Genomic DNA, 57,671 nt, shown 5'->3' on the forward strand with positions numbered 1-57,671 from the left:
TAAGCGCTCACTGCTGAGCTTGCACGGAAAGTCCACTGGACTTTCCGTCTGAGCAAGCTCACGCTCCGAATTGCTTTCGCGCGCGCAATGCTGCGCTCAAGCAGGTCGTCGCGCAAACGCGAGGAAAACTTACGGCAAATGTAGTTAAAAACAGACAACAGAGACATGCGCGCAGAAACCGTACTGCACCAGTAACGAAAAATCCCCGGCAAACGTTTTGTAGCATCATTTGCCGCAAGGTAGTGATTAAATGATGATAGTCGGTGCAGAAGCAAGTGAGCTTTGAGTATTCTTTGAATATTAAGGTATTGCGCCGATTGCAATTGGGCCAGCAATTGAGTTGATAATTGGGCTATCAATTGAAATAAAATCAAGCAATTAAGAATGCGGAATATTGTAACTAAAGCGATTATGCTATTGCAGTAGAGCTATTTGCAATAATGCTGTTAGCAGTAATGCTATTTGCGATTATTCTGTAAATTTCATACAAGGAGTAGGTATGAATAAAGCCCTTATTAACATTGATTATACGAATGATTTTGTGACAAGCGATGGCTCTCTGACTGTAGGTGAGCCTGCGCAAAAGCTTGAGAAGCGTATTACTGAGATTTCGCAGGAATTTCTTGACGCTGGAGAGTTCGTGGTTTTTGCGATTGATACGCATCATTTGAACGATCCGTATCATCCTGAAACTAAACTTTTCCCACCTCACAATATCGCCGGAACTCACGGTCAGAAGCTGTACGGCGCGCTTGGTGATTTTTACGAGGAAAATAAAGATAAAAGCAATGTGTATTACATTCATAAAACTCGCTACTCGTCGTTTAATGGCACGGATTTGCTGATTAAGCTGCGCGAACGTCATATTGAGGAGTTGCACTTGGTGGGTGTTTGCACGGATATTTGCGTGCTTCACACTGCTGTTGATGCGTATAATCTTGGCTTCAAAATCGTAGTTCACAAAGATGCAGTCGCAAGCTTTGATCCGCAAGGTCACGAATGGGCTTTGCGCCACTTTAAGACTTGCCTTAATGCGGATATTGTAGAAGGCTGAGAATTTTAGCTAAAAATATTTAAATAAGTATTCAATAGTTATTGAGAATAATAGACGCTGGTTGCTTTAAGCTACCAGCGTTTTTGTTTATTCGGAGTGTCGACTTGCTATTAATGAGAATCATTATTATTATTAATAGACGTTGTTAAAAATCTTCCATAATTATTTGCGAAAAGAAGAGCGCATATAACGATAAGAAGATGAAGTGTAGAGAGCGAAATAGTAATTATGACTCAGGTCATTAGGGATATTGTGAAACGTGCTTTTGCAATGGCAAGTGTTGCAATACTTGCCATTGCCGTGCTCGCATCAGGATTTAGTGCAGCTTTACCGGCAGTTGCATTAGAAAATAGTAATCCTGGCGAAAAATACGATCCTACAAAAAAGGAAGTGCTAAGTCACGGCCATACGGACGTATTTTACCCAATTCAATACAACGGTAAATTCATTATGGCCGTCGAAAAAGACGGTGCCACTTTCTTAAAGCCTGAAAACACTACTTTGCGTGTAGCAAAAAACACGTATACTACAAAATCGCAGCTTCCTGCGCTCGCTACTGAATACTACTATCTCGATGGTTCCGGAAATCAAAAAGGAAACCCCCTCTTCCCGGGTTGGGACACAGGTTATGCTGCAACTTTAGTTGGCGCACCTCATGCAGATGACGCAACAGCAGATATTGCAATTCAGCAAGTTACTGGACCAATGAACGGGCGCATTCTGCTTTGGACTACCGATGGTGCTGGTAAAAATTCGAAGAAATTATCGTTTGAAGAGAACGATTTAGACGACGAACCTGATACTGATGGCAGTCGATTTATGCTACCTGGCGTAATTCACCAACATACTGCTGGCCACGTGCATGCAAACTGGGGATTTACGCAGCCTGGCGTTTACAAACTAAAAGTAGCAGCAACTATTACAAATAAGAACACTAAGAAGCAGATTACAACCGAACCTGCAGAATACACTTTTGAAGTAGAAGATACATATTCAGGCGAAGTACCTGCTGGCATTACGGAAACGCTTGATTTGCACCGTCGCGGTGATTCTATTAATCCTGACGATGATGAAGAAGCACACGAAGCTTCCAAAGATCATAAAGACACGGATAAAGACGATGGCGGCGATATGCGCATCGGCAATATTCGTGATTCCGGACCTCATCCGCATTATCATTCATACGAAGGTTATGGTGGTTTAGACTTAAAAGTAGTTAACAAACCAAAGGGTGCTCGTATTGAGTGGAGATATGTGCGTGCTGACGAAGGTCCTGACGCGTATGGAACCACTCTTTTTGCTGAGAGATTGCAGCTTCCAGCTGAGCCTGCAATGAACAAGATGAAAGTGTATGCTCACGCAACTGAAGGTGAAACGCAAGTTGGCAAAGATACTGCGTCTGCAACCATCGCCGTTGAAGATCACGGTGCTGACGGACATCCTGTAGTAAAAGCAATTGCTCCTTATAAGCGTTTCAAACCAGGGGATACTTTACACGCGAAAACAGTATTGCTTAACCCTCATGTTGCAACCGACGGTGTTACCGGTGTGCCAATTGACGATCCGACAAGTCCAGTAACTTCCATAGTCAAAGATTATGTTTGGTTGATAAAAAAGGAAGGAGAAAGCGAATTTAAGCGCATTTCTGGTGCCGTGAACAGCAAGTTGGAGCTAAAACTTGATGCGTCAATGCAAGGTGCAACGATTCGTCCTTCCTTAGTTTTAAAGAACGGTGAACTTTACCGTAATAAAATGTTTGATGAGTTTTGCGATTATGTTATTGAGATGAAAGGTGTTCCTCACTCTCATAACCATGATGGCGATGATGATCAAAGTGGTTCTGATTCTGAAGATGATGAGAACTCTCACGGGAAAAAGCACCATGAGAAGCGTCGTAATAAGCGCAAAAATAAGACTAAGCATTTTGTTGGTGGAAAGAACTTTTTGAAAGGTGTATTCGGCGGCACTGCAAATTCGGGACTATTTGGATCTAGTTCTAATGGTGGATTCCAATTCGAATCTAATTTCTTTAAGAAATCCAACAGAAAATTCAAGCGCACAAAGAAGAATCGCAATAAGACTAACCGCACTAATCGTAAGAATAATTCTAAAAATAATACGCAAAGTGGTGCTAGTTCTGGTTCTAGTTCTTTTACAAGAACAGAAAATTCAAGCGGAACATCGTTACATAATTCATCGCGACGAACTTCTGGCGGAACTCATACTAAGAACAAGAGCTCTAAGAAAAGTGGACAGACTATTCGTAATTTCGTAAGAACAGATAATAATTCTGGCAATAAGTCTAAAAATAGTTCTGTCAATAACTCTGATTTTGTTAAGAATACTGAACGTCATGCTTTGCAAGGTGCAAGGCAATACAACGAAGAATCTGATGAAGCGTATGAAGATGATTCAGATGATACAAAAGGTGATGGTTCCTCGACTAAGTGGGTTGCGGTTGCAGCTTCAGGTGCGAGCGTCGGCTTATGCACAATAACTGGCGCATGCGGAGCATTGATACGTTCTAAATTGAAATTGTTGTAAATGGTATTCGTATTATTACTAGAAAGTTTAAATAATGAATTACAAACAAAATGAAACATTGCAAGTAAAACGAAAGCATGTATATTCTACTGCGCTGCTTGCGCTCATATTTTCTTTAGTAACTTTGGTTGCATCTTTATGTGCACCAAATCCAATGCAGGAAACTGCTTATGCTAATGAAGGCAATCAGCCAGTTATGATTCAAGCAGGTCATGCTGATTTTGGACCAACGCTAATCGACGGCAAATGGAAATTGAAGATTCGTGATGATACTGGTGACGAACCAGTGTGGCGAGACCCAGAAAATGTGGTATTTAAATTAGGTGGCAATTCAATAATTCCTATGCCTGATGATGCTGCCTACAGTTTTATTGGCGAAAAGCCTGGAACCAAGCTTTACGTAATTCCACAAACTCAAAATCCTGATGTGCCGTGGCTTGGTTGGAATACGCAGGAAGGTGGCGTGCTTAACGAGCTCGATCGCGGTGCAAACCTTTCTCTTGAAGGAGTAAGCGGCCCGGGTAAACTGCATGTTTACTTAGAAAATGGCAACAACAATCCACAGCAACTTTGGGATAGTACTAAAGGATATCCGCAAAACAGCTGGATTGAAGCCAACGCTCATACTCACGTGAATTGGGTGTTTTCTAAGCCTGGAATTTATCATGTGAAGCTTACTTTTTCAGGAAAGCTTAAAAATGGACGCGCAGTAAGCGATACGCGTGTTCTTAATTTTGCAGTTGGAGATAATACCGATCCTAATGCTGCTTTAGGTGCGGGTGCTGCTGGAGCAAGTGGCAACGAGGGCGACGAAGAGGGTCAAGATGAAGAAGATAACGATGAATCCGAAAAAGATGAAGCTAATCATCATCACGAACTCCTTCACAACAAGCATAAGCATTCTCACAAAGTATCTGAAAAAAGTGACGATACAGCTTTAGTTCTTCAAATTGTAGGTATTTTTGTGGCTATTATTGCCGTAATTATTGTGATTTTTGTACTAATAGCTGTAGTTAAAAGCAAGAAAGCACGAAATCTTGCGCTTGCTAAGCAAGTTTCTGCACAAGCTAATCAACAGTATGCAAATAATGCAAATTCTGTGAATAATGCAAATGGTGACAATACCTTGCCAAATCTAGTGCGTGATCAAGAAACGACAGTAATGTCACCAATTAATAATTCTCAATATTCTCAATCAGACAATGTGCAATCTGATGGCACTCAGTGGAAATAATGGTGTGACGAAAATGGTTCGTAATAGTATAAAGAAATTATCTCGCGCTTTGTTGGTGGGCGTGTGCTTGTGTGGCATGATGATGGGAACTCCCACGGCTTTTGCTGACAATGGCAGTGACGCAACTGTTGTAAGCGGAAAGAAATCTTCTAAAGATTTTACTGCCATAAAAAAAGCCAATTTTGCAGCGTGTACTGCTGCTAGATTAGATAAAACTGCTTCACAACCTGCGGCTGATAGTAAAGTTGCAATGTGCCACGCATATAAAGGTCATGCTGATGTTTTTGCAACTTTCTTTGATAGTGCAAGCAGGCGCATGGTATTAGGAACCTTGGGAGATGCGTTTGAAAGTGAAGATCATAATGGCACTCGTTACGATACGAATCGGCTTATTTTTGAAGTCGGTTCTAAAAATATCATGCAGTTTTCCAAAGATGAGAACGATCCGATAATAAAAGAAATCTACGCAACAACTCGCGAAGGTGTAGTCTGGTTCTTTGATCAATCTGGAGCTGGAAATACTGGTGCATTATGGCCTGGTTTAGATACTAGACCGTTATATAAGGGAGCTGGTTCTACAACAAAAGTTAATCCAACAGTTAAATTGTCGCTAACTGGTATCGAAGCACCCCACAACGGCGAAGTTTTTATGTACACTCGCAGCGGTGACGATTATGAGAAAATGCTTGGTTCTGTTGACGGATGGCCGAAAGATGTTGACATCACTGAGACTGGTGGCAAGCATTCGCACATGTATTGGTCTTTTAACCGTCCTGGTGTGTACAAGTTAAAAATGAAGGCTACTACTACCGTTGGTGACGAGGAGCAAAGTTCTGAGCAAGTCTATACATTCCACGTCACTAATCATGATGTAACAGCTGGGGATTTTGCTGATTATGATGGCGTATCTTTTGACGGTGATGACGGTGATGAAGATGGTGAAGATGACGAAGAAGATTCAGATGATAATGATGATTCTCAAGGTGAGGATCACAGCATTAATGTGCAACAAAGTAACGGATCTTTCTTCATTAACGGTAACAACAACACTGTGTATGTGACTCCATGGTCTGGAGCAAAAATGCAACAACAAGGACTTTTTGGGAGTAATAACGGTGGTCTTATTCATGGGGAACATAACGCGAAAAGCGGAAAGCAAGATTCTCAAAGTCAGCAATCTGCTGCGACAAAGTTCAAAGACATCAAGGGTGACAAACTCGTTATAGACCACGGTCATGTTGATATTGCTGTATATACTGGCGATTCAAATAAAGTTGATATGGCTGTGCAAGAAGATGTGACAGGAAGTCACGTATTTAGAGACACAGATACAGTTGTGTTCGCAGTTGGTGATGCTGGCAAAACTAACGGCGTGTATCGTATACCTCAAACTCAAATTGATGGTGTGCCATGGATGGGTTGGAATAATCAGTCTATGAATCCGCATAAGCCAACTCAATTGAGCCTAACAGGAGTTGAAGGTCCTGGAAACGTACGCGTTTGGATGTTCGGCGGCTTGGGCGGTGGAGATCAAGAGATTTTCTCCACTCAAGGAGCAACAGATTATACGATACCTGCGAATACGCATGCTCATGCGAATTGGGATTTCGACGAACCGGGATATTACACATTGCAATTCCAAGCTTCTGACGGAAATTCTACAGTAACTCGCAATATTCATGTTGCTGTTGGTGTTGATCCACAAGAAACGCCAATGGGGTATGCTGGCGGCCGCGAAGATAATGTAAAAAAGGATCCACGAGGCAGAAAAGGTGATCCTTTTGTACCTTATAATCCACCAAAACCTGCTGATTTGTCTCGTTTTGGCGGAAATCCTTTTGTTGGTGGTCGTGGTTTAGGATTGAACAATTCACACTCTGGAAAACAATTGCCAAGAAAAGCTAAAAAGCATAAAGGTCTTGTTTCAAAAATTAGTAACAAGAGGCTCGCTAAAAGTTTGTACCGACAGAAATTGAACGATAATGACGATGTTGCGAAGTCTGAAGCAAAAGGTGTAACAGGATTATTTAAGCGAAATCCTTTACTTGCTTATTCGCTTCTTGCTGGTGGAATTATTGCTGTGCTTGGCGTTTTGGGTGCAGGAATTTGGTATCTGTACAAGCGCGGACTTATTAACTTCAACTGGCTGTTGCGCTATTAGTAGTAGGAGTGTGTAAGGGTGATTCATAAGCCCAGAAAAGTAAAGCAAACTTTATTTTCTTCGATTGGTGCAATTGCAGTCGTCGCGTTTATTTTGCCGCTTTCTGCTTGTGGTAGTGCTAACGGGAATCGTGCAGGACATCGCGATGGTCGCATTAATGTAGTTACAACTACAGGCGTTTTGCGCGATATGGTGGCGAATGTAGCAGGGGATGCCGCAAATGTGAGTTCAATCGTACCTGATAATGCAGATCCGCACTCTTACGAGCCGCGATTGCGTTCAATTCGAGACGTTGTGTATGCGGATGTGGCTTTTAGTAATTACATGATGCTTGAGGAGCATGGTGTTATTACTGCTTTAGACGCAAATTTGCGAAAAGGCGTGCCAAATGTGCAACTTGCTGAAGAAAGCGTGAAACATGCGGCGGATATTATTCCAATGATCGAAGATGTGTCGTTGGACACTATTTGGCTTGGTCTTGCTACAGAACGTCAAACTTTGCAGCAGGTTGAGGAAACTAAAGGTGCTAGAGAGCAACAAAAATCTCAAGAGAAATCTGATAAGTCGCAGTCTTCTCAGGTTTCTCAATCTTCACAATCAAACGCGCCTTCAACTGTAACGAAAGAAGGACGCGCTACTGTAATAAAGCCAAAAGCATACAACATGAAGCGTTCGGACAGGATCCGCTTAACTGCAACTAAAGTAACCGGTCCTGGTTCGCTTTTTGCTTACCTTACTGGCACTTTTGGAAGCGTAGAAACTTACGTTAATTCAGCAAACGGAATTAACGATGAAGATCATGTGGATTTGCCTGCGGACGCGCACACGCATTTAAGTTGGGCTTTTAGTAAGCCAGGAGAATATACCCTCGGTTTTCACGCAGATATGCTCAATGCTCAAAACGAAAGAGTTGCAAGTTTAGGAAACGCAACTATGCGTTTTGCTGTTGGCATTAACGCGCAGAAATTAGCGAAAAAGCGTGGAGCTAGCGTAGTTTTGAATCAAGGTCATGCAGATTTGGCTTACGATTTAGCTAAACGCGGATTTTTGTACAGAGTTGACACTTTGCAAGAAAAGCGGTCAGTTGCGCCAAAGCGCGTATACTATGAGCCGCGAGACGTAGTAGTAGAAGTGCCGACTAATGCTTTAAAAGAAATTCCAGCTGAACAAGGCTATAGATTCCTTGGATTTGCAAGGCAGAAAATTTATCAACTTCCTCAAGCTGTTCTTGGAAAACATGTTCATGGAGATATTGATCCGCATTTATGGCAGTCAGTGAAAAACGGAATTGCTTATGTGCGCACAATAGCTGACCGCTTGTGCGAAGTTGATCCTAAAAATGCTCGCAAATATCGCGCAAATGCGGATCGATATATTAATAAACTTCTCGACGTAGACGCTTATATGCGTAAAAAAGTTGCGTCAATTCCAAAAGAGCGTCGCAACTTGGTTACAACGCATGACGCTTTTGCATACTTAGGTAAAGCTTATGGCGTAAATATAGCAGGATTTGTAACAATCAACCCTTCAAGCGAGCCAAGCGTGCAAGATAGGCGCAGACTTTCGCAAATTTTGCGCGACTTGGAAATCCCTGCAGTGTTTTTGGAGCCGAATTTGATTTCTCGCTCGTCTGTGCTTAAAGAGCTTGCGTCTGAAGCACATGTGAAAGTTTGTCCAATTTATGGTGACGCTTTCGACGCGAATGTGCGAACTTACGCGGATATGATGCGAGCTAACGCGGATTCTTTAGCGAAATGTTTGAAGTGAAAGTGTTAAAGGTAATAAATATGGAAGAAAATGCAGTAATTTGCGCACAAAATTTGAATATTTCGTACGGGAATCGCGCTGTTGTAAAAGATGTTTCTTTTACCATTAATAGTGGCGAATTCGTGGGATTACTTGGCGCAAACGGTGCCGGTAAAACAACGCTATTTCGTGCAATTATGGGTTTGATTCCGCATACTGGAAAACTCGAAGTGCGTGCTCCTCATATGGAAGGTGCGAAACTTAATTCTCGCGTATCTTACGTTGGATACGTGCCTCAACGTCACGATATTGCGTGGGATTTCCCACTTTCTGTTTTAGATGTAGTGATGATGGGTAGGATTCGTCATATTGGTTACGTTCGTCGCGCTAAAAAAGAAGATTACGAGATCGCATTAAACTCGCTTGAACGCACAGGAATGGCTGATTTCCAAGATCGCACGATTGGTGAACTTTCTGGAGGTCAGCGGCAACGCGTTCTTGTTGCGCGAGCATTGGCTGGAGAGCCGCGTTTACTTTTGCTAGACGAACCGTTTACTGGACTTGATATGCCTACTCAGGAACTGCTTACCGATTTGTTCTTAAAATTGTCTGCTTCTGGTGAAGCAATTCTCATGAGCTCGCACGATATTATTGGTTCAATTAACTCATGCTCGAGAATAATGCTATTTGATGGCACTATTGTGGGCGACGATGAGCCGCAACATTTGCAAACAGAACAGTGGGTACGAACCTTCCACGTAGCTCCGCAAAATCCGCTTATTAAAGCAGTTGAGCGCGTAATTGGTAAGGAAAGTGTGGTGAAAGAGTAATGTTATCTCCAATAGAATTTATACAAGATTTAACAAATCCAGACCTTTGGTTTTTGCTAAAAGCGCTTATTGTAGCGTGCCTTTCTAGCGTAATTTGCGGTGTAGTTGGATGCTACGTAGTACTTAGAGGAATGGCGTTTATTGGAGATGCTGTAGCTCACTCAGTATTCCCAGGACTTGCTATAGCCTTCGTATTGCAAGGAAATCTGCTATTTGGAGGAGCGCTCGCAGGAGTTGCAACTGCGCTAATCGTATCTATTTTTAGCCAAAATCGCAGGCTTCGCGAAGACTCATTTATTGGCGTATTTTTCGTATCTGCTTTCGCTCTTGGAATTGTGATTATTTCTAAAGCATCTGGCTACGCCGGCTCTTTGGAATCCTTCTTGTTTGGCTCGATTACAGGTATTCCTGATTCAGATATTGCTGTTGTTGCTTTTACTGGTTTGATTATTTTGGCTATATTATGCATGTTCCACAAAGAGCTTGTGTGCGTATCGATGGATCGAGAAACTTCGCGCGCAATGGGATTGCCAGTTGCATGGTTAGATGGAATGTTGTACGTGTTAGTGGCTATCGCTGTAGTTGTTTCCGTGCAAATTATTGGAAACGTGCTTGTGCTTGCTCTGCTTGTGACTCCTGCTGCAACTGCGCGACTGCTTACCGATCGGCTATCTAGGATGATGATTTTAGCTCCTGTTATTGGTTGCGTTTCTTCGATTATTGGAATGTATATTTCGTGGAGCTTTGATACAGCAACAGGCGGAACAATTGTGCTCGTAGCAACCGCTCTATTCGTGCTCGCTTGGGCGTGCTCTCCTAAACATGGGTTGATTGCAAAAGTAGGTCGTAGCGTAGGTTTATAGCATGCTGCACAATAGAAAGCATGGTATCAAAAGGAAAACCTTCGCCAAGAAGTGCAGTAAAACCACTCAGTGATGAGCAAGTAAAGCTTTTAGCAAGTAAACACAATTTAGTTGATCCAACGTATTACTATCCAACAGGAAAACGTAAGCCAAATCAGGCAGAAATTGACGCGCAAAATCCTAAAGCCGCAGAAAGGTTGCTCGAAGGAACGTCGCGCGTATTGCGTTCGCGTTGCAAAGTAAAGGCGTGGGGATTAGAAAACGTGCCAGAAGAAGGCGTGTTTATTACCGCTTGCACACACGTGACGATGTTTGATGTTTTCATACCTATGACTGCACTATTCCACCAAGGTCGTCGTCCGCGCTACATGGCAAAAGCGGAACTCGCTCACTGGCCAATCTTAGGCAAATGGTTCCAGCTTGTAGGCATGCAGCCGGTTCCTCGCAGAAGCGGAAAAGCGCGAGAAATAGAAGAAGAATCTATTAAAATCCTCACCAATGGCAGACCTTTAAGTGTATGGCCTGAAGGAACAGTTACGCGCGATCCTAAAAAATGGCCTATGAGCATGAAGCCCGGAATTGGTATAATTGCTCTCGAAGCATCGCGCAGACTCGGACATCAGATTCCGCTATTTTGCGCGGTTACATGGGGCGCGGCAAGCATTAACCACTGGTGGCCATGGCCAAAGAAAAATGTTGTAATGTGCTACGATACTCAACTTGATTATGCTGACTTGCTAAAGGGGAGTGAAAATTGGGGAGAGCTACCTCCTCTTGAATCTGCTGAAGAGTTGGCTCGTCGCGTGCGTGTGCGTATGACGCAGATTATGGAAGAAATTCGTGGAGAAAAATCTCCTGCAGGATACTTTGATTACAGGCAGATGAAACGCGTTACGGAAGAATAAAAAATATACAGAAGAATAAAATAAAGTATCTTTTAAAAATCCCGTAAAGCGGCATGTGTAGAATTATGTAATAGTGTGATTACAAATAAATAGCTATACAGTAGCTTATAAAACTCACAACCGAAAGGCAGGACGTAAAACATGAACATTACGGTGTTGGGTGCTGGTGCTTGGGGAACTGCGTTTGGACAAGTACTTGCGGATGCAGGAAATCAAGTGACAATGTGGGCAATAGAGCCAGAAATTGTTGAAGGAATTCGCGATCATCATCATAATGGCGTGCGTCTGCCTAGCGTAGAAAAACTTCCAGAAAACATGACTGCAACTGGGGACCGAGCAGAGGCTGTTGCAAATGCGGATATTGTAGTCGTGGCGATTGCGGCACAGTTTGCTCGCGTTGCGTTGGAAGGTTTTGTGGGTTTGATTCCACAAAATGCGATCGTTGTTTCGCTGATGAAAGGCATTGAGCGCACAACCGGCAAACGTATGGATGAAGTTGTGTGCGAAGCTTTGAACTTACCGCGTAACCGTTTTGCTGCACTTTCCGGACCAAACTTGAGCAAGGAAGTTGCATCTCGCCACCCGGCTGCAGCAGTAGTTGCTTGCGCAGAAAAATCTCAGGCAGAAGTAGTTGCAAAAGCATGCTCAAACAGCTACTTTAAAGCATTTGTGTCAACAGACGTAATCGGCGTAGAAATGTGTGGCTCGCTTAAAAACGTGGTTGCGCTCGCAGTTGGTATGGCTCGAGGTGCAGGATATGGCGAAAACACGGCGGCTATGATTGAAACGCGCGGTTTGGCAGAATTGACGGCATTGGGCGTAGCAGAAGGCGCGGATTCGCGCACTTTTGCAGGTCTTGCTGGCTTTGGTGATTTAGTTGCAACTTGTGGATCTCCTCTAAGCCGCAACTATACTTTCGGTGCAAATCTTGGAAAAGGCATGAGCGTTGAAGAAGCAACTGCCGTGAGCAATGGTGTTGCAGAAGGCGTGCCAACCACAAGCGCAGTAGTTGCAATGGGCAAGCGTTTGGGTGTTGCAACTCCGCTTGCAAGTGCAATGGCTCGCGTGCTTGAAGAAGGAATTTCCTGCCAAGAAATGCTCGCAATGCTTTTCGACGACGACGTTTGCGAAGAGTAAGTAGCGTTTGCGAAAATAATCAAAACTAGTCCAAAATAATTAGAATAATTCAAAATATATAAAGGAAAAAAATGACGAAAAAGCGTGTAGTGTTCTTGTATGGCGGTAAGGCAGACGAACATTCGATTTCTTGCATATCTGCTGCTGGAGTGCTCAGTGCTGTAGACGAAAATCGTTTTGACATTGTGCGGATCGCAATCACAAAACAAGGCGAATGGATTGTTGGCGGCGAAGATCCGCGAAACTTCCGTATGGAAGAAGGAGAGCTTCCGGTAATAACAAAAACTGCTGGAACGCGCGATGTTGTGCTAGACCCTGCCAAAGGCGCAGACGGATTTTTAGCCCGCGAAAATGACGGTACACTTACAAGTTTGGGTCATATTGACGCTGTTTTCCCAGTTCTTCACGGTCCGAACGGTGAAGATGGCACTTTGCAAGGCTTGCTAGAAATGATGCAAGTTCCATACGTTGGTTGTGGAGTATTGGCTTCGGCTGCGTGCATGGATAAATACTATGCAAAGCAACTGTTTAAAGCTGCTGGAATTAATGTTGCTCCTGGAATTGCACTTGATGCGCGCAAGTTTGCAAGCGACGCGGAAAATCGCTTTGATGCATACGCAGAAGAAATTCTTACTCAAGTTGAAGCAGCAAAACTCGAGTATCCGCTTTTTGTAAAGCCAAGCCGCGCAGGTTCCAGTTTTGGAGTTACAAAAGTTGAATCGCGCGATGCTAAAGCCTTAGCAGAAGCTATTTTTGAGGCTTCAGAGCACGATTGGCGAGTGTTGGTAGAGCAGGGAATTGATGCACGAGAAATTGAGTGCGCGGTTCTTGCAGCTCGCGACGGCGAAGAACCGAAAGCAAGCTGGCCTGGAGAAGTTGTGCTAGACAAGCGCGAGGCTGGTGAAGACCAGTTCTACGATTTTGACAGCAAATACATGGATTCCGCAGCTTCGCACGTTGAAGTTCCAGCAAACTTGCCAGCGGAAACTTTAGAGCGCGTTCGCAAAACGGCGCTTGCAGCGTTCAAAGCGGCAGATGGGCGGGGACTAAGTCGCGTAGATTCTTTTGTAACTAAAGATGGTCGCGTAATTCTTAACGAAATCAACACGATGCCTGGATTTACGCCAATCTCCATGTATCCAAAAGCTTGGGAAGCAACTGGAATAAGCTACAACGATTTAATCACAAAGCTTATTGAAGGCGTTTTGAAATAATTTAATCAACTGTAAAGCAGAAACAAAAAGCAGCAATAAAAAGGAATAAGTATGCAAGATTTGCAAAATTCATGGCGCGACGACACTTATTTGTTAGCGCGCAAACGTCAAGGAACTATTGGCATGTCTTTATGCGTATTCCTCGTAGTTTGGATTGCTGTTGCCTATGTTCTTGGAGTTCTTTCTTCACAGTTTGTGCCTAAGAGCATGCTAAGCGACTCTCTTAACACATTACTTGTGTCGGATATTTCGCAGTGTTTAGTCGCTTTACCAATCGCAATGCTTATTATGCGCACTGTTCCTGCGGCAAAAACCCGACAATTCTCTATGAAATTTAGCCAATTTGGCGGATTCTTTGCTGTGTGCATACCGATTATGTACATTGGTAATATAGTTGGCGTTTTCCTAGCAACAGTTCTTAGCGGTGGCAAAGCAGAAAATCGCGTATCAGACACTATTGCAGCGGGAAATATGTGGGAAACCTTCATATTCGTGGTAATTCTTGCGCCAATTGTGGAAGAATGGCTTTTTAGAAAACAGCTGCTTTCTCGTTTGCGCGCGTACGGAGAAAAGCGAGCTATTGTATTTTCTGCACTTGCTTTCGCGCTTTTCCATATGAACATTTTCCAATTCTTCTACGCATTTGGACTTGGACTTGTTTTTGGCTACATTTATATTCGTACGTCCAAGTTGAGCTACAGCATATTTCTCCATATGATTGTGAATTTCCAAGGAAGCATAGTTGCAATGTGGTTGGAAAAGCAGCTGGTTGATGCAAGCGGAAATATGATTGACGTAGAAAAGATGTCTCGTCAGGAATTAACTAGACTGCCAACCGGTTTTATTCTAGCTGGAATTTATGGGATGTTTATGATTGCCATGCTTATAGTAGGCGTGGTTTTGCTAGTTCGCCGCCGCAAGTATCTTGTATTCTTCAATGCTCCGCAAGAACTTCCGAATAAAGCTGGCAACAAAGCATTGTACGGAACTGTTGGAGTAATAGCATTTTTGATTATTTCAATACTTCTTAATTTGCTAATGTTATTTGTGTAAAAGCGAGTAAAAAATAATCGCATAAAAATAAAATATAAAATAAATCAACGAAGGAGGCGAAAGTTATGCAAAGCAATCAGTCGACTAAAACTATTCGCGTAGGCCTACTTGGGGCTGGAACTGTTGGGTCTCAAACAGCGCGACTAATAGTTGAACAGTTCAATGAGCTTAAGAAGCGAACTGACGCTGAAATTGAGCTTGCAGCAGTTGCATGCTTACGCCCGGAAGAAGTTGATGCGCCTTGGATTAAGCGTGATTTGCTAACTACAGACACTGCCTCTTTGTGCGCTCGCGAAGACATTGATATTATAGTCGAGCTTATTGGCGGACTTGAGCCAGCTCATACTTTTGTAAAAAGTGCGTTATGCCACGGAAAATCTGTTGTTACTGCAAATAAAGCGTTGCTTGCGAAGTTTGGTCCGGAATTATACGAGTGTGCAGAAAGTCATGGAGTTGACTTGTACTTTGAGGCGGCTGTAGCAGGAGCGATTCCTATTGTTCGACCGCTTCGAGAGTCACTTATTGGCGACGAAATTACGCAAATTTTCGGGATTGTAAACGGAACTACCAACTATATTCTTGACGAAATGACTGTGCGCGGACTTGATTTTGATTTGGCTTTGCACGCGGCTCAAGAAAAGGGTTATGCTGAGGCAGATCCGACCGGAGATGTTGAAGGTTTCGATGCTGCAAATAAAGCTGCGATTCTTGCAACTCTTGCATTCCAAATGCCAGTAAGTATTGACGACGTATCCGTTGAAGGAATTAGCGCGATTACTGCTGAAGATATTGCTGCAGCGAGCGCGGAAAAGCGTGTAATTAAGCTACTTGCAGCAGTCGAAAGGCATTGCGACGGTAAGTCAAAATCGGATGGCGGAGTAAGCGTTAATGTGTATCCGGCGCTTGTTAGTGCGGAGCACCCTTTGGCGTCGGTTCACGGCAGTTTTAATGCTGTGTTTGTGAAGGCGCAGGCTGCAGACGATTTGATGTTCTACGGACGCGGTGCCGGCGGCGCTCCAACTGCAAGTGCTGTTGTTGGAGATGTTGTTAGTGCTGCTCGAAATCTTGTGCGTGGATGCGCAGGTTTTGGCGTGCCAATGTACAACAAGTATGTGCCGGCTTCTAGCGAGCAGACTAGAGCGGATTTTGTGATTCGTTGCAATATGGAAGATACTTCTTTGGCTTTGTGCAGCGAAGTTATGGATGTTTTTGTAGATCATGGCGTTGCGGCTGAACGTTTGGCTTCGGCGTGCCAAGCTAAGTATGCGCAAACTGAAGCTGATTCGGATTGCCCACAGTGCGGTCTTGGTGGACCTGGCAGTGTGCGCGTGCTTGTGCGCGAATGTTCGGAAGCTGCAGTTCAAGCTATTTGTGAGGATTTGCAGAAGTTGGATGTTGTGTGTGGAAAGCCGCTAGTTTTGCGCGTTATAAAGTAGAGAAGCTGCAGGTGGTCGTATGAAGCCAGTGTGTAACAGTGTTTCCGTGCGCGTGCCAGCGACTAGCGCAAATCTTGGTTCTGGTTTTGATACAGCCGGTATTGCGCTTGATTATGCGGATTCTTTAGTTTTTACTCTGGATGATAATCATTCTAAAAATTCGCTTGATTATGCTGGAAACGTGCGCGTAATTATTCACGGCGAAGGCGAGGATACGCTTCCAAAAGATGAAACGCATCTAGTTGTAGCGACTTTTCGCAAAGCTTGCAAAATATTTGGTCTGCCAAACTTGCGATTTACGTTAGAAGCGCATAATCGGATTCCGCAAGCGCGCGGTATGGGCTCTTCTGCAGAAGCGATTGTTGCTGCAGTTGCTGCTGCTTGGGCTTTTGCGCACGAAGGTGAGCTTAATCGCGAAGCAATTTTCGAAATCGCGGCCGCAATTGAAGGCCATCCAGACAATGTTGCTCCTGCAGTTTTTGGCGGTTTAACGATGAGCTGGAAGCTTGATGCTGGGGAAGGCAAAGGTTCTGTGCGCGTGGCTGGAGATTGTGAAACTCCGCTTTCTACCGGTTTTCATACTGTGCGATACAAAGTTTCGCAAGATATTTCCGTGTCTGTATTTGTTCCTGATTTCGAGCTTTCTACAGAGCTTGCTAGGCGCGCGCTTCCAGCAAAAGTGCCGTATGGTGACGCAATATTTAACGTGTCGCGAGTTGCAATGCTACCGGTTGCTTTTGGTGAGTTAAATAGCGATTCTGAAAATGAATTAGGCACAATAAAATCTGATATTTCGAGAAATGCGTTACTTTTTGCAGCAACTCAAGATGCTCTTCATCAACCGTATCGTGCAAATCTTATGAAAGATTCATGGAAGCTAGTGGAAACGTTGCGCGAGCATGGTTTTGCTGCAGCGATTTCGGGAGCAGGATCGTGCGTTGCTGTATTTTATGCAGGAGACGCTGAGTGCAATAAGAGTGCGGTTCAAAAAATCGACGCGATTGCTGAGCCGTGGCTTTCGCGTGCTGGCTGGCGTGTTTTGCATGTGCAGGTTGATTCTATTGGCGTTGCAATAACTCGCGAATAACCTATGTGAAGTTGTAAAAGGGAAGGGTAAGGTATGACAGTTTCGTTGATTTTGGCCTCACAGTCTCCAGCGCGTAGGGCTGTTTTGGCGGCCGCTGGCGTGATTCCGGTAATTCACGTAAGCGAAGTGGATGAGCCGGCGGCTTTGCGTGATGCCGCTAGTGAGCGAGGTACGAGCGTTGAGCAGTTGAACGTTGAGCAGCGAGTTTCTATTTTGGCTCGTGCAAAAGCTCAAGCTGTGTACCATGCGTGGAAGTGTGTGGCGGATGCGGCTGCTTCGGCTAGTGGCGATTTAGTTGTGGGGTATCCGCTGGAAGCTGAACCTGCGGGATCTGAATCTTCTGAATCTGCTGGTAATGCTTTAGCAAGCGATTCGCAATCAGACGTAACGCATAACGTAGATACGGCGCAAACTCGCGATTTTTCAGGCGTTACTGTTCCTACAAAAACTTTCGATATTCACGATTTTGCATATACGAGTAAATCTTCTCATGATTGTAGCGGTGTGCTGATTGTTGGCTGCGATTCCATGTTCTTACTCGATGGTGAGTGCTACGGAAAGCCGCATACTCCTGAAGTGGCATTTGAGAGAATCAAGCAGATGAGTGGAAAAACAGGACAATTGTGGACTGGTCACTGCTTAATCGACGCAAAAACCGGCAAAACTATTTGCAAAACAAGTCATGCAAGCGTAACTTTTGCGCAAATGAATGACGCGGAAATTCGCGCGTATGTAGCAACTGGTGAGCCTCTGGAAGTGGCAGGATCCTTTACGCTAGAAGGTTTTGGCGGAGCTTTTATTGAAAGCATTAATGGAGATCCTCACGGTGTTCTTGGAATCAGCTTGCCGCTGCTGAGACAAATGGTTTCGGAGCTTGGATACGCTTGGCCGGATTTGTGGAATAAGGAAAGCTTGGAAGAAACTGGCGAAAAGAATGATCCGACTTCCACGGAAGTGCCTAAAGAAAATGTGCATCAGCCGGGAGATGGCTGGGTGCATTGCGATTGTGGCCGCAGACATTGGGGTCATAACGGAGCTGCTGGAGTGCTGCTTGCTAGGCGAGATGCTGAAACTGGTCGCGTGACGCACGTTGTGATGCAACATCGTGCTCTTTGGAGCGCTGAAGGTGGCACTTGGGGCATCCCTGGTGGCGCAATTTCCGACGGAGAAAGCGCGATTGAGGGCGCGCTGCGTGAGTCTTTCGAGGAAGCAAATATCACTTCGGGAGATATTGAAGTTGTTGGAGCTTACCGCGAAGATCATGGAAATTGGTGTTATACAACGGTTTTTGCGTTTGAAAAGCTGGGGCATAGTGTGAATCCTTGCGCGCACGACGACGAGAGTATGGAAATTAAGTGGGTGCCGATTGACGACGTGCCTAAGCTGAAGCTGCTTACGGCAATGCGCACGGATTGGCCGTCATTCCGCGCTCGTCTCGATTCTCTTGCCTCGATTCGCTAGTTGAGCAAAGGTAGTTGCGCAAAGTTAGCTTCAATTTGGAAGTAGACTTCCAAGTATGAGTTAGTTTTGCGGAATTTGGAAGTAGACTTCCAACTTTTGCCATTTTGCACTAAACTTGGAAGTAGATTTCCAACTTGCGAAATTTTATTTAGAGTATTGTTTTGGGAATTAACTTTTTTATTTTATCTACGTGTTTGCGTTGCTTTTAATCTATGAAATCTTATAAAATACTACTTATGCGCTGATGCATGCTAGTTTTCTGCTAGTTGTTAGATGTTTTGTGGCTTGTGCTTGATTTTGTAATTTTGCTTGTGATTCATGGGTTTTGTGTCAAGCGCATAGAAATAAAGTAAACAAATCAAATAAAGCAACTAATTGCGTAAATTTGCGTAAATATTAGGGGGCAATTATGTCTAATGCATCAAATATTAAAAAAGATATTATTACGGCAAAAGGCTTTACAATTCAGGTTTATACGGAAGATTTTAGGAATGATTACGTTAGTTTAACCGATATTGCGAGATATAAAAACAAAGAAGAGCCTAAAGATGTTGTTAAAAACTGGCTGAGAGTAAAGAATACTATTGAATTCTTGGGATTGTGGGAGAGTATTAACAATCCGAATTTTAAAGGGGTCGAATTCGATTCCTTTAAGAATGAGGCTGGTTCTAATGCTTTTACTTTATCTCCTAAAAGATGGGTAGAATCAACAAATGCTATTGGCATAGTTTCCAAATCTGGTAAGAATGGCGGAACTTACGCTCATAAAGATATAGCATTTAAGTTTGCGGCTTGGATCTCAGCAGAATTTGAACTATATATTATCAAAGATTATCAAAGACTTAAATCTGATGAGGGTTCCAGGCTTTCGTTGAATTGGAATTTGAACCGTGAGATTTCGAAGATTAATTACAAGATTCATACGGATGCTATTAAAGAATATTTGTTGAAGGATTTGACTTCTGAGCAGTTGATGTATAAGTATGCAAATGAAGCAGATTTGTTAAATGTTGCATTGTTTAATAAGACTGCTAAGCAATGGAGAGACGCAAATCCTAAGTCAAAAGGAAACATTCGAGACGAGGCGAGTATTAATGAACTTCTGGTATTGGCGAATATGGAAAGCTATAACGCTGTTTTGATCTCTAAGGGTTTGCCACAGGCTGATCGAATGGCGGAACTTAGAAATTTGGCGCGAACGCAGATTTTATCTCTTGAGAATTTGAATAATCCTGGAATAAAGAGTTTGGATTCCGTGCTAAAAAATTGAGTCTAATCACTTTTTAATTCTGCACTTAATGCTGATATTTACCTCGTCTTCTGGTACGTGTGCAGTACAGTTTCCGCGCGTGTCTTGATTCTCTTGCCTCGACTCGTTAGCTGTGCAAAGGTAGTTGCGCAAAGTTAGCTTCAATTTGGAAGTAGACTTCCAAGTATGAGTTAGTTTTGCGGAATCTGAAAGCAGACTTCCAACTTTTGCCAATTTGCATTAGGCTTTTTGCATGCTTTTATTAGTTCGATTAGCCATATTTTGATAATCTCTGGCACAATGTGATAATATTTCGTATACGAAAGTATTGAGAGTTGGGAGATAATATTTATGAAGGTTTTAGTGCATCCTAGAGTTATTCGAAAACGACCTTGGTTCAGCGAAACTGAAGTAATAAATATGTGGAACTCATCTTGTAGAGAGCTTCCCAGGCAAGGTGAATATGAGCCTAGTCAGATGCTTTCATTTGCTTGGGATTCTCGCGGAGTTATTACGGAACTTATTGCATATAAGGGCGAAGATGGGGAATGGATTATTTTTCATGTAGTGCCTGCAACTAAAAAGTTTCTTGCTGAAATGGGATTTAGTCAAGAAGAAATTAGACAAATTTTTGGTAGAAGATAGGTAGGAGTGATTATGGCTAATTTTCGTGGTGAAGGTGGCATTGATGTCACTGATGAAATGCTTGATAAATGGGAAAGTGATGCTGAAAAAGGCAAATATCACGGTAAAGCTGGTAATTTGCGTATTAAAAAGCCGCTCGGCAGACCGCCTCTTTACAAAGAAGCTATGTTGCCTATAACTTTTCGTATATCTGCTGAAGATGCTGATGCTCTAAAGGCTTCTGCCGATAAGCAGGGTGTGAAAGTTGGGGACGTTGTGCGCGAAGCATGCAAACTGCTTCTTGCTCAAAAAGCAAGATGATTACAAAGTGTTGTGATTACAAAGTTCTACGATTGCGCGCGGATTAATCACCCCAAAATAGCGGCGATTACTGCTATGCAAATTGGGCTAGTGACAGTAGAAAACAGTATGCCGTCGCGCGCAAAACTTAAGCCGACGTTGTAGCGCGCAGCATAATTGTAAACGTTTTGACCGGTTGGAAGCGCAGCCAGCACAACGCACGCGTACAAAGTTGCCCCGCGAAAACCCATAACAAAATAAGCTAGCAAAAATGCAATTGCAGGCATAATAAGATTTTTTAGCACAGCAACAGTGGCAATAGCAGCGCGATTGGAATCTTTTCGTAAAGGTTTGCTTCCGTAAAGCGACATTCCAAAAGCCATTAAAATCATTGGAACTGCAGAATCGCCAATCATCTTAATTGGATCGTAAAGAAAATTAGGAACAGGGAAGTAGCCAACTTTTGCGGAAATTGCAGAAATAATAATTCCACCAAGCGAACCAATTAAAAGTGGCTGTTTTAAAGGCTGCTGAGCGATGCGTTTAAGCGAACATTTTCCAGTAGTTGTAATGTCGAGAACCGTCAAACCAACAGGAGTAAATACAGCCTGTTGCATAACTAAAATCGGAGCAACAAGCGCAGGATTTCCCAAAATATAAGTCGCAACCGGCAAGCCAATATTGTTTGAATTTAAATAAAGAGAATTGAGAGCACCTATAGTGCAGTCGGCTGCAGGAAGATGGAAGCAAAAGCGATTAAGCAGCACGAACGCAACTCCAACAATCATTGCAGAAAAGAATGCAACAAAAATCGAAGAGTGAAAAATCTCAAAAATAGGCTCTTTAGAAAGTATTGCAAACATTAAGCAAGGGCTGGAAACGAAAAAACTTACGCGATTTAGGACCATTTGAGCCTGTGAACCGCCAACGTGCATGCGAGCAGTAACGTAGCCTGCAGCAATAACAATGCCAATTACGCAAAAGCCTTGCATTGCGCTGATTAAGCCCATTTCTTGCCTCCAAAATTCGTTAATTGCACGCAAATTGCATGCGTGCGAACCTATGTTGTAACTATAGGAGAGATACGCAACTTTTATGTGCGTTATGGATGAGTTTGAAATTATTGGAATTTTTAGTAACTGCTAATTGGCTTAAAACAGCGATGCAAATTTTAATATTCAACGAGTCATATATTTGACTCGGCAATATGGCATACTAGAGAGCGGTGGCACTGCAAGCCGCCAGGCAATCGATGGCGTCGATCCCCTCGTGAGCGTTTTCCGAGGCTGGCGTCCGCTGTCGCGCAGCTAGACTTTGTAAAGAGCTTTGGGGTGGCTCGCGCACGTGCGTGCTCAACTTAAAGCCAGGGATGCGAGACGATGCAGCGTCTCGTGAGGAGCATAGTGCCCAGAATAATAAGAGAACGCTTCAATGAATTTGAAGCTGAAAATAGTAGAACTGTGTCTAAAACCGCTACTTCTGCGGAAATGTCCGGAATAATGCAATCTACAGATTTTGCGAAAAGTAATATAGCTGCCGGCGATACTTTGCAGCAAAGCTCTGGCGTTACGCGTCGCCGTCGCGGTCGACGAGTTACTCGTGGTGCCGGTGCGGCTGGAGAAGCAATGGAACTAAAAGTTGAGGATTCTAGTACGAAGGATTCTGAGCCGCATGTTGTTAAATCGCGCCCGATAACTTCGCTCCTATTCCAGGAGCCAGTTCTTCCTAAGGTAGTGAACAATCGTAGTGAAGAAAGCAGCAGTTCTCGTAATGACTTGCGTGACAACTCGCGTGATGTCTTGAATGATGATTTGCGTGATGATTTACGTGATATTTCTCGCGGAAGGCGCAACAGCCGCAACGGCCGCGATAGCCGTGATAGTCGCGATAGTCGCGATAGTCATGATAGCCGTGATAGTAGCGAACGCAAGTCACGTTCTGAAAGACGTGAGAATTCAAGCGAAATAAAGCGTGATAGTGGCAGAGGGAATAGTCGTGAAACATCGCGTGAAACAAGTCATTCTATGTATTCTCAAGATTCTGGGTACGCTAAGAATTTTCAGGATTCGCAAGATGATCGCGATGAAAAAACTCGCAAAAGCCAGCGTTCTCGCCGTTCTCGCAGATTGAATGCTGTTGAGCGACGTGCTGCAGCTGAAGTTGAGCAAATTGAAGAGGATCTTGCATACGACAATATTGTTTATGCTCCCATTGATACGCGCATCGATGAAACTCTTGATATTAGCGATATTTTATCTGCGGAAAATGCTTCAAATAGGCGTTCTAATCGTCGCAATATGTCGAATAACATCTCTAATGATGATGACGCTCGAAATGAAAATGGTGCAGTAGGCAGCAGAGATGGTAGCAATATCAGAGATAACAGAGATAGCCGCAATAGCAGTGACGAAGGCGATAACAGAGGTATAAACGACGATTATAATGCGAATAATGGCAACGATGACGATGAAATAATGATTACGCGTCGCCGTCGTCGCCGTCGTAGCTCTCGCGCTGATCGCAACGAAAGTCGCAACGAAAGCCGCGATTTTGACATCGATATTTCTAATGATATTGACGATGACGCGAATTCTCGCACAAAACGCGCAAGAATAGATGAAGTTTCTCAAGAAGATCGCGATTTAATTCCAGATCCAGAAGAACTTCGTGAGCAAGATGAGGAAGAAACTCTTTATACGCGTCGCCGTCGTCGCCGCCGTTCTAAATCCTCCGATGACGCAAATTCCGCGTCTTCTCAGGAAGAGTCATCCGACTACACTAATGCGAACGAGGATGACTTAACTTCTCGCCGCTCGCGCAAGCAGCAGTATATAGACGAAATTACGGATATTGAAGGCTCTACGCGACTTGAGGCAAAGCGCCAACGACGTAGAGATAATAGACGTGAGCGTAGCCGTCAGAACCTTCTTATGGAGCAAGATTTCCTTGCTCGTCGCGAAAATGTTGAACGATTAATGGTTGTTCGTGAGCGCGATCGCCACACGCAAATTTCCGTTATTGAAGACAATATTCTTGTAGAACATTATGTTTCTGATATTCAAGAAGTTGCTACTGTTGGAAATATTTATCTTGGGCGCATTCAAAACGTGCTTCCAAGCATGGAAGCGGCATTCGTAGATATTGGTCAAGCCAGGAATGGCGTGCTTTATGCAGGCGAAGTTAATTGGGATATGGCTCGTCTTGAAGGTCAGCCTCGTAGGATTGAGCTTGCGTTTAAGTCTGGTGATCCTGTGCTTGTGCAGGTTACTAAGGATCCAATTGGGCATAAGGGTGCTCGATTGACTTCGCAAGTAACTCTTGCAGGGCGTTTCTTAGTGCTTGTGCCATCTGGCGGCATGACCGGTGTGAGTCGCAAGCTTTCGGATCGAGAGCGCTCGCGTTTGCGTGCTATTGTGTCGAAGATTGCACCAAAAGATATGGGCGTTATTATTCGTACTGCTGCTGACGGCGCAAGCGAGGAGTCGATTGAAAAAGATTTAGATTCGCTTGTTAAGCAGTGGGAGCGCATTGAAGCTAAGCGCGAAGAATACTTGCATGGAAAGCGCCCTAAGCTGTTACAGGGTGAGCCTGATGTGGCAATTCGTGTCGTGCGCGATATTTTCAACGATGACTTCCAAAAGCTTATTGTTGAAGGCGAGGGAGTGCGTCAGCGAATTGATGAATATCTTGAGATGATGGCTCCAGATTTGCGCAGCAAGGTTGAATATTGGGATCCTGCTGAGCATGAAGGCAAGGACGTTTTCGATAAGTGGCAGATTGATAGTCAACTTCGTAAGGGTATGGAGCGTCAGGTTTATTTGCCGGCTGGTGGCTCTATCGTGATTGACCGTACGGAAGCAATGACTACGATCGATGTGAATACTGGACGATTTATTGGGCGTGGTAAGTCTTTGGAAGAAACGGTTACTCGTTGTAATTTGGAGGCTTCTGAAGAGATTGCGCGCCAGCTTCGTTTGCGCGATATTGGTGGCATGGTCATGATCGATTATGTCGATATGGTTATGCCAGCGAACCGCGATTTAGTTTTGCGTAGGCTTTTGGAATGCTTGGCTAGGGATCGCACGAAGCATCAAGTTGCTGAAGTTACGTCTCTTGGTCTTGTGCAAATGACGCGTAAACGCGTTGGTCAAGGCTTAGTTGAAGCGTTCTCTGAAGAGTGTCCAACGTGCAAGGGACGTGGGTTTATTTTGCACGATGAGCCTACTGTTTCTTCGGAATATGCAGATCCTTACGCGCTTAAGGGCGGAGATCCTTTTGTTAAAACAAACAAGTATGGTCACGGAAGCGCAACGGAACAGCCTGCGCCTGTTAAGCAGCAGGGTTCTAGTGCGGAAGTGAGAGCTAAGTTAGCGCGTATAGCTGCCGCGTCTGTAATTACTGACGCAGCTCATAAATCTGAAGAAGAAACGCAGTATAGCAATTTTTTGAATTCTGATGAAGAGTCTGTATCTTCTAAGGCGGATGAAACTAGCGAAGTTGCGGATGCTGGCGAAACCGCGGAAACTAGTGAAGTGGATAAAACTTCTGAAGACTTAGTTGAAAATAATTTAGAGGATACTACGCAAGAGATTGCTGAGTATACTGCGGAGCAACCTACGCAAGAAACTATGCAGGAAACTGCGCAAGATAATACGCAGGAAATTATGCAAGAAACTACAGAAAGTGATGATTGAGCCTCTGAATAGTGACTAAGTATATGCCTTGAGTACAATATTGAATATTGTCTGCATTGACTCATGAATCTAGCGACTTGACGTTAGTACATGGGTAGGTGTATTTTTGATAGTCGGTGTCTTGCCGCGCGTGTTTTGCTGTGCGCAAGGCAAAAGTAAGCTTTCAATTGAGCTAAGGAACGAATTATGTACGCGATTGTGAAGGCCGGTGGCCATCAAGAGAAGGTCGAGGTTGGCGACGCCATTCTCGTGAACCGTCTCGATGCAAAGAAGGGCGATACCGTGGAATTCCCGGTCGCGCTCGTTGTTGACGGTGCTAAGGTAACCTTGAGTGCCAAGGATCTTGCTAAGATCACGGTGAAGGCAGAAGTCTTGAACGACGAAGCCAAAGGTCCAAAGATTAGCATTATGAAGTATAAGAACAAGACTGGTGTGGCTCGTCGCAAGGGTCATCGTCAGAAGTTGACTCTCGTCAAGATCACGGCCATCGCCTGATTGACGGTGTTATAAACCTGAAAGGACAGTGAGATGGCACATAAGAAGGGTGCGTCTAGCTCGCGCAACGGTCGCGACTCACAAGCGCAATATCTTGGTGTTAAGAAGTTTGGCGGTGAAGCTGTAGTGGCTGGCAACATTATCGTTCGTCAGCGCGGCACTAAGTTCCACGCAGGTCAGAACGTTGCTTTGGGCAAGGATCACACGCTGTACGCTTTGGTGGACGGCAATGTGAAGTTCGGTATTCGTCGCGACCGCAAGGTTGTTGACGTTGTTACCGCCTGAATCTTAGCTAAGCCTAAACAGATTCGACAATAAGTCGACAATAAAACGTTTAAGCCGCACCCCCGTTCGGTGCGGCTTTTTTGTTCTCGCATGTTCCCGAGAATTTAAGTGTTTATCTTCGAGTAAGGTAGCAGTATGAGTGATTTTGTAGACCGAGTAACAGTGCATGTAAAAGGCGGAGATGGTGGAAACGGATCTGCCGGAGTTCGTCGCGAAAAGTACAAGCCATTAGCAGGTCCAAATGGCGGTAATGGCGGTGACGGTGGTTCCGTTATTTTTGTAGCTGATCGTAACGCAAACAGCTTACTTGACTACCGCTTCATGCCTCACCGTACTGCAGAAAACGGTACGATGGGCTTAGGTGACACTAAAGACGGTTCAAAAGGTGCAGACTTAGTGCTTCCGGTGCCTGTTGGAACTGTTGTTTTTACAGCACGCGGTGCCGCAGGCTCTCAAAAGCGACCTGGCGAAGTTTTGGCGGATTTGCAACATGTTGGAGACAAATTCGTTGTGGCGCAGGGGGGTGCCGGCGGTCTTGGCAACGCAGCACTCGCAAACAAAACTCGTCGTGCCCCAGGATTCGCGCTTTTAGGCGAGCCTGGCGAAGAACGCGATGTAATTTTGGAACTCAAGTCTATCGCAGACGTAGCTTTAGTTGGATTCCCTTCTGCAGGAAAATCAAGCTTAGTTGCTTCAATTAGTGCAGCTAAGCCGAAAATTGCTGACTATCCGTTTACTACTTTGGTGCCAAACCTAGGTGTTGTAAGCTTCGGCAACTATCGCTACACAATTGCAGACGTTCCAGGCTTAATTCCAGGAGCTTCCGAAGGAAAAGGCTTAGGTCTTGAGTTTTTGCGTCATATTGAGCGCACAGAAATTATTGCGCATGTAATCGATTGCGCAACGCTGGAGCCAAATCGCGATCCAATTAGCGATTACCACGCTCTTGAGCATGAGCTTGCGCAATACGCTGATAAGCTTGAGCTTCCGTTGGGTGCAATCCCAATTCCAGAGCGTCCGCGCATTATTGTGCTAAATAAAGTCGATGTGCCTGAAGCTAAAGAATTGGCTGATTTTGTACGCGGTGAATTTGAAAAAATGGGATTGACTGTATTTGAGATTTCTACCGCGTCTCACGAAGGCTTGAAAGAGCTCGGTTTTGCGCTTGGACGATTGGTTGAAAAGATGCGCGAGAAGCTCGCTGCCGAGGAAGCAGCGCGTGAAGAAGAGCGTGTTGTCATTCAGCCTCTTGAGCAGCAGACTTCAGCTTTGCGTCGTCGCCGCGATGATGGACGTGGAAATAGTGCAGACTTTGAAATTAAGCGCGAGGAAGACAGGAATGGTGATTTTTGGTTCACTGTTACTGGCGCAAAACCTGAGCGCTGGGTTATACAAACGAATTTCGACAACGACGAAGCCGTTGGTTATTTGGCGGATCGCTTGGCAAAGCTTGGCGTTGAGGATGAATTGCGCAAGAAGGGCGCGCGTCCAGGAGACGAAATTCGTATTGGCACTAGGAATCATATGGTTTGCTTCGACTGGGATCCAAGTATCGCTGCCGGTGCAGAAGGATTGGACGGCGCTAACTTGGGTGCGCGTGGCAAGGATTTGCGAATCGAAGCGAACGATCCTCGCGGAGCAAGGCGCACGAATGCTGAGCGTAGACGAGATTATCACAGCATGATGGATGCAAAGAGCGCAGTTCGAGACGCGATGATGGCTGAGCGAAAGTCGGGTCACTGGGCGGATCCTTCTGTGGATGACGATCGCCATGATGAAAATAGTTTGTTTGGTCGTGGAGAAGAGCAGAAAAACTAGAAAAATCAAGGTCAAGGGGAATCTTATGAATAATCCAGAAATTGAGCTTACCGAAGATGGGGTTCGGTGTTCAATTCGTGAGGCGCGCACAATCGTTGTAAAAGTTGGCTCAAGCTCACTTACGAGCGCGTCTGGGCAGCTGGATGTGCAAAAGTTGCGCGCTCTTGTGACTGCAATAAGTCACGCGCAAATGCAAGGTGCTCGCATTGTGCTTGTGTCTTCTGGTGCAATTGCAGCTGGATTTGGTTTGCTCGGCTTTAATGAGCGTCCTAAAGATGTGCCAACTCAGCAGGCAACAGCTTCAGTTGGTCAAGGATTGCTTATGGCTCAATACGAAGCAGCATTTTCGCAATTTGGTTTCAGAGTCGGGCAAATGCTTCTTACTGCGGACGTTACTATTTCGCCGTCTCGCTACCGTAACGCTCAGCGCACAATGCTGCGGCTTCTTGAACTTGGCGTAATTCCAATCGTAAACGAAAATGATGCGCTTTCTAGCAACGAAATTCGATTCGGTGACAACGACAGACTTGCAGCATTAGTTGCGAATATTGTGCGTGCAGAAGCGCTTGTGCTGCTTACAGATGTGGATTCGCTTTATACTGCGCCGCCTAGCGAACCTGGCGCAAAACGAGTGAGCTTTGTGCCAGATGTGACGCGTGCTTTAGAAGAAGTGAAAGTTGGCGCAAGCGTTTCGGGTGTAGGTACTGGGGGTATGGTGACGAAGCTGGAAGCCGCGCATGTGGCGGCAGTTTCGGGTATTCCAACCGTGCTTACTTGCGCTGGAAATGCTGGTCCGGCACTGGCTGGAGATGCTGTTGGCACTGTGTTTGCGCCGGTGCATACGCGCGATTCTTCTAGGCGACTTTGGATTGGGTTTGCGTCTAATCCGCACGGAACTTTGGTGGTTGATTCTGGTGCTGCTAAAGCTGTGCGCGGCGGACGTGCGAGCCTTCTTGCGGCTGGTATTGTTGGTGTGCGCGGCGAGTTTTCGGCGACGGATCCTGTGTGGATTGACGATGAGCAGGGTAACCATTTGGCTAAGGGTTTAGTGGCTTTTGATGCGGAGGAAATTCCGGAGATTATGGGGCGTACGAGCGATGAGCTTGAAGAATCACTCGGCCGTCAGTATGCGCATCCGGTGGTTCATCGCGATAATCTCGTGCTTGTGTAATTGCTAGCGGCTTGTGTTTTGTCGATTTCATCGGTTGGTTTGGTGTTTTCGACAGTTTCGCTTGTTTCGCCCGTTTCGCGGCTTAAGGTTACACTGTAAATCATGGCAGAGAATATTGCAGAAACTTCATCCTCAGAAAATTGGCGCGTATTAAGCGAGCGTATTAACCGAGTCGCTCCGAGCGCAACTTTGGCAGTAGACGGCAAGGCAAAAGCTATGAAAGCTGACGGAATTGACGTCGTAAGCTTTGGTGCAGGAGAGCCAGATTTTCCTACTCCTTCTTACATTGTTGATGCTGCAACACAAGCGTGTAAAGATCCGCGCAACTATCGTTATACTGCTACTGCAGGTTTATCTGAGCTTAGAGAAGCAATTGCTCGTAAAGTGCAGCGAGATTCCGGATACGAAGTTTCCTCAAATCAAGTCGTAGTTACAAACGGCGGAAAGCAAGCTGTGTACGAAGCTTGCCAAATTCTTTTAAATGATGGCGACGAAGTTATTATTCCAGCTCCGTATTGGACGAGTTATCCGGAAGCAGTAAAGCTTGCAGGCGGCGTGCCTGTGCCGGTTTTGGCAGGTGCAGATCGCGGTTTTGAGCCAGATGTTGAGACAGTTGAGTCCGCTCGCACTTCACGCACGCGCGCAATTATCGTAACTTCGCCTTCGAATCCTACAGGTGCTATTTGGAGCGCGCAAACTATTCGCGCAATCGGCGAGTGGGCTGTAAAACACCATATTTGGGTTATTTCTGATGAGATTTACGAGCACTTGCATTACGACGGCATTTCGACTTCGTATATTGGCGTCGAGGTGCCGGAAATTCGCGAGCAGCTGCTGATTTTGAATGGTGTTGCTAAAACTTACGCAATGCCTGGCTGGCGTGTTGGCTGGATGGTGGCGCCGGAAGATGTTGCTAAAGCTGCAATTAAGCTTCAAAGCCATATGACTTCTAATGTTTCTAATATTTCACAGCGCGCAGCAATTGCTGCAGTCGGCGGTTCGCTGGATGTGGTCGCCACTATGCGTGAGGCTTTTGATGCTAGACGCAAAGCAATTGTGGAAGCGTTGAACAATATTGACGGCGTTACTTGCCCTCTTCCTCACGGCGCTTTTTATGCGTTTGCTAACATTGAGGCGTTGCTTGAGCGTCCGCTTGGCGAGAAGCGCGAACTGCCGCATACTTCTTCTCGATTTGCTGAAATGTTGCTTGACGAAGCGCATGTTGCTGCGGTTCCGGGAGAAGCTTTTGGTGCTCCTGGCTATTTGCGATTCTCTTGCGCTCTTGCTGACGACCAGCTTGCTGAGGGCATGCGTCGCATGAAGAAGTGGGTTGAAGCTTAAGCAAGTATGTATTGCAAAATAAGAACTTGCTTGCCGTTGCACAATGCGACACTCGCTTTTTGTGCGACGATATAACGAAATCATGCCCATGAGATAGTATGTCTATCTGGCGGTTTGCTATTTCGTTCCTTTTGGGGTATGATGAGCAAGTTCACCTTAGGGATGTGGCGCAATTGGTAGCGCAACGGTCTCCAAAACCGTAGGTTGTGGGTTCGAGTCCCGCCGTCCCTGCCAGTTTTTTGTTCAAGTTTTTACACGAAGGATTCAAGCATGGCGCAGGCACGCAGTACTAAGAAAGCAGTAAAGCATAACTTGTTCGTGCGTATTGGCATGTTCGTTAAGCAAACTATTGACGAGACGCGCAAGGTTATTGCACCTCATGGCAAAGAGTTGTTTGCTTGGTCGTCTGCAGTTTTCATATTTGTTGTGTTTTTGATGGCTTTCGTCACCTGCATGGACTTCGGTTTGGGTAAGTCCGTAATGTGGCTGTTCGGCTGAGTTGAAATTGGCTGAGTTGAAATTTTGAAGGTGTATGCAAGATGACTGATGAATTCAATTTCGAAGAAGCGAGTGAAGCTGATGAGGCTTTTGCTTCTCATGATGCTGACGAAGCAAACGAATCAGCTGTGAATAATGAAGTTGCTGCTTCTAGCGAGTCCGTTGAAGCTGATGTGGATGAGGAATCTGCTGATGTTGCAGCTGATGTAGCTGATGGCGCTGCTGCTGACAGTGTTGCTGATGCTTCTAACGAAACTGGCGAAACTAGCGATGCTGATGAAACTACTGATGCTGACGATGCGAACGAAGCCGACCCAACTGATGCCGGCGCAATCGCTGTAGCAGAGTTTTCTAAGAAACTTCGCACTTTGGAAGGCAAGTGGTACGTTCTTCACACGTATTCTGGTTACGAAAAGCGCGTAAAAACTAACGTTGAATCCCGCGTGCAGAACTTTGGTTTGGAAGATAAGATTTTCCAGATTGAAGTTCCTATGGAAGAAGTCGAGAAGCATACGGAAAAGGGTAAGAAGGTTATTACTCGCGTGCGTGTGCCAGGCTATGTGTTGATTCGCATGTGGCCGGATGAGAACGCTCGCCGTATTGTGCGCGAGACTGAGGGCGTGACTGGTTTCGTTGGTCCTTCTAGAGAGCCTGCACCATTGAGCCGCAAAGAAGTTGTGTCAATGATGGCTCCGATGATTGCTTCTGAAGCTTTGAAGAATGCTGGCGATAAGCCGGCTGCAGCACGTAAGCGTAAGGTTGAGGTTGCTTACAAGGTTGGCGATCAGGTAACAGTTACCGACGGTCCATTCTCAACGATGGCAGCTGTGGTTTCGGATGTGGAGCCTACAACTCAGAAGCTTACGGTGTTGGTTTCCATCTTTGGACGTGAAACTCCTGTGGAGCTTGGATTCAACCAAGTGGAGCCGATTGTTTGAGCTGAAAGCCTAGGCTTTTGTAGCTAGCTTTTGTAGATTTTACAAACCGGGGTGCGTATTGCACTCCGGTTTTTTGTTTAGTTTTTGTTTAGTTTAGTTTTTTTGGTTTTGCTTGGTTTTTCGTTTTAGTTAGTTCGCTTATTTACTACGACACGCCATAAAATGGGGAAATAATCCTAAATTTTCTTGCAATTACAGTGCTTTTATCAATGTAAATAATAAATATTTCCAAATATTTAGTTTGGCTTGCAAATAGGCGTGGGGGGGGGGGTATAGTGCTGAGTGTTTGGGAAGAGCGTTTTTAGCAGAGAATTTTAGCGAGAATTCGAGTTTTTCAGTGCCGTTGTAATAACGACATTATGATATAAGAGGGCGAATTAGAAGGTAGGTGTATATGTTTAATTCGCATATATTTAGCCGTTTCCTTCGACTAGTGCGCTCAATTCGCCGTTCGTTATTTGCTTTTTTTGTGGCGATTGCAATATTGCTTGCTACTTTTGTGATTGCTCCAACTTATGCGTTGAGTGCTGGCGAAAGTGCTACTTCTACTGAGAAGGCTGAGGGTGCGAAGGCTGGTTCTACTAAGTCTGAGGGGGAGAAGCAACCTCAAAATGGATCTAGTAATACTGAGCCTAATAAGAAAAATACTGATACTTCAAGTACTTTAAATAAAGATAATAAGGAATCGCAGTATGTTGAAAAGCGGCAGAAGTCTGATAGTAACAATGGTGTTGATAAGGCTAAGTTAGCTGAGACTGCTGTAAAGAAAAGCGTTAAAAAGAAAGACATTGATTCTGCGGAAGCTGTTAACGGCACTGACAGAAGCCCTAATGAAGAGACGCAGCTTCCTCCAGCTTGCAAGGGTAAGAAAAACTATAATACTCCTGAAAGATGCTACAGCATTACTTATAGTAAGGAGTTAATTATTAAAGGTACTGATAGTGAGCCTTATAATAGGGTTCCTCAGATTCTTACTCCAACAATAAAAGTTGCAGGTAAAGTGCAGCAAACATTACCTGATGGCGTTTGGCTTGGGTTGGAAAAGTATGTTAAAAGTGATGATTCTGTAAAGTATGCTTTTTTCAAGGATAATAGTGGCAGTTATACTGTTAAATCTACGTATAGTGTATCTAATAGCGATGGTTCTATACGTTTTTTTGTAAGCAAATGGATGGCAGCTAAGACGTATAAGTTTAAGTTTGTAATACATTATCCAGATGGTTCTAAATCCAGACCTAAGAGCATTAGCGAGAAACTTGATGAAAAGGATTTACCTAAGGCTCAGCCCGGTGATTTGTCGCTTAGCTTATACGATTTTGGGAATGCGCAGGATGGTGTTGCGGTAAGTGGTAATAAAATTATTATAAAACCAAAGTCTAAAGGTTCAGCTCCTAGCGGAGGTGCTGACGGCAGTACTACTGACAGTACTGATAAGAAAGATACTTACGATTCTATTAATAAGCTTTTTATTGAATCGAAATCGAAAGATAAGCTTGGTTTTATTTATCACCATATGATTTGCCATAAAGAGGGTAGTGGTGATAATGCTGATAGTTATGAGTTAGACAGAGTTAATGGTTTGAGCTTTAGTACGCAGCAGTTCAAGCATATGGAAAATCAGAATCGACCTGATAAAAATGCAGAGAATTCTGCTGTGTATGAGAATGATGATTATACTGAGCGCTCTCAAAGCTGGATTAGTGGCACGCCTAAAGAGGCTGGCACTTTTGAGTGCAAAGTGTTTGCTATTAAGGATGTTGACTTAAAACAAGACTTATCAACTCATAAAAAGCCACAATCGTTTAAATTGGCAGAAGAGTTTGGCAAAAGAGTCAAAACTAATACAGATATGAAGTTATTGTTCGATAATCCAGAACGAAACATTGTTGAAGATAAGTGGGACAATAAAATATCTATTGCGAAAGGCGTTGACTGGGATTATAAGACTGTAATAATCCAGTTTGGAGATAAGCCAAAGCCAAAAATTAGTGATAATGATCTTACGCTGAAAGTGTATCCGTTTAAAACCAGCGATGGTTCGTTGCCGGCGGCATTGTCTAGCAGCAATAACAATATTTCTGCGATACTCGGCATGAGTCTTAAGCCGTTTGTTGATGCTACTTCTGCGGCGGATAGCACGAATAAGATTACGTTGCGCGTGCTGTGCTCGAAGGGCGAGAAGAAGAATAAGTCTCTTGAATACAATACTTGGAGCAGAAATCTTGACGAGCTTGGGTTGAGTGTGCCTGGGGATAAGGATCAAACTAGATGCAATAAAGCAGGAAAAGGCGATAACGAATGTACTGCGGATAAGATTGCGTCTCAAGCTTCTATGGAAGTGAGCATAAAGCCGACTAAGGTTGGCGATTACAGTTGTGTTGTATACGCGCTGAAGCCTGAAGCTCTAAATAAGTTTGATGCTTTAACAGGTACCTTAACTCCTGATTCAATAAAATCTGCGCTAACTTCTGCAACTCCTACTGCTTTTAAAGAAAAGAAGGAGTTTGCTGCTTTTACGTTCAATATTCACTTGGCGAGTAATTTTACTTTGCCGAATACGGGCGGTCAGAGTTGGAATTTGCAGTTTGGTATTCTTTCTGCTCTGTTGGTAAATCTGCTGGCGGCTGGCTTCGTGGTAAGTCAAAGTGAGTGCGCTCGCAAATTAATTTTTGGAAGGCGGCGAGGCTTATGCAATCACGTATGAAGCAGTTGTATATGCATTTACTCGCCGTGCTTCGCATAAGGCGACTACGTACGCATTTGCGCATCAAGCCTTCCTGTTTCGCGCATTGTTTTATTGCGTATTGTTTTATTGCGCAGTCTTTCGGGATTCGGGAGCGTGATAACACAAGGTAAATGCCAAAAATTTTAAAACTCTACTCGTCAAGAGCATTATCAATGCAAACTAATTCTCTACTTGCCGTAAAACGGCATACGAAAGGAGTGAACATGAAAAAGTTCACTAATAAATTCGTGGCGGCGGTTGCGTCGCTTGCGATGGCTGGCACGCTGTGCGTCGCCGGCGCTGTAACTGTGGCTGGAGTTGCGTGGGCTAGTAAGCCGGGTGTTCCACAACCTTCTGTTAAAATGGGTCCTAAGGCTCCATGGGAGAGTGAAGCTCCGACAACCGGTAGTTTAACTATTGTTAAGTGCAAGAAAAAGGATGTCTCTACAACTACTACTACCGTTGCTTCGTCTAGTACTGCTAATGCGTCCGCATCTAATGAGATAGGCAAAACGCAAGATACATCTTGCCCTGCTGGTTTTGAACCTCTTAAAGATGTTAGTTTCACTGTAACTAAAGTTGCATCCATTAAGGAAGGAACTAATGATGTTACTTTGAATCTTGCGGAGTATGTTTCTTGGCAGAAGATTGCTGGTATTGTTTCTAAGTTAAATGCTCATCCGGAAGAAGCTGGAGTTGTAACTCTTGGAACTGGAACTGATGTGCACAATATGACTGCTACAGACAAGGATGGTAAGTCTACACTTAATAATCTTGCTGTTGGTTTGTATAAGATTGTTGAGAAGGTTCCTGATGGTTATGGTGCTTACGATTTTAGTAGTTTCTACATGACTTTGCCTTTGATTGAACAGAAGACTGATAATGGCAAGACCACAACTGTGTATGAGTATAATCCTGTAGTTAAGCCAAAGAATATTGATCTTTCTTCTGCAATTAAGAAGAATGTTGATAAATCTCACATTTTTGCTGGTGTAAAAGATAAAATTTACTACACAATTACCGCGAAGGTGAACAAGACTAAGATTGACAAGGATTTGACTGAGAAGAATCTTAAGGATTACGCGGTATTCGATGATGCTCCAACCTCAGCGTTTACAGAACCTAATAATCAGGGACTTGATGCTGCTGTGCAGTCTGTAAAGTTCGGTACAGGTAGTGATTCTACCTTTACTAAGGGTGAGAACAACGACTACACCGTTACTGCAATGGCTAATTCTGATAATGCTGAGATTACTACAGCTGGAGATACTAAAGGTCTTGCTGCTGGTCACACTCGCATTCTTGTGAAGTTCACTGAAGCAGGTTTGAAGAAAATTGCTTCTAAGTTGAATAACGTTGCTGCTGGATCTGAGGCTCCTCAAGTTGAGGTTGAGCTTGCGTTTGACATAAGTAAAGCCTTCAAGGATTCTACTACAGATAAGACTATTACTAATAAGTCTGGCTTCTTCCCAGCTCATGATGAGGGTACTACTGCACCGAATCCTATAATTCCTAATGTTGATGGCAGTAAGCCTACAGTCAAGTTTGGTTATTTGCAGGTTGATAAGTACAATTCTGAAGATGAGAGTAAAAAGCTTTCTGGTGCTGAATTCAAGATATTTACCGACAAAAATAAAGCAGATTTGTGCACCAAGTCTCTTAAGGAAAATACAGCAGTAGATGCGGAAGATAGTCCTTGCAAGGCCGCTTCTGCATTTGATGAAACTACTGTTGAAGGCGGTAAATTCTCTAATCCTTACAAGGCTGAAGCTGGTTCAACGCTGTATGTTGTTGAGGTTAAGGCTCCTGAAGGATTTGCTTTGTCTCCTGTGGTTAAGGAAATAACTGTTAAGGATACAACTACCAACGATAATCCTGATACTTTGGAATTCCCTAACATTCCATTGCATGGTGAAAAAGGCGGTAACAAGTTCTGGTTCAATCTTCCTGCAACTGGTGCTGCTGGCGTGATTCTGTTTGCGCTTGCTGGCATAGGCTTGATTGCAGCAAGCGTGTTCCTCTACATGCGCAATCGCAAAGAAGAGGAACAGCAGCAGAACGCCTGATCCGCTTTCTAAAGCTGGTCTTGTAGTCTAATAGCAAAGTGTGAGTCTAGGGTTTACTGAACTAAAATCCTAGACTCACTTGCTCTAAAAACGTGTGTTTTCACGCGTAATTTGAAACAAAATTTACGTGTATAAACGTTACAAGGAAGAAGCATGAAATTAAACGACGCTGTTGTTAAAGTATATGCTTTCTTCAAGCAACTCAAAGCAAAACCCGTCGCTCAAGCAAAACCCGTCGCTTCCGCAACCGAAACAACACCAGCCTCCACAGCAGCGCAAACCGCAGCCTCCGCAACTGCAACAAAACCCGCTAAAAAACCCAAATCCAAACTCCGCCGCACTCTCGAGCCAATTGCCCTCGCACTTGCAGCAATTTTGTGCTTCACGTACCCGGTTGCGTCAACGTTGTGGAATAACAAGGTGTCGAAGGAGATTTCTACCGCGTATGATCGTTTGAATCGTAAGCAGATTGCGAGTGCTCGCGAGAAGATTTTGAACGCGGCTCGTCGTTATAATGCGCGCCACAAGTCGATTATTACGGCTGATCCGTACAATGGCACGACGGATTATATGAAGACGCCGGAGTATAAGGAGTATGCGAAGCAGCTGGATGAGCCGATGGGGATTATGGGTATTGTGAAAATCCCGAAGATTGGCGTTAAGCTGCCGATTTACCACGGTAGTTCGCAGGAGGTTTTGGCGTATGGCGCTGGACACTTGTATGGCACAGATTTGCCGGTTGGGGGTAAAACGCGTCACGCTGTTGTGACGGCGCATACGGGTTTGCCAAATGCGACCATGTTTGATGATTTAGTGGAGTTGAAGAAGGGTGATTTCTTCTACTTTGACGTGCAGGGGGAGACGCTGCGTTACAGGGTATTCCGCATTAGCGTGGTCGATCCGCATGATATTAGGTTACTTCAACGCGAGAATGGGCGTGATCTGGCGACGCTGCTTACCTGTACGCCGTATGGTGTTAATACGCAGAGATTGCTGGTGACAGGCTATCGCGTGCTGCCGGATCCTGTTTCCGTGCCGGGCGATAAGTTGCAGTGGCCGCTTTGGATGACGATGTTTGTGCTCGCGCTTATTGGTTGCGCTGTGATTCTTACGACGATGATTATTGCCGCGGTTCGCAAGCGCCACCGCCGTGCTGCTTCACTTGCTCATGCCAAACATATAACTGCTTAGAATTGCTGTAATGCAGCGTGTCGCGAAGATTTAGAGAAATAACACCTTGATTTTCGTGAAAATTCGGCATATATTTACCCCTGATTTCGTGAAAATTTAGCATAAATTGACATTGATTTTCGTGAAATATATACTATAAAACAATAGTATTTTCAACGGTTTTGTGGTAATTAAGAGTGGTGTTATATGTTAAGGCGAAAATTTTATCAAAAAATGCTCGATTGGAAGAATGCTGATCGCGGTTCAACAGCGCTTTTAGTAACAGGTGCTCGAAGAGTTGGGAAAAGTACTATAGTTGAAGAGTTTGCAAGAAACGAATACAAGTCTTATATTCTTATTGATTTTTCGCAAGCATCAAAAGATGCGCTTCGGCTATTTGAAGATTATCGTTCAGATTTAAGCACTTTCTTTACATACATATCTGCACTATATGGTGTGAAACTTTATAACCGTGAATCGGTAATGGTTTTTGACGAAGTGCAATTTTTCCCACAGGCTAGAGAATTTGTAAAACAACTAGTTGCAGATGGCAGATACGACTATATAGAGACTGGCTCGTTATTGTCTATTAAACACAATGTTGAAACAATATTGATTCCATCTGAAGAACAAGAAGAACGCATGTATCCTCTTGATTTTGAAGAATTTTTGTGGGCTTTTGGAGAAGAAAATCTATCGAAAGTTATTAAAGATTCATTTGATGAGTTAAATCCTTTGCCAGATGTTTTACATAAAAAAGCGATGCGACTTTTTAGAGAATATATGCTAGTTGGTGGCATGCCGCAGTCTGTAAATGAATATGTTGATTCGAGAGATTTTGCTCGAGTAGATAGGGTTAAGCGTCGTATTCTTTCGCTCTATAGGCAGGATGCTGCAAAGTTTGCAAAAGGTTATGAAATGAAAGTTATGTCTGTGTTTGATGGAATACCAGCACAGCTTTCCAGACATGAAAAAAGATATAGGATTACTTCCTTAGGTAAGAATGCTCGTATGCGTGACTATAAGGATGCGTTTTTTTGGCTTTCGGATGCGAGTATTACAAATAATTGCTACAAATCTACAGATCCAAATGTGGGATTGAATCTTAATGCAGATGATGCGTTAGTAAAATGTTATATGGCTGATACCGGTTTGTTGACTTCTATGATACTTTCAGATAGTAGTATTGCGTCTAATGATCTGTATAAAGAAATTTTATTTGGAAAAATCTCAATTAATGAAGGAATGCTAGTTGAAAACGTTGTTGCGCAACAGCTAATAGCATCTGGACATCGCCTATTCTTCTATTCAAATAGAGACAAAGAAAATTCGGAAAATACTATGGAAATAGATTTTTTGATTTCTAAAGCTTTTCAGGATTCTGCTGGCAAAATGCGTATATCTCCTATTGAAGTTAAATCTGGGAATGTGTTTAAAACAGTTTCTCTTGATAAATTTAAGAACAAGTTTTCAAAAAGAATTGGAACTAGTTATGTATTTGCTCCTAAACAGCTTAGCGTTAGAAAAGATTTGAATCTCGTAATATTACCACTTTATATGTGTGGATTGGTGTAGCGTTCCGACCTGCCTTCGCGCTGCTATGTAGTGCACTTATTCCTCACGGCTTAGCCGTTTGGCTGATTTGGCATGACATGCCGTAAATCAGGTACAAGCGCACTACATAAATGTGCTGTGCGTTTGTATTAAAACCGATTTTTTTTGTTGCTTTTTATTTGTGGAATCTTATAGAATTATATTTATGCGCTGATGCATGCTAGTTTTGCTAGTTGTTAGATGTTTTATGGCTTGTGATTGATTTTTGGGAATAACCCTGATTGCTTGCGATTCATGGGTTTTGTGTTAGAAATGTAGTTTTTGTTGTACAGCGCTAGGTTTTACGCACATTTTTTAGGAGTGATCTTATGGTAGAGGGGAATAAAAATCTAATTATCGCTGACTCTAAAAACGCGTCTGTTGGAATGATAATAGACGCTGAAACAATAAAAGAGAAAATCTACAACATTCGTAATCAAAAAGTCATGCTTGATTTTGAGCTTGCTGAAATATATGGGTATGAAACGAAAAATTTCAATAGACAGATTAAGAATAATATTGAAAAGTTTGAGGGCGAAGATTTTATGTTTCGGCTAACTGCTGACGAGTTCAAAAACTTGAGGTGCAAAAATTTCACCTCAAGTTGGGGTGGCTCTCGATATTTGCCTTATGCTTTTACGGAGCAGGGTATTTATATGCTCATGACTGTGTTAAGAGGTGATCTTGCTGTTAAACAGAGTAGGGCATTAGTTAGAACCTTTAAGCAAATGAAGGATTATATTGTTGAAAATAAGGATTTTATTGGCGCGAAGGAATTAGCTAAGCTTGCGATTCAAACGAATCAGAATACTAATGATATAGCGGAAATAAAATCTCAAATGGCAACGAAGGAAGATTTTAATAAGGTAATGGATAATTTTATTAATCCAGATTCGTATAAACATTTTCTTCTTATGGACGGCAATAAAATAGAAGCGGATCTTGCGTATTGCAAAATATATAAGTCAGCTAAGAAAAGCATTTACGTTGTTGATAATTATATTGGTCTTAAAACATTGGAACTATTACGGTTTGCTGGTGAAGGGGTTGAAATCGTAGTTTTTAGTGATAACGCTAGGAGCAAGAATATGCTTACGGAAAGCATGTTGGGTGATTTTGTAAGCGATTGTCCTGGTGTTGATTTGAAGTTTAAGACTGCTGGCAGAAAGTATCACGATAGGTATGTGGTTATAGATTATGGAACGGATGATGAGGCTGTTTACGTTTGTGGCGCTTCGTCGAAAGATGCTGGCGGCAAAATTTCGACTATTACGCGAATAGAGTCTTTGAATTTGCGCTTGTATCATGCGATGTTTGATGAGTTGTTAAAGAATCCTGAGTTAGAGTTTTAACATTTTATAATGTTCTAGTGTTTTGCGCTCAACTTGGAAGTAGACTTCCAACTTTTGCTGTTGCGCAAATGTAGTTGCGCAAAGGGAGGTGCGTATGACAACAATCTTTAACGTGGCATCGTACATCCTTGATATTGCTGGAACTATTACTACTATGAAGCTTCAGAAGTTAGCTTACTATTCGCAAGCGTATTTACTGGATATCCATTATTTAACGAGGATTTTCAGGCATGGAGAAATGGTCCTGTTTGCCCAGAATTATTTGCATTGCATCGCGGTAAGTTTTTGATTCGTAAAGGGGAGCTTGTGCTTCCTAGCACTGATAAGTTGAATGATGATTCTTTAACAGATGGTCAAAAGCTTCTTGTGGAAAAAGTGTGCAAAAAGTTTGCTGAGTGTTCTGGTAGTGATTTGAGTGCTATGACACATCGTGAGGATCCATGGAAGAATGCTTATGATGCTACTAATAGTTCGGCAATATGCGTTCAAAAAATTACTAAGGATTCTTTGAAAGAGTACTGTTCAGTTCATAATTTGCTTAAGTAAATGTGATATTCTCTTGTTCTCTTATTTGCTCTGAGTTAGTTATAGCGTTGCTCGAGATTTGTGGAGTTTGTATTAAGAGCATAGAAGTAAAGCATGATATGGTAGCTTGAAAACAACGCAATACTTATAATTCATGCAAATCGTCTTACAAAGGGATTTTTACAAGAGATAAGGGATGCGAGATGACTAGGGATACGTATACTGCGGAAAACGGATTCGTTATTACGGACGATATTGTTGATAAGTGGGCTGAGGAAGCAGAAGATAATTTTTCTGGTGCCACTATTACACAGTTTGCCGGAAGAGCTTGGGAAGATGAAACTCAGCCGTTGAAACCGCGTACTGTTAGGTTAAGTGATACCGTTTGGCATTTAATCGAAGCCGATGCGAAGCGTAGAAAGATGACTGTAAGTGCGTGGACTAGAAACGCTATACTTAACGAATTATCTAGTGAGATAGTTACGCAAAAATAGCTATGTAAAAATAGCCGCAGTTTTCGTAATGATGCGTGTCGCGAAGATGTGGCATAATAGGAAGGCTTGTGACTGGAGGAGGAATCCGCTAGCACAGCACAGCAATACAAGATGCGGGAGGAAGCTGCAAAACGGCTTTATACCAGCGTTTGCAACAACCGTTTGAACCGCTTGTACAAGAAAGAAGAACCATATTATGGCTCCGAAAAAGAAAGTCTCCGCGCTTATTAAGCTCGAGATTCAGGCTGGTAAGGCAAATCCAGCCCCACCACTGGGTCCAGCATTAGGCTCCCACGGCGTGAACATCATGGACTTCTGCAAGGCGTATAACGACCAGACGAAGGACAAGATAGGCCAGATCGTCCCAGTTGAGATCACCGTTTACGAAGATCGTTCCTTCACCTTCATTTTGAAGACCCCACCAGCCGCTGCTTTGTTGCTTAAGGCTGCTGGCATTCAGAAGGGCACCGAGAATCCATTGACTCACAAGGTTGGTTCTGTGACCAAGGCTCAGGTGCGCGAGATCGCCGAAATTAAGATGCCTGACCTCTCCGCACGTGACGTCGAGGCCGGTATGAAGATCATCGCGGGCACCGCTCGCTCGATGGGTATTACCGTTACCGACTGAAAGGGAGTGTAGAAATGGCTAAGCGTTCTAAGAAGTATCGTGAAGCGGCTGAGAAGATCGACCGCAATAACCTGTACACCCCAGCTGAAGCTATCGCTTTGTTGCAGAGCATGCCAAAGCACGCTTTCGACGAGTCCGTTGAGGCTGTTATGCGCCTTAACGTGGATCCTCGCAAGGCTGATCAGTTGGTTCGTGGCGTAGTTAACTTGCCAAACGGCACCGGTAAAACCGCTAAGGTTTTGGTGTTCGCTCGTGGCCCAAAGGCTACTGAGGCCCAGGAAGCTGGCGCCGACATTGTTGGTGATGACGAGCTTATCGAAAAGGTTGCCGGTGGCTTCCTTGACTTCGATGCAGTCGTTGCAACCCCAGACATGATGGGTAAGGTTGGTCGCTTGGGTCGTGTTCTCGGTCCTCGTAGCTTGATGCCAAACCCAAAGACTGGCACCGTGACTATGGATGTAGCCAAGGCTGTTGCTGATATTAAGGGCGGTAAGATTGAGTTCCGCGTGGATCGCCAGGGCAACCTGTCCTTCCTCTTCGGCAAGCTCTCCTTCGATGCTAAGGCTCTTGAAGAGAACTTCAAGGCTGTCGCAGACGAAATCCGCCGCTTGAAGCCAAGCACCATCAAGGGTCGTTACATTACTAAGGTAACTGTGACTTCTACGATGGCTCCTGGTGTTCCAGTGGATATTGCAAGCATCGCTGCCTGATTTATTGCCTGCGTAGCTTATGCGAAAGCATGGCTGGTAAGTAGTAAATTAAGTTTAGAACTTATAAACGCTGAAAATGTACTCTTTTGAGTCATGTTTTCAGCGTTTTTGTTACTTGCGTTACTGCATTTCTGCGTTAATAACGAATAATTGATGTTTTGCGTTACTGGCGCAGTACGCTATCTGCATTAATAACGAATAGGTGATGGGAGAGGTTACGCCTCTAGAGAGTTCGCGGCGCATGTAGGCGCGCGGCGTGTCGTCCAGGAATGGCTGTTTTGCAACGTTTTGCGGCGCGACGGCCTGCTTGAGTGTAGCATTGCGCGCACGAAAGCAATTCGGAGTGCCGAGCTTGCTCAAAGTTGAAAGTCCAGTGGACTTTCAACGCAAGCGAGGACTGCCTGAGTCAGTAAAGACGAAGGCAGGGTAGATTTGTGTGGTATTGCATTGGGAATTCGGTCGCGCTTACGCAAATGTAGTTTCGGCGTGTCGCACAAGAGTGGCTATATTGCAACGGTTTTGCGGCTGGTTGGGGGAGTATTCAGGAGTTTTCTGAGAGTTTTCTGGGAAAAATCTTTAAAAACCTTGAAATTGATATTTTTACGAAAAGTAACGCATAATACTGTATTTTTTATTCTTAAAAATAGTTTGACTGAAATATTTCCGTAAAAATATAAATGTTTTCTGTTAATGAGTTGTGCGTCTGCTCTTGACTTTTTCGAACGGGGGGGGGTATGTTAATAACAGCTTTCAGCTAGATGCTCTATCTGAAAGTTATCCACAAGAGATTGATTTTGTGGGTTTATGTTTTTCACCATGTGTTTTAAGCGTGGTGGAGAAGAAGAAAGGAAAATATTATGTTGAATAAGAAGGCTATCGCCGCATTCGCTGCTGGCGCAACTTTGCTTTCCGGTCTCGCTTTCGCGGCTCCAGCTTTCGCTGAGGGTGCCGGTGATCAGACTACTCCAAAGACTGATCAGACTACTCCAAAGAATGATCAGACTGCTCCAAAGAATGATCAGACTGCTAACGATGATGATAATTGGCTCTATGAGACTGAGGACCCTGGTGCTCTTGCTGATCGTTTGAATGCTGAGAAGGCTGCTAAGGTTGCGGCTGACGAGAAAGATAAGTATGAGCATACTCCATTTGGCAATATGGACACGGATTACAAGAAGTGTGTGAAGCTTTACGGTGAAGATGCTCTCGAGTGCAAAGCTGTCGCTGACTACCTCAAGCGTCATGGTCAGAAGGTTGATGACAAGGCTAACGACAAGAAGTCTGATAAGAAGTCTGAAGCTAAGAAGTCTTCCGAGAAGAAGGCTGCTCCATTGGCTAAGACCGGTGCTGCTGTAGCTTTGGCTGCTGTTGCTGCTTCTGTGCTTGCTGGCATGGGTGTTGCTCTTCGCAAGATCCGTCACTAAGCTTTTAGCACATTAAGTGTGTTGATTGTTTAATGATTTGTGAGCGCACTGTATGTGAGTATGGTGCGCTCACTTGTTAAATCTTTCACTCAACGTGCTGCGAATGCTGTTTAGTGTTTTGTGGCGGGTTTGCTTTCGGGCTTTTGCATGATTCTACTGTTTTGCCAAATCTCTTTCTTCACGGTAGTGTTGTGCGCTGGTTTTCGGGGGCGTGACTGTTGAGTGTTTGGCTGGCTTGTTTGTTAGGGAAACGAGTCGGTTTTGTTAAAGGGCTTGGGTTTGGTGCTACTAGGGGCATCAGTCTCCAAGCCCTTTCTTCGTATGTGTCTGCTTGCTGACTGTACTATTGCTAGATGTTGTTGTTGCGATGCGACCAAAACGACTCAGCTGTGAGTAGTTTATGTCGCCTGCGCTTTTAGTGACCAACTTGTCTAGCGGTTCACTTGCTTACTCATCTGCTCACTAATCTACACATCTATCTACTTATATAATTAACCATCCTCCAACAAGCATATTTACTCTTCCTGCTTCTCATGTTCTTTTTTATACTTGAATCATTAAATAAAAAATAAATAGTTTTGTTAAATTTGTGTTGGGCTATTTTGGTTGTGGATGGGGGTGTTTTATGTTAAAGACAGAGCAACTTATAGATAAACTAAAAAGTAAGGGTGTTGCTTTTCAAGAATGTACAGTTGAGGATGCTGTTTCATTTTTGAATGAGCATAATTATTATGTTAAAGTTACTGCCTATAAGGCAAATTTTCATAAGCATAATGGTAAATATGTGGGTCTTGATTTTATGGCTCTAAAAGATTTATCTACTATTGATATGTATTTACGACGTTGGATTATTAGTGCAAGTCTTAGCATGGAACATTCTTTAAAAGTCAATATATTAAAAGATATACAAGAAAAAAATATTGATGAATTCAATATAGTAAGTGAATATATTGCAAAATATCCTCGTATTATAACAGAGCTTGATAATAGACGATCTACTGCGTATGTGAAAACCCTATTGGGTAAGTATAATCACCCTAATTATCCTATATATGTTTTTCTAGAAGTGATTCCATTTGGAGAATTCGTTAATTTTTATAAGTATTACTGTGCAAAGTATGAATATGATGGATTTAATTGTACATTGCTGGACAATATAAGAAATATACGGAATGCTGCAGCTCATAGCAATTGTGTTATTCATGATTTAACAAATAAAGCTGGGTTTTACAATAATTATTTAGTTTCTCGAGTTGTTAAGTTGTTGGCAGGTGTGAAAAAGAGAACTATTCAAGACAGGTTGAAAAATAAATGCGTGCAAGATTTTATTTCGCTGCTTATTGCGGTGGATGATGTTATAAAGAGTGAGGATTTAAAGAATCATTGTTTACAGGAAATCAAGGAATTGTTTGACGGTAGGATGGTTAGGAATAAGGATTTGTACAAGTCGTCTACGTCATTGCAGCAGATGTATATTTTTTGTAAAGAGATTGTACATAATGTACAGCCATCATAGTAATTTATTAAATACGATTTGAAAACGAAAGTTTTGCGGGCGATGCATTTATGCGTCGCCCGATTTTTTTCTGATTACATCTGAATTAGTTAGTGGTATTTTTGCTGGAGGTGCGTATGACAACAATCTTTAATGTGGCAGCGTACATCCTTGATATTACTGGAACTATTACCACTATGAAGCTGCAGAAGCTAGCTTACTATTCGCAAGCGTATTCTTTGGCTGCTACTGGGCATCCGTTATTTAACGAGGATTTTCAGGCATGGAGGAATGGTCCTGTTTGCCCAGAATTATTTGCATTGCATCGCGGTAAGTTTTTGATTCGTAAAGGTGAGCTTGTACTTCCCAATACTGAGAAACTTCAGGATAATTCTTTAACAGATGTCCAAAAGATTCTTGTGGAAAAGGTATGCGAAAAGTTTGCTGGATATTCTGGTAGTGATTTGAGTGCTATGACACATAGTGAAGATCCATGGAAGAATGCTTATGATGCTACTAATAGTTCGGCAATATGCGTTCAAAAAATTACTAAAGATTCTTTGAAAGATTACTATTCAACTCATAATTTTTTGCGGTAAGCGCTGCGTAGTAGGAGATGTGCAGTAAGAGCTGCATTTTCGATATGTAATACACTTCTACTTATGTGTTGTCTAAGCGACCAAAACAGCACGTGCGTGAGTAGTTTAGGTCGCCTACGCAAGAAAATCCGGTCTAAACATCACGCGCGCGAGTAGTTTAGGCCGCGCGTCTTTATTGTCGTGCACTTCGTCTTAGTGCGAATCACGAATTCTGCCAATTGTTATAGCTGTTTGCAGCACATAAGCGGCGCGCGGATCCGTAGCATCCCATCCTGTAGTTTGCGCAACTTTACGTAAACGGTAACGAACAGTATTTGGATGCACATTAAGTTCGTGTGCTGTTTGGTCAAGAGCTCCACCAAAGCGTAAGAACATGTCAATAGTTTCCAGAGTCGGATCGTCATGATTGTAAGGAGCCAAACTTTGATACACCTTGTTGTAAAGAGTATCAAAAGCTGTGGCATCGCCAATAAGCGCTCGTTCTGGAAGCAAATCATCTGTGTGAATGATTTGCGGCAAATGCTTTACTGCTGGAGCAACAGCAATCGCGGCAAGAGTAGCAGTAAGAGCGGAAGAAATCTGCTCAACGCCTTCAACCATGCTGCTAACACAAATCGTCTTATGAGAATTCTCAAAAACTTTGCACAGCTTCTCTAAAGCCTGATCGCTAGGATTTTCGCGCACAGCAAGCAGAATAATATGAGAAGGCGCTGCAAAAGTAGAAGAATTTTTCGTAGATGCTGATATCAGTGCTTGCGTTTTTTGCCAAGCTCCCGTAATGCGCTGCAAAGCACTACTTTGTGTGCGCTCAACTATTGCATCATACGCATTGCAACTACCAAGCTGTGGCCAAATATTTCGACGCAAAGTGTCAGTGTTATCAGGTGGAATATCTGGTGCTGGCTTGCGATTTGGTCCGTCATCTGGCTTAATTGCAGTGCCGAAAGTTCCTGCAATAACAATAACTTTTGGCGAATCTGACCATTGAAGTAAATGCATGAAAGCGTCAATACGAGCGTCTGCAATACCATTCATTAAACACGTGGCAATAATCGAGTGTAATTGCAAGCGCATCGCCGCGTCAAAAACTTGGCCATCACGATTGTCGAAAATTCTAAGCGGTTCCGAGCTAGTTGATTTTTGCGCGCTGGGCAATGGAGTAAAACTCGGTGAATTATTACCTTTAGTATTTTCAGAAGATTGACTTGAATGACTCGAACGACTTTGATTTGATGAAAGACGATGCCACAAGTGGTGTTTGTGCTTTTCTTCGTTTTCTTGCTCTGCTTTAGATTGCTTTGCTGTAGAAGAGCTTTCTTGATCATTTGATACAGCGTTTACTTGCGTTTTGTTTAACTGTTGATTTTCAAGAGAATTGGCAATATTAGAATCCTCCGCGTGCTTTTCTGCTGCCTGTACGCTTGCTAGTATCGAAAGAAAATCGTTACTAAGTAAGCTGTTTCCTGCAAGTTTATCTTCATAATTTTCTTCGGACATAACAGAAGAAGCAGCGCTGCTATCTTGCGCAAACTGAGGTGTATTCTTCTCGTCCATCTTATGCCTTTGATCCTAACATTCTCTACTATTATAGCGCGATTGAGTAAAAGTATCTCGCCAAAAAGTAAGTGCTACAAAGCAGAAAACAAAAGCTAACGGTAGCATGTGTCGCTCAAAATTATTAGCTGGAGCAAGAATCATAACTCCAACCAGCAAGGCAAGTGGAATGTGCCATAACAATGTGCGCCAACGGCGAAGAATAATTTCTGCAACACCAATAAGTAGTGTAAAAATAACGAAAGTATTTCCGTGAATTGGCCAACTTAAAACAGGAATATCACTAAACGTGCTAATATCTTCTGCAAATTTAGTTCGCCACTTAGGATTCCAATATTTAATCCAATCAGATTTGTGTATGCTGTCAGTGTCTATGTAATATTCTGGCCCAACATACGGGCGGTCAAAAATATCAAAGTATCCGTAAGTCTTCGCAAGAAAAGCGTCAGTTGCAACGAGTGGACTATGCGTAATCATTTGCCACCAAGCGAAATCTAATTTACGAATATTATCTTTAGTAACGTATCGCCAACGATAACTCACTTTTTTAGACTGCAATCCGGAAGATTTCACAGGGTCTGCGTCATAAGGTTTGTATGCTTCTGCAGTTTGATCCAGATTAAAAATTGGTGCAATAATGCGCTTTGCACTACGCGGTATGCTATGCGGATCGAGCTTAGCTATACGTGCAATTTGTTGTAACTGAATGCCGCGACTCTCAATAGGATCGCCGCTAATAATAGCACCGCTCGAAATAAGCATAATTAACGAGCCGTGAATCACAACGATTGGAAGCAAAATTCCGCAAACCCACAAACGCCAGCGTTTGCGCTCAAAAATAATCAAAAGCACGAATTGAACAACCAGAATATACCAAGCGTATTTTGCAGCAATAAGCATTACGCACACTGAAACAATTAATTCCAAAACAGTGTGAAGTCTAGGCTTTTGCGCATTTGGCTTTGTGCTAGGTGTATTTTTAGTGTCCTTCGCATGATAGCAATTAGTTAACTCGTAATTTATACCAAACCACCAAACAAAAGCGAACGCAAAAAGCGGAGATTTTGTAAGCGCAATAGTTGAGCACAACACAAGCGGATTAAGTAAAAACATAAGCAGAATAACGAATCTTGCAAAAGTTGTTGTGCTGCAATTTGTTGAGCTAGATTCTGCATCAAGCCAAGGTTTGTTTAAGAAGCGGTGTGCTGTTGCAGAAACGCACCATGCTGCAAATACAAATTGTGCAAAGGCAAGAAGTGCAATTCCAGCGTCGTTTGAGTCGGTAAAGTATCTGGAGACTGCTGTTGTTGCGCCATAAATAACAGTTAGAACAATGTTGTGCTGATCTGTTAAATAAGTTGGATAAGTTGGCCACAAGTAGTGCGCAGTTGGGTAAATATCCATTGGGACAAAGCTAAAGAAGCCGATATAAGGCTGATCTAAGCCTGTAATTTTATTCCAAGTCCAACTGTACTCGCGAATTTGCGAGCATATATCTGCACCGTATGCGGCAAGTAACGTAGCTGGAACCCAAATCCAGCCCACGAAAAAAGTAAGAAGTAGGTTTCTTCTGTTGCGAGTGGAGTGGTTAATGAACCATTTAGCGCAATTAAAAAATAGTTTTGCAAATTTTAAAAGAAAATGCGAAATATTGCGGAAAATAGTGTGTTTAGTAGTAAATTTTTGTAATTTTGACTGTTTTTTATTTTCGCTATTTTTTCTTAACGCAATTGATTTTATTAATTTCGTAAAACGTTGATATTTAGGCAAAAACTTTTTATTTTTACCGTAGTAAATAAGCGCAGTCAGTATTAATGCGTATATTATGAAGGCAGCAACGAAAATAAAAGCATTAACCAACGAAAAATCAGCGATTGATCCTAAATGAACTTTAATATCTTGACTGCGGAAAATTGGTCCCAAGCTAGTGCAAAAAGCAAGTACAAAGCATAGCAAAGCAGCAAGAGTGTAATCTAAAAAACGTGCTACAACTGCACGCAATTTGCGCGGCTTTTCGTACTGCGTTTTGCGACGTATGCGCTCCATGTGTTAACACCTGCTTAATTGATGCTCAGCTACTTTGTTTGCTATTGCGCGCAAAACATGCAATGACGCGCGCAAAAATATAATCTGATGTAAATTATACATATGACTATTTTTTCTTCGCAAAGTGTGGCATTGATGCCGCAGACCTCAGAAGTAGCAGATCTGGTAAAATATTTCGCAATTACAGATTCTACGCAAAATATTGCGCGAGAAATGATACAAAAAGGCGAAATAATCGCGCGAGATGACGGAAAGCCAGCAATAGTTGCGATTGTGGCAGACGAGCAAACAGCAGGAAGAGGACGATTAGGGCGTGCGTGGGTAAGCCGTGCGGGAGAAAGCTTTTTAGTTTCATTCGTAACGTTGCTGCCGAAGTCAATTGTTATGGACGCAAGTCACAATGGGTGGCTGCCTATTATTGCAGGGCTTGCAGCGCGTGACGCACTTCTAGAAACGTTTAAAGAGTGCGGAAGCTCGCCGATGCACGGTGATGCTTGCGCGATAAAACTTAAATGGCCTAACGACGTGTTTTTGCACGATTGTAAAGAAGGCGGAATATTAACAGAAATTGTAGCTGATCCAAGCAAAGATGATGTTGTTGGAGTAATTTTTGGAATCGGATTGAACTTGTGTGTGCCTAAAGAAGTGCTGCCAATTAAAATGGCAACTTCGCTGCAAATGCATATGACTGATTTGCCGGAAGCTAAAGAATTGCGTGATACGATTGCTGCGAAAATCGTTACTGGATTGCGTTCTAGACTTGGTGATTTTATGCGCGATTATCCAAGCAACGCTGCAGATTTGCTTCAAGAAGTAAATGGTGTGTGTTGGACTCTTGGGCGCGAAGTTAACGTGCATCCAGTTGACGGAAGCGTGGTGACAGGAACTGCTGTGCGGCTTGGAGAAGATGCGTCGCTTACGATTCGTGAGGCATCTGGCGAGGAAATTGTGGTAAAAAGTGGCGATGTGCACGCGGTTGCGTATGAAGCGCGACGACATGCTTGAGCGCTGCGATTTAGCGCGCGAAAGCAACTCGGAGCGCCGAGCTTGCTTAGAGTTGAAAGCACGGTGTGCTTTCAACGCAAGCGAGGTCTGCCTTCGTCTCGATTGACGAAGGCAGGGCAGATTCGCGTGGTAGTTCATTAGTAATTCGGCTGTGATTGGCGTGCGCTGACGACATGCTTGAGCTCAGCAGCGAGCGCTTAAAGCGCAAGCGTCAGCTGTTTGCTAGTTATCTCAGTCAAAGAGCAAGTGCGCGGCAATCTTATACAAAACGGCATTCCTTTTACAGTCGTGTAAAGGAAATGCCGTTTTTCTGCAATATAACGTTTCTGTTACGCGCGCTTTTTGTTAAGTGCGTTGTACAAGCCGGAGCAAGCTGCGCTCGCAACAAAAGCCTTAATCAAATCGCCAATCATGAAGATAATCAAGGTTGCGGCGGCAGTTGAAAGTGGCATGCCAGTTAGGTAGCTTTGACCGAAAATGCCGAATGCGTAAATCACGATCGTGCCGATTATAGAAGCTACAGAGTAAGTGCAGAAGCGTGCGAAAGTCTTCTTAAAGGAGTTTTCTGGCATCATTGCGTCAAGAGCTACGTCAAATACGCGCTTCAAAGCTGCGGTTGCAGCAACGCCAAAAATGAAACCAGCTAAGAATCCTGCAGTAGGGCCAACAAAAACAGCCCAGCCGCCCTTAAAGCCAGCAAACACAGGCAAACCTGCTGCGCCAACAGCAAGATACATAACCACAGAAGCTACGCCTTCGCGCCAGCTCAACGTTAAACCAATAATGCACAAAACAAGAGTTTGCAACGTAATAGGCACAGGAGTAATAGGAAGATAAATTGCGCCTGCCATAGTAGAAAGAGCCAAAAGCACAGTGAGAAGCGCTGGCTTTGCAAGCCATGCTGCAGCTACTTTCAACTTATTCGCAACGTTTGAATTTGCTGATGCTGTTGTTGCATTATTTTGATTTATGTTAGTCATGAAAACCTTCTTTTGGTTATTTCCGGTTCGCCGTTTGCAGCTAATAGGTTGTCAATTAAACGGTTTTGCCGGTTGTTTTCCGTTTCGCTAATCACATTACGTGTTATAAAAATCATGTGCATTGGAGAAGTGTACAAAATTTTGCTCTAGCTTTTGTGTATGTCGACTCATCCGTAAACGCAACTTTTCTAATATCTTGTAACGTATGGTTACGAATATCAAAAAAATCCTCATCGCAAACCGCGGTGAAATTGCCTTGCGAGTTATTCGCACGGCTCACGAAATGGGCATTTCTACCGTTGCTATTTACGCACCGACTGATCGCAACGCGCAGTTTGTAGAAATGGCAGACGAAGCGTACGCACTTTCCGGAGACACATATCGCGATACTTATTTAAACGAAGATGCGATTCTTGACATTATTAAAAGAAGCGGCACGGATGCTGTGCATCCGGGTTACGGTTTCCTTTCGGAAGTTGCGTCTTTTGCGAAAAAAGTTAACGATGCTGGAGTTATTTGGATTGGTCCTCGTCCGGAAGCGCTTATTGATTTGGGAGATAAGATTACGGCTCGTCGCGTGGCAGTTCGCGCGAAAGTGCCGCCAGTTCCAGGAATTTCGGAGCCTGTGAAAGATATTCGAGAACTTTTAACTTTTGCGCAAACTCACGGCTATCCAGTGATGATGAAGCGCACGGATGGCGGCGGCGGACGCGGAATTACAGTCGTTCGTAACGATGACGAGTTGCGAGGCTTTTATATGAATCACGACGCTCTTCAGGGCGGCGACTTAGACGAATATTTTATTGAGCGTTTTATTGATAAAGCTCGCCACGTAGAAACGCAGTGCGGCCGCGACGCTCACGGAAATTTCACCGTATATTCCACGCGCGATTGCTCGGTGCAGCGCCGAAACCAAAAGCTGGTTGAGGAAGCTCCTGCACCGTTCTTGACTGACGATGAAAAGGATCAGCTTTACAGATATTCTCGTAACCTATTTGAAGCTGTTGATTACGTTGGTCTTGGCACGTGCGAATATATGGTGACTTCTCAGCATAAAGTCTACTTCTTGGAAGTTAATCCGCGATTGCAAGTTGAGCACACGGTTAGTGAGGAAGTTAGTGGACTTGATTTAGTGCGAGAACAGCTCAATATTGCTGACGGCGGCGAGTTGATTAAGGATCCAGAACCTCGCGGACACAGCTTCGAGCTTCGCATTACTTCGGAAGATCCTGCTACGAATTTGACTCCAAGTTCCGGCACTTTGACGAAAATAAAGTGGCCTTCCGGTCCTGGTATTCGCGTCGATTTTGGTGTTGAAGTTGGCGATAATATTTCGCCAAAATTCGATTCGATGATGGGCAAGCTTATTATTACTGCGCAAAGTCGTGAAACTGCTGTCGCTCGTGTGCGTCGCGCTTTGAAGGAACTTTGTATTGAGGGCGTGCCAACTCCAGCAAAACTTTTTGAGCAGATTTTTAACGACCCTGAGTTTACTGCGGAAAATCACAGTTTTGACGTGTCTACTAAGTGGATGGAACGCAAGTATTTGAACCGCGTTCCTGCAGCTTCTTTGGGTGGCCAGCCGGCTTCGCTTGTTTCTGGAAAGTCTGCGGATGAATCCGAAAATAAGCAGCCTGCAATGGAATCCTTCATTATTGAGGTTGATAATAAGCGCGTAAAGCTTACGATTCCGCAAGATATTGTTGACAATTTGACCGGCTCTGCGCGAGTTCGTAGCGTTTCTAGAGCTTCGCAGCCTTTGCGTGGACGTTCGCTTCGCGGAAGTACTCATAAATCTGAAGAACAAAAGCAGATTCCTGGCGTAATCGCAGCGCCTATGCAAGCTGTTATTACGCGCGTGAATGTGGCTGAAGGTCAGCAGGTTGCCAAGGGTGATTTGCTTGTGGTGCTTGAGTCTATGAAAATGGAAAATTACGTTTACGCTCCTGCAGCTGGTACTGTTACTGGAATTTTTGTGGGTCCTGGTGACGGCGTGGAATCGGGTGCAAAGCTTGTGACGATTGATCTTGCTGGAGATAAAAGCGCGGATAAGAGCGCAGATAAGTCTTCTGAATCTTCTGAAAAGTCTTCTGAAAAGCCGGAAGGAGAGCAGAAATGAGTACTTTAGCAAAAGAAAAGTCTGAAATCTCTGAAACTTCAGCGAAAACAGTTAATAACTCTTCTGTTAATAGCTCTGCTGACGATACAAACTTGCAGCCTCGTCGCGGGAAAGCTGCAGTTCAGCACGCAGCACAACTTGCTCGTGACGCAGAACAAAAAGCTTTAGAGCGTCAGCACGCAAAAGGTAAAAGCACTGCTCGCGAGCGTCTTGACTTGCTTTTTGACACCGGCTCATTCGTGGAAATCGGACGTTTTAACGGCGGTGACATAAATAACGACGTTGCCGGATGCGCTGTAATCACCGGCTTTGGCGAAGTTTATGGCAGAAAAGTTGCAGTTTACGCACAAGACTTTTCCGTGCGCGGCGGAACTTTAGGCAAAGCTGAGGGCGAGAAAATCTGCCATCTTTTAGATATGGCTGTTGAACTTCGCGTGCCAGTTGTTGCCGTAATTGATTCCGGCGGCGCTCGCATTCAAGAAGGCGTGAGCGCGCTTATGCAATACGGGCGTATCTTCAAAAAAACTTGCGAAGCGAGCGGCTTGATTCCGCAAATCTCAATTATTCTAGGTCCTTGCGCTGGTGGTGCTGTGTATTGCCCTGCATTGACAGATTTGATTATTATGACTCGCGAGCACTCAAATATGTTCGTAACTGGTCCGGATGTTGTTAAAGCTGCAACCGGCGAGGCTATTAGCATGGACGATTTGGGCGGCGGTCTTGTGCATAACGCAACTTCCGGCGTCGCTCACTATTTGGGAGAGGATGAAGCTGACGCAATCGACTACGCGCGCACAGTTTTGGCTTATTTGCCATCTAGCTGTGAGGTAGAGCCTCCAACTTTTGCCTACGCTGCAACGCGCGCGGATCGCGAAACTGCGCGCGAGTTGGTGAATATTGTGCCGGATAACGACCGTCAGCCTTACGATGTGCTCGACGTGATTCGCAGAATAGTTGACTACGGTGAGTTCGTGCAAGTGCAGGAATTGTATGCTGCTTCTGCAGTGGTTGGTTTTGCTTGCATTGAGGGTCATCCTGTTGGAATCGTAGCAAATCAGCCGAAGGTGAACGCTGGTATTTTGGATGTAAATTCTTCCGAAAAAGTCGCGCGATTTGTGCGATTGTGCGACGCGTTTAATTTGCCTGTGGTGACTCTAGTAGATACTCCTGGTTATAAGCCTGGTTCAGATCAAGAGCACGCAGGAATTATTCGCCGAGGTGCGAAAGTGATTTATGCGTACGCGAACGCGCAAGTTCCGCTGGTTACGGTGATTTTGCGCAAAGCTTTCGGTGGAGCTTATATCGTTATGGGTTCCAAGTCGATGGGTGCGGACGTAAATTACGCGTGGCCAACCAGCCAGATTGCAGTTTTGGGTGCGCAAGGTGCCGTAAATATTATTCACCGCAAGGATTTGCAAAAAGCTAAAGAGCGTGGGCAAGACGTTGCAGCTCTTAGAAAGCAGCTGGTTGACGAGTATGAGGCGACTACTGTGAACGCAAATCTTTCGTTGGAAACTGGTCAGATTGACGCAATGATTGACCCGGAGCAGACTCGCGATATGATTGCCGGCTCATTGAAGCTTTTGCGCAGTAAAAAGCGGGTTTCCAGAACTGGAAAGCATCACGGAAATCAGCCAATGTAAGTGATTTATAAAAATTATAGGGGTTATCAAACTTATAACTAAAAACTATAGAACTTACAAAACTTATAAACCTTACAAAACTTACAGAATTTATAAAACTTATCCAAATCAACGAGAAGGAAACATCATGACAACATACTTTTTCGACCAACTCGCTAATAATCCGCACGCACTCGTGTTTGCAGGTCAGTCGACTCCGTGGGTTGAAGCTTTGCGCGAGCTTGGTTCAGACGAAGAATTAAACGCAGAACTTCACGAGTACGAAGTAGGCGCAAAAGCTTTGCTATCGCCAATTTATTCTGAGCTTTTAGCAAATGCAGGCGGCGACATAAACGTGTTTGACGCGCTAGAAAATAAGCATATTAACGCTGCAAACGCGCTTCTTAGTGTGCCTGGAATTACGCTTGCACAGTTCGGTGCAGTGCGCGACTTAACAAATCTTGGATACAACTTTGAAGTAAACAAGCCGTGCGCAGTTTTGGGTCATTCTCAAGGCGTAATCGCAGCAGAAATGGTAAAAGCTCGCATAAAAGCAAAGTCTTGGCAAAAAGCTCGCGCGCAAATCGAAGAATTACTTGCAATTGCCTACTTAATTGGAGCTGCAGGAGATCGTGAATCTCGAATGCTTGAAATTACTGGTGACGGCGAGCACACGCCAATGCTGTCACTTAAAGGAGTTACTAAAAAGCAGGCAGAAGCGTTAATTTCACGCGTAGAGCGCACGCGCGGTGAAGTGTCAATTGCTGTTAAAAACGCTTACAATCACGTGGTTATTGCAGGATACCCGGAAGATATGGAAGCTGTTGCAAACGAAGCGCAAAAAGAAACAAAGCGTTCGAAAAAATTGCGCGAAATGAAAGTTCGCGGTGGAGCTGTATTTGCGCCAGTTGCTGAATATTTGGATGTTACAGTGCCATTCCATTCGCCAATGCTTCAATCTGCAGTTGAGCAGGTAGTAGAGTGGGCGAGCGAGGCTGGCTTGAACACTACAGTTGCTCGCGAATTGGCGGATGCAGTGCTTGTAACTCCTGTTGATTGGGCTACGCAAATTGGTGAAGTTTTGGAGCAAAACGACGCGCGCTCTCTTTGGATTTTAGACATGGGTCCTAGCGAAGTGCTCGGAAAGCTTACTGGAGTGCTTGTGCAAGGAACCAGTGCTGGAATAGTAGAGGCTGCTACCTTGCGCTCTCGCGCTGAGCTTTCAACAGCTGACTCTGCTTCTGAGCCAGAGCGTATGGGCTGCTGGGCTGATTTTGCTCCTCGAGTAATCGACACGCCTGCAGGACGCAAAGTGCTTACCAAATTTAGCAAGCTTACAGGCAAAGCTCCTGTGCTTCTTGCAGGAATGACACCAACGACAGTAGAGCCGGAAATCGTTGCTGCAGCAGCAAATGCGGGCTACTGG

The 57,671-nt window shown here is 43.9% G+C and carries 44 protein-coding genes, 1 tRNA gene and 1 pseudogene (1 of these 46 running past the window's edge); 42 read left to right on the forward strand and 4 right to left on the reverse strand.

What is annotated here, in order from left to right:
- The first annotated feature begins 499 nt into the window (after positions 1 to 499).
- From D0T18_RS05545 to D0T18_RS05630, 17 genes are all read left to right on the forward strand, one after another.
- Positions 500 to 1,054 (forward strand): cysteine hydrolase family protein, encoded by a 555-nt coding sequence (locus D0T18_RS05545; protein ID WP_116440645.1) that lies wholly within the window; start codon positions 500 to 502, stop codon positions 1,052 to 1,054.
- Positions 1,055 to 1,282: 228 nt separating this feature from the next.
- Positions 1,283 to 3,598 (forward strand): choice-of-anchor M domain-containing protein, encoded by a 2,316-nt coding sequence (locus D0T18_RS05550; RefSeq protein ID WP_116440646.1) that lies wholly within the window; start codon positions 1,283 to 1,285, stop codon positions 3,596 to 3,598.
- Between the two features lie 34 nt (positions 3,599 to 3,632).
- On the forward strand, positions 3,633 to 4,832 hold the full coding sequence (locus tag D0T18_RS05555) for a choice-of-anchor M domain-containing protein (RefSeq protein ID WP_004109103.1): 1,200 nt from the start codon (positions 3,633 to 3,635) through the stop codon (positions 4,830 to 4,832).
- A gap of 13 nt (positions 4,833 to 4,845) precedes the next feature.
- Positions 4,846 to 6,993 (forward strand): choice-of-anchor M domain-containing protein, encoded by a 2,148-nt coding sequence (locus D0T18_RS05560; RefSeq protein ID WP_205411953.1) that lies wholly within the window; start codon positions 4,846 to 4,848, stop codon positions 6,991 to 6,993.
- 18 nt (positions 6,994 to 7,011) lie between these two features.
- Positions 7,012 to 8,760 (forward strand): anchored repeat ABC transporter, substrate-binding protein, encoded by a 1,749-nt coding sequence (locus tag D0T18_RS05565; protein WP_116440648.1) that lies wholly within the window; start codon positions 7,012 to 7,014, stop codon positions 8,758 to 8,760.
- 20 nt (positions 8,761 to 8,780) lie between these two features.
- Complete coding sequence (locus D0T18_RS05570; RefSeq protein WP_012914491.1) at positions 8,781 to 9,569, forward strand: anchored repeat-type ABC transporter ATP-binding subunit; 789 nt, start codon at positions 8,781 to 8,783, stop codon at positions 9,567 to 9,569.
- A complete protein-coding gene (locus D0T18_RS05575) occupies positions 9,569 to 10,432 on the forward strand; it encodes an anchored repeat-type ABC transporter permease subunit (RefSeq protein WP_116440649.1) in 864 nt (287 codons plus the stop codon). The genes D0T18_RS05570 and D0T18_RS05575 overlap by 1 nt, the downstream gene beginning before the upstream one ends.
- Before the next feature lie 20 nt (positions 10,433 to 10,452).
- Complete coding sequence (locus D0T18_RS05580) at positions 10,453 to 11,337, forward strand: lysophospholipid acyltransferase family protein (RefSeq protein ID WP_116431517.1); 885 nt, start codon at positions 10,453 to 10,455, stop codon at positions 11,335 to 11,337.
- 141 nt (positions 11,338 to 11,478) lie between these two features.
- Positions 11,479 to 12,474 carry an NAD(P)H-dependent glycerol-3-phosphate dehydrogenase gene (locus D0T18_RS05585; protein WP_116440650.1) on the forward strand — a complete coding sequence of 332 codons (996 nt, stop codon included), beginning with the start codon at positions 11,479 to 11,481 and terminating at the stop codon, positions 12,472 to 12,474.
- Between the two features lie 71 nt (positions 12,475 to 12,545).
- Positions 12,546 to 13,688 carry a D-alanine--D-alanine ligase family protein gene (locus tag D0T18_RS05590; protein ID WP_116440651.1) on the forward strand — a complete coding sequence of 381 codons (1,143 nt, stop codon included), beginning with the start codon at positions 12,546 to 12,548 and terminating at the stop codon, positions 13,686 to 13,688.
- A 51-nt stretch (positions 13,689 to 13,739) separates the two neighbouring features.
- Positions 13,740 to 14,741 (forward strand): CPBP family intramembrane glutamic endopeptidase, encoded by a 1,002-nt coding sequence (locus tag D0T18_RS05595; protein ID WP_102703268.1) that lies wholly within the window; start codon positions 13,740 to 13,742, stop codon positions 14,739 to 14,741.
- 65 nt (positions 14,742 to 14,806) lie between these two features.
- Entirely contained in the window at positions 14,807 to 16,177 is a 1,371-nt protein-coding gene (locus D0T18_RS05600; RefSeq protein ID WP_116440652.1) for a homoserine dehydrogenase, read from the forward strand.
- 19 nt (positions 16,178 to 16,196) lie between these two features.
- Positions 16,197 to 17,264, forward strand: coding sequence for a homoserine kinase (gene thrB, locus D0T18_RS05605; RefSeq protein WP_076003080.1), 1,068 nt, complete (start codon positions 16,197 to 16,199; stop codon positions 17,262 to 17,264).
- Between the two features lie 33 nt (positions 17,265 to 17,297).
- Complete coding sequence (locus D0T18_RS05610) at positions 17,298 to 18,725, forward strand: Maf family nucleotide pyrophosphatase (protein ID WP_116440653.1); 1,428 nt, start codon at positions 17,298 to 17,300, stop codon at positions 18,723 to 18,725.
- Positions 18,726 to 19,134: 409 nt separating this feature from the next.
- Complete coding sequence (locus tag D0T18_RS05615) at positions 19,135 to 19,995, forward strand: KilA-N domain-containing protein (RefSeq protein ID WP_102703264.1); 861 nt, start codon at positions 19,135 to 19,137, stop codon at positions 19,993 to 19,995.
- A 330-nt stretch (positions 19,996 to 20,325) separates the two neighbouring features.
- Entirely contained in the window at positions 20,326 to 20,619 is a 294-nt protein-coding gene (locus D0T18_RS05625; protein WP_076003079.1) for a hypothetical protein, read from the forward strand.
- A gap of 12 nt (positions 20,620 to 20,631) precedes the next feature.
- A complete protein-coding gene (locus tag D0T18_RS05630; RefSeq protein WP_076003078.1) occupies positions 20,632 to 20,919 on the forward strand; it encodes a toxin-antitoxin system antitoxin subunit in 288 nt (95 codons plus the stop codon).
- 47 nt (positions 20,920 to 20,966) lie between these two features.
- Here D0T18_RS05630 and D0T18_RS05635 read toward each other — a convergent pair whose 3' ends face one another.
- Positions 20,967 to 21,908, reverse strand: coding sequence for an AEC family transporter (locus D0T18_RS05635; protein ID WP_103013894.1), 942 nt, complete (start codon positions 21,906 to 21,908; stop codon positions 20,967 to 20,969).
- A 393-nt stretch (positions 21,909 to 22,301) separates the two neighbouring features.
- Between D0T18_RS05635 and D0T18_RS05640 the strand changes: the two genes are divergently transcribed.
- The 21 genes and pseudogenes from D0T18_RS05640 (at position 22,302) to D0T18_RS05740 (ending at position 46,919) form a co-directional block, all read left to right on the forward strand.
- Positions 22,302 to 25,592 (forward strand): Rne/Rng family ribonuclease, encoded by a 3,291-nt coding sequence (locus D0T18_RS05640; protein WP_116440654.1) that lies wholly within the window; start codon positions 22,302 to 22,304, stop codon positions 25,590 to 25,592.
- 186 nt (positions 25,593 to 25,778) lie between these two features.
- Complete coding sequence (gene rplU, locus D0T18_RS05645) at positions 25,779 to 26,087, forward strand: 50S ribosomal protein L21 (protein WP_004111933.1); 309 nt, start codon at positions 25,779 to 25,781, stop codon at positions 26,085 to 26,087.
- Between the two features lie 33 nt (positions 26,088 to 26,120).
- Entirely contained in the window at positions 26,121 to 26,372 is a 252-nt protein-coding gene (gene rpmA / locus D0T18_RS05650; protein WP_004106248.1) for a 50S ribosomal protein L27, read from the forward strand.
- 135 nt (positions 26,373 to 26,507) lie between these two features.
- Positions 26,508 to 28,190, forward strand: a complete 1,683-nt coding sequence (gene obgE / locus D0T18_RS05655; RefSeq protein ID WP_116440655.1) for a GTPase ObgE — start codon at positions 26,508 to 26,510, stop codon at positions 28,188 to 28,190.
- A 25-nt stretch (positions 28,191 to 28,215) separates the two neighbouring features.
- Entirely contained in the window at positions 28,216 to 29,361 is a 1,146-nt protein-coding gene (proB, locus tag D0T18_RS05660) for a glutamate 5-kinase (protein WP_004109151.1), read from the forward strand.
- A 102-nt stretch (positions 29,362 to 29,463) separates the two neighbouring features.
- Positions 29,464 to 30,702, forward strand: a complete 1,239-nt coding sequence (locus tag D0T18_RS05665) for a pyridoxal phosphate-dependent aminotransferase (protein WP_102703260.1) — start codon at positions 29,464 to 29,466, stop codon at positions 30,700 to 30,702.
- Positions 30,703 to 30,860: 158 nt separating this feature from the next.
- Positions 30,861 to 30,936, forward strand: a tRNA-Trp gene (locus D0T18_RS05670).
- Positions 30,937 to 30,972: 36 nt separating this feature from the next.
- Positions 30,973 to 31,200 (forward strand): preprotein translocase subunit SecE, encoded by a 228-nt coding sequence (gene secE / locus D0T18_RS05675; RefSeq protein ID WP_004106254.1) that lies wholly within the window; start codon positions 30,973 to 30,975, stop codon positions 31,198 to 31,200.
- A gap of 41 nt (positions 31,201 to 31,241) precedes the next feature.
- Positions 31,242 to 32,138, forward strand: coding sequence for a transcription termination/antitermination protein NusG (gene nusG / locus D0T18_RS05680; protein WP_102703259.1), 897 nt, complete (start codon positions 31,242 to 31,244; stop codon positions 32,136 to 32,138).
- A 394-nt stretch (positions 32,139 to 32,532) separates the two neighbouring features.
- Positions 32,533 to 34,842: a hypothetical protein gene (locus D0T18_RS05685; RefSeq protein WP_116440656.1), complete on the forward strand. Its 2,310-nt coding sequence runs from the start codon at positions 32,533 to 32,535 to the stop codon at positions 34,840 to 34,842.
- A 245-nt stretch (positions 34,843 to 35,087) separates the two neighbouring features.
- Positions 35,088 to 36,929, forward strand: a complete 1,842-nt coding sequence (locus D0T18_RS05690; protein WP_116440657.1) for a SpaH/EbpB family LPXTG-anchored major pilin — start codon at positions 35,088 to 35,090, stop codon at positions 36,927 to 36,929.
- Positions 36,930 to 37,082: 153 nt separating this feature from the next.
- Positions 37,083 to 38,120, forward strand: a complete 1,038-nt coding sequence (locus D0T18_RS05695; protein ID WP_004109166.1) for a class C sortase — start codon at positions 37,083 to 37,085, stop codon at positions 38,118 to 38,120.
- A 186-nt stretch (positions 38,121 to 38,306) separates the two neighbouring features.
- The gene (locus D0T18_RS05700) at positions 38,307 to 39,674 is read left to right on the forward strand and encodes an ATP-binding protein (RefSeq protein WP_033888488.1); all 1,368 of its coding nucleotides are present in this window, start codon (positions 38,307 to 38,309) and stop codon (positions 39,672 to 39,674) included.
- Between the two features lie 347 nt (positions 39,675 to 40,021).
- Positions 40,022 to 41,044, forward strand: a complete 1,023-nt coding sequence (locus D0T18_RS05705; RefSeq protein WP_116440658.1) for an ORF6N domain-containing protein — start codon at positions 40,022 to 40,024, stop codon at positions 41,042 to 41,044.
- 94 nt (positions 41,045 to 41,138) lie between these two features.
- Positions 41,139 to 41,590: pseudogene (locus D0T18_RS05710) on the forward strand (Panacea domain-containing protein).
- Positions 41,591 to 41,772: 182 nt separating this feature from the next.
- Positions 41,773 to 42,063: a hypothetical protein gene (locus D0T18_RS05715; RefSeq protein WP_116440659.1), complete on the forward strand. Its 291-nt coding sequence runs from the start codon at positions 41,773 to 41,775 to the stop codon at positions 42,061 to 42,063.
- Positions 42,064 to 42,259: 196 nt separating this feature from the next.
- A complete protein-coding gene (rplK, locus tag D0T18_RS05720) occupies positions 42,260 to 42,691 on the forward strand; it encodes a 50S ribosomal protein L11 (RefSeq protein ID WP_116440660.1) in 432 nt (143 codons plus the stop codon).
- Between the two features lie 14 nt (positions 42,692 to 42,705).
- Positions 42,706 to 43,401, forward strand: a complete 696-nt coding sequence (gene rplA / locus D0T18_RS05725) for a 50S ribosomal protein L1 (RefSeq protein WP_004106273.1) — start codon at positions 42,706 to 42,708, stop codon at positions 43,399 to 43,401.
- Positions 43,402 to 44,258: 857 nt separating this feature from the next.
- Entirely contained in the window at positions 44,259 to 44,825 is a 567-nt protein-coding gene (locus tag D0T18_RS05730) for a peptidase (protein ID WP_116440661.1), read from the forward strand.
- Between the two features lie 625 nt (positions 44,826 to 45,450).
- Entirely contained in the window at positions 45,451 to 46,341 is an 891-nt protein-coding gene (locus tag D0T18_RS05735) for an Abi family protein (protein ID WP_116440662.1), read from the forward strand.
- Positions 46,342 to 46,457: 116 nt separating this feature from the next.
- Entirely contained in the window at positions 46,458 to 46,919 is a 462-nt protein-coding gene (locus D0T18_RS05740; RefSeq protein WP_116440663.1) for a Panacea domain-containing protein, read from the forward strand.
- 192 nt (positions 46,920 to 47,111) lie between these two features.
- Here the strand turns inward: D0T18_RS05740 and D0T18_RS05745 are convergent, their stop codons facing one another.
- Both D0T18_RS05745 and D0T18_RS05750 read right to left on the reverse strand, forming a co-directional pair.
- The gene (locus D0T18_RS05745; protein WP_004109186.1) at positions 47,112 to 48,473 is read right to left on the reverse strand and encodes a PucR family transcriptional regulator; all 1,362 of its coding nucleotides are present in this window, start codon (positions 48,471 to 48,473) and stop codon (positions 47,112 to 47,114) included.
- 15 nt (positions 48,474 to 48,488) lie between these two features.
- The gene (locus tag D0T18_RS05750) at positions 48,489 to 50,519 is read right to left on the reverse strand and encodes a DUF6020 family protein (protein WP_116440664.1); all 2,031 of its coding nucleotides are present in this window, start codon (positions 50,517 to 50,519) and stop codon (positions 48,489 to 48,491) included.
- 102 nt (positions 50,520 to 50,621) lie between these two features.
- On the opposite strand from D0T18_RS05750, the gene D0T18_RS05755 reads away from it, so the two are divergent.
- Positions 50,622 to 51,524, forward strand: a complete 903-nt coding sequence (locus tag D0T18_RS05755) for a biotin--[acetyl-CoA-carboxylase] ligase (RefSeq protein WP_116440665.1) — start codon at positions 50,622 to 50,624, stop codon at positions 51,522 to 51,524.
- Between the two features lie 329 nt (positions 51,525 to 51,853).
- On the opposite strand, the gene D0T18_RS05760 is transcribed toward D0T18_RS05755, so the two are convergent.
- A complete protein-coding gene (locus D0T18_RS05760) occupies positions 51,854 to 52,504 on the reverse strand; it encodes a biotin transporter BioY (RefSeq protein ID WP_004109189.1) in 651 nt (216 codons plus the stop codon).
- A 205-nt stretch (positions 52,505 to 52,709) separates the two neighbouring features.
- Here D0T18_RS05760 and D0T18_RS05765 point away from each other — a divergent pair, with 205 nt between their 5' ends.
- From D0T18_RS05765 to D0T18_RS05775, 3 genes are all read left to right on the forward strand, one after another.
- Positions 52,710 to 54,623, forward strand: a complete 1,914-nt coding sequence (locus D0T18_RS05765; RefSeq protein ID WP_004109191.1) for an ATP-binding protein — start codon at positions 52,710 to 52,712, stop codon at positions 54,621 to 54,623.
- Positions 54,620 to 56,266, forward strand: a complete 1,647-nt coding sequence (locus D0T18_RS05770; protein ID WP_102703251.1) for an acyl-CoA carboxylase subunit beta — start codon at positions 54,620 to 54,622, stop codon at positions 56,264 to 56,266. Before D0T18_RS05765 ends, D0T18_RS05770 begins: the two co-directional genes overlap by 4 nt.
- A gap of 127 nt (positions 56,267 to 56,393) precedes the next feature.
- Positions 56,394 to 57,671, forward strand: the start of a protein-coding gene (locus D0T18_RS05775; RefSeq protein WP_116440666.1) for a type I polyketide synthase. The gene runs 8,301 nt beyond the window's last position; 1,278 of the gene's 9,579 nt are visible here — the first part of the coding sequence; it begins with the start codon at positions 56,394 to 56,396; its stop codon lies off the right edge, out of view.

This window comes from Gardnerella swidsinskii (genome assembly GCF_003397705.1).
GTDB lineage: Bacteria > Actinomycetota > Actinomycetes > Actinomycetales > Bifidobacteriaceae > Bifidobacterium > Bifidobacterium swidsinskii.

Coding starts and splice junctions, on each gene's coding strand:
- D0T18_RS05545 (WP_116440645.1), top strand. CDS start 500: ATGAATAAAGCCCTTATTAACATTGATTATACGAATGATTTTGTGACA.
- D0T18_RS05550 (WP_116440646.1), top strand. CDS start 1,283: ATGACTCAGGTCATTAGGGATATTGTGAAACGTGCTTTTGCAATGGCA.
- D0T18_RS05555 (WP_004109103.1), top strand. CDS start 3,633: ATGAATTACAAACAAAATGAAACATTGCAAGTAAAACGAAAGCATGTA.
- D0T18_RS05560 (WP_205411953.1), top strand. CDS start 4,846: ATGGTTCGTAATAGTATAAAGAAATTATCTCGCGCTTTGTTGGTGGGC.
- D0T18_RS05570 (WP_012914491.1), top strand. CDS start 8,781: ATGGAAGAAAATGCAGTAATTTGCGCACAAAATTTGAATATTTCGTAC.
- D0T18_RS05575 (WP_116440649.1), top strand. CDS start 9,569: ATGTTATCTCCAATAGAATTTATACAAGATTTAACAAATCCAGACCTT.
- D0T18_RS05580 (WP_116431517.1), top strand. CDS start 10,453: ATGGTATCAAAAGGAAAACCTTCGCCAAGAAGTGCAGTAAAACCACTC.
- D0T18_RS05585 (WP_116440650.1), top strand. CDS start 11,479: ATGAACATTACGGTGTTGGGTGCTGGTGCTTGGGGAACTGCGTTTGGA.
- D0T18_RS05590 (WP_116440651.1), top strand. CDS start 12,546: ATGACGAAAAAGCGTGTAGTGTTCTTGTATGGCGGTAAGGCAGACGAA.
- D0T18_RS05595 (WP_102703268.1), top strand. CDS start 13,740: ATGCAAGATTTGCAAAATTCATGGCGCGACGACACTTATTTGTTAGCG.
- D0T18_RS05600 (WP_116440652.1), top strand. CDS start 14,807: ATGCAAAGCAATCAGTCGACTAAAACTATTCGCGTAGGCCTACTTGGG.
- thrB (WP_076003080.1), top strand. CDS start 16,197: ATGAAGCCAGTGTGTAACAGTGTTTCCGTGCGCGTGCCAGCGACTAGC.
- D0T18_RS05610 (WP_116440653.1), top strand. CDS start 17,298: ATGACAGTTTCGTTGATTTTGGCCTCACAGTCTCCAGCGCGTAGGGCT.
- D0T18_RS05615 (WP_102703264.1), top strand. CDS start 19,135: ATGTCTAATGCATCAAATATTAAAAAAGATATTATTACGGCAAAAGGC.
- D0T18_RS05625 (WP_076003079.1), top strand. CDS start 20,326: ATGAAGGTTTTAGTGCATCCTAGAGTTATTCGAAAACGACCTTGGTTC.
- D0T18_RS05630 (WP_076003078.1), top strand. CDS start 20,632: ATGGCTAATTTTCGTGGTGAAGGTGGCATTGATGTCACTGATGAAATG.
- D0T18_RS05635 (WP_103013894.1), bottom strand. CDS start 21,908: ATGGGCTTAATCAGCGCAATGCAAGGCTTTTGCGTAATTGGCATTGTT.
- rplU (WP_004111933.1), top strand. CDS start 25,779: ATGTACGCGATTGTGAAGGCCGGTGGCCATCAAGAGAAGGTCGAGGTT.
- rpmA (WP_004106248.1), top strand. CDS start 26,121: ATGGCACATAAGAAGGGTGCGTCTAGCTCGCGCAACGGTCGCGACTCA.
- obgE (WP_116440655.1), top strand. CDS start 26,508: ATGAGTGATTTTGTAGACCGAGTAACAGTGCATGTAAAAGGCGGAGAT.
- proB (WP_004109151.1), top strand. CDS start 28,216: ATGAATAATCCAGAAATTGAGCTTACCGAAGATGGGGTTCGGTGTTCA.
- D0T18_RS05665 (WP_102703260.1), top strand. CDS start 29,464: ATGGCAGAGAATATTGCAGAAACTTCATCCTCAGAAAATTGGCGCGTA.
- secE (WP_004106254.1), top strand. CDS start 30,973: ATGGCGCAGGCACGCAGTACTAAGAAAGCAGTAAAGCATAACTTGTTC.
- nusG (WP_102703259.1), top strand. CDS start 31,242: ATGACTGATGAATTCAATTTCGAAGAAGCGAGTGAAGCTGATGAGGCT.
- D0T18_RS05685 (WP_116440656.1), top strand. CDS start 32,533: ATGTTTAATTCGCATATATTTAGCCGTTTCCTTCGACTAGTGCGCTCA.
- D0T18_RS05690 (WP_116440657.1), top strand. CDS start 35,088: ATGAAAAAGTTCACTAATAAATTCGTGGCGGCGGTTGCGTCGCTTGCG.
- D0T18_RS05695 (WP_004109166.1), top strand. CDS start 37,083: ATGAAATTAAACGACGCTGTTGTTAAAGTATATGCTTTCTTCAAGCAA.
- D0T18_RS05700 (WP_033888488.1), top strand. CDS start 38,307: ATGTTAAGGCGAAAATTTTATCAAAAAATGCTCGATTGGAAGAATGCT.
- D0T18_RS05705 (WP_116440658.1), top strand. CDS start 40,022: ATGGTAGAGGGGAATAAAAATCTAATTATCGCTGACTCTAAAAACGCG.
- D0T18_RS05715 (WP_116440659.1), top strand. CDS start 41,773: ATGACTAGGGATACGTATACTGCGGAAAACGGATTCGTTATTACGGAC.
- rplK (WP_116440660.1), top strand. CDS start 42,260: ATGGCTCCGAAAAAGAAAGTCTCCGCGCTTATTAAGCTCGAGATTCAG.
- rplA (WP_004106273.1), top strand. CDS start 42,706: ATGGCTAAGCGTTCTAAGAAGTATCGTGAAGCGGCTGAGAAGATCGAC.
- D0T18_RS05730 (WP_116440661.1), top strand. CDS start 44,259: ATGTTGAATAAGAAGGCTATCGCCGCATTCGCTGCTGGCGCAACTTTG.
- D0T18_RS05735 (WP_116440662.1), top strand. CDS start 45,451: ATGTTAAAGACAGAGCAACTTATAGATAAACTAAAAAGTAAGGGTGTT.
- D0T18_RS05740 (WP_116440663.1), top strand. CDS start 46,458: ATGACAACAATCTTTAATGTGGCAGCGTACATCCTTGATATTACTGGA.
- D0T18_RS05745 (WP_004109186.1), bottom strand. CDS start 48,473: ATGGACGAGAAGAATACACCTCAGTTTGCGCAAGATAGCAGCGCTGCT.
- D0T18_RS05750 (WP_116440664.1), bottom strand. CDS start 50,519: ATGGAGCGCATACGTCGCAAAACGCAGTACGAAAAGCCGCGCAAATTG.
- D0T18_RS05755 (WP_116440665.1), top strand. CDS start 50,622: ATGACTATTTTTTCTTCGCAAAGTGTGGCATTGATGCCGCAGACCTCA.
- D0T18_RS05760 (WP_004109189.1), bottom strand. CDS start 52,504: ATGACTAACATAAATCAAAATAATGCAACAACAGCATCAGCAAATTCA.
- D0T18_RS05765 (WP_004109191.1), top strand. CDS start 52,710: ATGGTTACGAATATCAAAAAAATCCTCATCGCAAACCGCGGTGAAATT.
- D0T18_RS05770 (WP_102703251.1), top strand. CDS start 54,620: ATGAGTACTTTAGCAAAAGAAAAGTCTGAAATCTCTGAAACTTCAGCG.